62 protein-coding genes and 1 pseudogene (1 of these 63 running past the window's edge) are annotated in these 57,671 nt (G+C 38.8%); 44 read left to right on the forward strand and 19 right to left on the reverse strand.

Annotated elements, in window-relative coordinates:
* Positions 1–123 precede the first annotated feature (123 nt).
* The 3 genes from P5G49_RS11695 (at position 124) to P5G49_RS11705 (ending at position 2,280) form a co-directional block, all read left to right on the forward strand.
* Positions 124–699, forward strand: coding sequence for a hypothetical protein (locus tag P5G49_RS11695; protein WP_301244010.1), 576 nt, complete (start codon positions 124–126; stop codon positions 697–699).
* A 404-nt stretch (positions 700–1,103) separates the two neighbouring features.
* A complete protein-coding gene (locus tag P5G49_RS11700; RefSeq protein WP_301244012.1) occupies positions 1,104–1,580 on the forward strand; it encodes a DUF4871 domain-containing protein in 477 nt (158 codons plus the stop codon).
* Positions 1,581–1,623: 43 nt separating this feature from the next.
* Positions 1,624–2,280: a Type 1 glutamine amidotransferase-like domain-containing protein gene (locus P5G49_RS11705; protein ID WP_301244014.1), complete on the forward strand. Its 657-nt coding sequence runs from the start codon at positions 1,624–1,626 to the stop codon at positions 2,278–2,280.
* Between the two features lie 125 nt (positions 2,281–2,405).
* Here P5G49_RS11705 and P5G49_RS11710 read toward each other — a convergent pair whose 3' ends face one another.
* A complete protein-coding gene (locus P5G49_RS11710) occupies positions 2,406–4,160 on the reverse strand; it encodes a PhoX family protein (protein WP_301244016.1) in 1,755 nt (584 codons plus the stop codon).
* A 289-nt stretch (positions 4,161–4,449) separates the two neighbouring features.
* On the opposite strand from P5G49_RS11710, the gene P5G49_RS11715 reads away from it, so the two are divergent.
* The 3 genes from P5G49_RS11715 to arsC are packed head-to-tail and all read left to right on the forward strand — an operon-like array spanning position 4,450 to position 6,554.
* Positions 4,450–4,797: an ArsR/SmtB family transcription factor gene (locus P5G49_RS11715; RefSeq protein ID WP_301244018.1), complete on the forward strand. Its 348-nt coding sequence runs from the start codon at positions 4,450–4,452 to the stop codon at positions 4,795–4,797.
* Positions 4,798–4,812: 15 nt separating this feature from the next.
* Positions 4,813–6,111: an arsenic transporter gene (locus P5G49_RS11720; protein WP_301244020.1), complete on the forward strand. Its 1,299-nt coding sequence runs from the start codon at positions 4,813–4,815 to the stop codon at positions 6,109–6,111.
* A gap of 23 nt (positions 6,112–6,134) precedes the next feature.
* Positions 6,135–6,554 (forward strand): arsenate reductase (thioredoxin), encoded by a 420-nt coding sequence (arsC, locus tag P5G49_RS11725; RefSeq protein WP_301244022.1) that lies wholly within the window; start codon positions 6,135–6,137, stop codon positions 6,552–6,554.
* Positions 6,555–6,728: 174 nt separating this feature from the next.
* Here the strand turns inward: arsC and P5G49_RS11730 are convergent, their stop codons facing one another.
* From P5G49_RS11730 to P5G49_RS11740, 3 genes are read right to left on the reverse strand one after another with little or no spacing between them, the layout of a single operon-like run.
* Positions 6,729–7,337 (reverse strand): ABC-2 transporter permease, encoded by a 609-nt coding sequence (locus P5G49_RS11730; RefSeq protein ID WP_301244024.1) that lies wholly within the window; start codon positions 7,335–7,337, stop codon positions 6,729–6,731.
* A complete protein-coding gene (locus P5G49_RS11735) occupies positions 7,318–8,199 on the reverse strand; it encodes an ABC transporter ATP-binding protein (protein ID WP_301244026.1) in 882 nt (293 codons plus the stop codon). Before P5G49_RS11735 ends, P5G49_RS11730 begins: the two co-directional genes overlap by 20 nt.
* Positions 8,199–8,576: a GntR family transcriptional regulator gene (locus P5G49_RS11740; protein WP_301244028.1), complete on the reverse strand. Its 378-nt coding sequence runs from the start codon at positions 8,574–8,576 to the stop codon at positions 8,199–8,201. The genes P5G49_RS11735 and P5G49_RS11740 overlap by 1 nt, the downstream gene beginning before the upstream one ends.
* A 314-nt stretch (positions 8,577–8,890) precedes the next feature.
* On the opposite strand from P5G49_RS11740, the gene P5G49_RS11745 reads away from it, so the two are divergent.
* The 5 genes from P5G49_RS11745 to P5G49_RS11765 all read left to right on the forward strand — a co-directional run bounded on the left by P5G49_RS11745 (position 8,891) and on the right by P5G49_RS11765 (position 14,031).
* The gene (locus P5G49_RS11745) at positions 8,891–9,919 is read left to right on the forward strand and encodes a serine hydrolase domain-containing protein (RefSeq protein ID WP_301244030.1); all 1,029 of its coding nucleotides are present in this window, start codon (positions 8,891–8,893) and stop codon (positions 9,917–9,919) included.
* Between the two features lie 167 nt (positions 9,920–10,086).
* Complete coding sequence (locus P5G49_RS11750) at positions 10,087–11,040, forward strand: NAD(P)-dependent alcohol dehydrogenase (protein ID WP_301244032.1); 954 nt, start codon at positions 10,087–10,089, stop codon at positions 11,038–11,040.
* 88 nt (positions 11,041–11,128) lie between these two features.
* On the forward strand, positions 11,129–11,569 hold the full coding sequence (locus tag P5G49_RS11755; RefSeq protein WP_301244034.1) for a cell wall hydrolase: 441 nt from the start codon (positions 11,129–11,131) through the stop codon (positions 11,567–11,569).
* A gap of 143 nt (positions 11,570–11,712) precedes the next feature.
* On the forward strand, positions 11,713–12,576 hold the full coding sequence (locus P5G49_RS11760; RefSeq protein ID WP_301244036.1) for an aminoglycoside phosphotransferase family protein: 864 nt from the start codon (positions 11,713–11,715) through the stop codon (positions 12,574–12,576).
* A gap of 207 nt (positions 12,577–12,783) precedes the next feature.
* Positions 12,784–14,031, forward strand: a complete 1,248-nt coding sequence (locus tag P5G49_RS11765; protein WP_301244038.1) for a DUF4153 domain-containing protein — start codon at positions 12,784–12,786, stop codon at positions 14,029–14,031.
* Between the two features lie 65 nt (positions 14,032–14,096).
* Here P5G49_RS11765 and P5G49_RS11770 read toward each other — a convergent pair whose 3' ends face one another.
* The 3 genes from P5G49_RS11770 to P5G49_RS11780 are packed head-to-tail and all read right to left on the reverse strand — an operon-like array spanning position 14,097 to position 17,049.
* Positions 14,097–14,741: a response regulator gene (locus tag P5G49_RS11770; protein WP_301244040.1), complete on the reverse strand. Its 645-nt coding sequence runs from the start codon at positions 14,739–14,741 to the stop codon at positions 14,097–14,099.
* Positions 14,742–14,744: 3 nt separating this feature from the next.
* Positions 14,745–16,166 carry a sensor histidine kinase gene (locus P5G49_RS11775; RefSeq protein ID WP_301244042.1) on the reverse strand — a complete coding sequence of 474 codons (1,422 nt, stop codon included), beginning with the start codon at positions 16,164–16,166 and terminating at the stop codon, positions 14,745–14,747.
* Positions 16,150–17,049 (reverse strand): substrate-binding domain-containing protein, encoded by a 900-nt coding sequence (locus P5G49_RS11780; protein ID WP_301244044.1) that lies wholly within the window; start codon positions 17,047–17,049, stop codon positions 16,150–16,152. The genes P5G49_RS11775 and P5G49_RS11780 overlap by 17 nt, the downstream gene beginning before the upstream one ends.
* 275 nt (positions 17,050–17,324) lie before the next feature.
* Here P5G49_RS11780 and P5G49_RS11785 point away from each other — a divergent pair, with 275 nt between their 5' ends.
* From P5G49_RS11785 to P5G49_RS11815, 7 genes are all read left to right on the forward strand, one after another.
* Positions 17,325–18,356, forward strand: coding sequence for an ABC transporter substrate-binding protein (locus P5G49_RS11785; protein WP_301244046.1), 1,032 nt, complete (start codon positions 17,325–17,327; stop codon positions 18,354–18,356).
* A 350-nt stretch (positions 18,357–18,706) separates the two neighbouring features.
* Positions 18,707–19,369 (forward strand): helix-turn-helix domain-containing protein, encoded by a 663-nt coding sequence (locus tag P5G49_RS11790; RefSeq protein ID WP_301244048.1) that lies wholly within the window; start codon positions 18,707–18,709, stop codon positions 19,367–19,369.
* Positions 19,353–19,937 carry a PIN domain-containing protein gene (locus P5G49_RS11795; protein WP_301244050.1) on the forward strand — a complete coding sequence of 195 codons (585 nt, stop codon included), beginning with the start codon at positions 19,353–19,355 and terminating at the stop codon, positions 19,935–19,937. The genes P5G49_RS11790 and P5G49_RS11795 overlap by 17 nt, the downstream gene beginning before the upstream one ends.
* Positions 19,938–20,206: 269 nt before the next feature.
* Positions 20,207–21,418, forward strand: coding sequence for a hypothetical protein (locus P5G49_RS11800; RefSeq protein ID WP_301244052.1), 1,212 nt, complete (start codon positions 20,207–20,209; stop codon positions 21,416–21,418).
* Positions 21,403–22,791: a hypothetical protein gene (locus P5G49_RS11805; RefSeq protein WP_363322181.1), complete on the forward strand. Its 1,389-nt coding sequence runs from the start codon at positions 21,403–21,405 to the stop codon at positions 22,789–22,791. Before P5G49_RS11800 ends, P5G49_RS11805 begins: the two co-directional genes overlap by 16 nt.
* Positions 22,748–23,437, forward strand: coding sequence for a hypothetical protein (locus P5G49_RS11810; protein ID WP_301244055.1), 690 nt, complete (start codon positions 22,748–22,750; stop codon positions 23,435–23,437). Before P5G49_RS11805 ends, P5G49_RS11810 begins: the two co-directional genes overlap by 44 nt.
* On the forward strand, positions 23,434–26,628 hold the full coding sequence (locus P5G49_RS11815; protein ID WP_301244056.1) for a coiled-coil domain-containing protein: 3,195 nt from the start codon (positions 23,434–23,436) through the stop codon (positions 26,626–26,628). The genes P5G49_RS11810 and P5G49_RS11815 overlap by 4 nt, the downstream gene beginning before the upstream one ends.
* A 144-nt stretch (positions 26,629–26,772) precedes the next feature.
* Here the strand turns inward: P5G49_RS11815 and P5G49_RS11820 are convergent, their stop codons facing one another.
* Positions 26,773–27,207 carry a YfmQ family protein gene (locus tag P5G49_RS11820; RefSeq protein ID WP_301244058.1) on the reverse strand — a complete coding sequence of 145 codons (435 nt, stop codon included), beginning with the start codon at positions 27,205–27,207 and terminating at the stop codon, positions 26,773–26,775.
* Positions 27,208–27,940: 733 nt separating this feature from the next.
* Between P5G49_RS11820 and P5G49_RS11825 the strand changes: the two genes are divergently transcribed.
* From P5G49_RS11825 to P5G49_RS11880, 12 genes are all read left to right on the forward strand, one after another.
* A complete protein-coding gene (locus P5G49_RS11825; protein WP_301244059.1) occupies positions 27,941–29,134 on the forward strand; it encodes an ABC transporter substrate-binding protein in 1,194 nt (397 codons plus the stop codon).
* Between the two features lie 110 nt (positions 29,135–29,244).
* Positions 29,245–29,988, forward strand: a complete 744-nt coding sequence (gene fabG / locus P5G49_RS11830; RefSeq protein WP_301244061.1) for a 3-oxoacyl-ACP reductase FabG — start codon at positions 29,245–29,247, stop codon at positions 29,986–29,988.
* Positions 29,989–30,020: 32 nt separating this feature from the next.
* Positions 30,021–30,908 (forward strand): branched-chain amino acid ABC transporter permease, encoded by an 888-nt coding sequence (locus P5G49_RS11835; protein WP_301244063.1) that lies wholly within the window; start codon positions 30,021–30,023, stop codon positions 30,906–30,908.
* A gap of 34 nt (positions 30,909–30,942) precedes the next feature.
* Positions 30,943–32,694 carry a branched-chain amino acid ABC transporter ATP-binding protein/permease gene (locus P5G49_RS11840; protein WP_301244065.1) on the forward strand — a complete coding sequence of 584 codons (1,752 nt, stop codon included), beginning with the start codon at positions 30,943–30,945 and terminating at the stop codon, positions 32,692–32,694.
* Positions 32,681–33,397, forward strand: coding sequence for an ABC transporter ATP-binding protein (locus P5G49_RS11845; RefSeq protein ID WP_301244067.1), 717 nt, complete (start codon positions 32,681–32,683; stop codon positions 33,395–33,397). The genes P5G49_RS11840 and P5G49_RS11845 overlap by 14 nt, the downstream gene beginning before the upstream one ends.
* Before the next feature lie 61 nt (positions 33,398–33,458).
* Positions 33,459–34,331 (forward strand): helix-turn-helix transcriptional regulator, encoded by an 873-nt coding sequence (locus P5G49_RS11850; protein WP_301244069.1) that lies wholly within the window; start codon positions 33,459–33,461, stop codon positions 34,329–34,331.
* Positions 34,324–35,511 carry a thiolase family protein gene (locus P5G49_RS11855; RefSeq protein ID WP_301244071.1) on the forward strand — a complete coding sequence of 396 codons (1,188 nt, stop codon included), beginning with the start codon at positions 34,324–34,326 and terminating at the stop codon, positions 35,509–35,511. The genes P5G49_RS11850 and P5G49_RS11855 overlap by 8 nt, the downstream gene beginning before the upstream one ends.
* A gap of 52 nt (positions 35,512–35,563) precedes the next feature.
* Positions 35,564–36,787: a CaiB/BaiF CoA transferase family protein gene (locus tag P5G49_RS11860; protein ID WP_301244072.1), complete on the forward strand. Its 1,224-nt coding sequence runs from the start codon at positions 35,564–35,566 to the stop codon at positions 36,785–36,787.
* A gap of 519 nt (positions 36,788–37,306) precedes the next feature.
* Entirely contained in the window at positions 37,307–37,507 is a 201-nt protein-coding gene (locus P5G49_RS11865) for a hypothetical protein (RefSeq protein ID WP_301244073.1), read from the forward strand.
* A gap of 46 nt (positions 37,508–37,553) precedes the next feature.
* The gene (locus P5G49_RS11870) at positions 37,554–37,766 is read left to right on the forward strand and encodes a hypothetical protein (RefSeq protein WP_301244075.1); all 213 of its coding nucleotides are present in this window, start codon (positions 37,554–37,556) and stop codon (positions 37,764–37,766) included.
* Positions 37,767–37,916: 150 nt separating this feature from the next.
* Positions 37,917–38,339, forward strand: coding sequence for a VOC family protein (locus P5G49_RS11875; RefSeq protein WP_301244077.1), 423 nt, complete (start codon positions 37,917–37,919; stop codon positions 38,337–38,339).
* 126 nt (positions 38,340–38,465) lie between these two features.
* The gene (locus P5G49_RS11880) at positions 38,466–38,813 is read left to right on the forward strand and encodes a cell division protein FtsK (protein ID WP_301244078.1); all 348 of its coding nucleotides are present in this window, start codon (positions 38,466–38,468) and stop codon (positions 38,811–38,813) included.
* 337 nt (positions 38,814–39,150) lie between these two features.
* Here the strand turns inward: P5G49_RS11880 and P5G49_RS11885 are convergent, their stop codons facing one another.
* Positions 39,151–39,768 (reverse strand): Pr6Pr family membrane protein, encoded by a 618-nt coding sequence (locus P5G49_RS11885; RefSeq protein ID WP_301244210.1) that lies wholly within the window; start codon positions 39,766–39,768, stop codon positions 39,151–39,153.
* Positions 39,769–39,997: 229 nt separating this feature from the next.
* Between P5G49_RS11885 and P5G49_RS11890 the strand changes: the two genes are divergently transcribed.
* Entirely contained in the window at positions 39,998–40,489 is a 492-nt protein-coding gene (locus P5G49_RS11890) for a hypothetical protein (RefSeq protein ID WP_301244080.1), read from the forward strand.
* Positions 40,490–40,679: 190 nt separating this feature from the next.
* Here P5G49_RS11890 and P5G49_RS11895 read toward each other — a convergent pair whose 3' ends face one another.
* Positions 40,680–40,895: a hypothetical protein gene (locus P5G49_RS11895; RefSeq protein ID WP_301244081.1), complete on the reverse strand. Its 216-nt coding sequence runs from the start codon at positions 40,893–40,895 to the stop codon at positions 40,680–40,682.
* A 67-nt stretch (positions 40,896–40,962) separates the two neighbouring features.
* Positions 40,963–42,156, reverse strand: coding sequence for an acyltransferase family protein (locus P5G49_RS11900; protein ID WP_301244082.1), 1,194 nt, complete (start codon positions 42,154–42,156; stop codon positions 40,963–40,965).
* Positions 42,157–42,295: 139 nt separating this feature from the next.
* Between P5G49_RS11900 and P5G49_RS11905 the strand changes: the two genes are divergently transcribed.
* On the forward strand, positions 42,296–42,658 hold the full coding sequence (locus tag P5G49_RS11905) for a YhfM domain-containing protein (RefSeq protein ID WP_487247671.1): 363 nt from the start codon (positions 42,296–42,298) through the stop codon (positions 42,656–42,658).
* Positions 42,659–43,174: 516 nt separating this feature from the next.
* Positions 43,175–43,624 (forward strand): hypothetical protein, encoded by a 450-nt coding sequence (locus P5G49_RS11910; RefSeq protein WP_301244085.1) that lies wholly within the window; start codon positions 43,175–43,177, stop codon positions 43,622–43,624.
* A 293-nt stretch (positions 43,625–43,917) separates the two neighbouring features.
* Here the strand turns inward: P5G49_RS11910 and P5G49_RS11915 are convergent, their stop codons facing one another.
* Together P5G49_RS11915 and P5G49_RS11920 are read right to left on the reverse strand one after the other, a co-directional pair.
* Positions 43,918–44,298 (reverse strand): hypothetical protein, encoded by a 381-nt coding sequence (locus P5G49_RS11915; RefSeq protein ID WP_301244087.1) that lies wholly within the window; start codon positions 44,296–44,298, stop codon positions 43,918–43,920.
* The gene (locus tag P5G49_RS11920) at positions 44,295–44,564 is read right to left on the reverse strand and encodes a hypothetical protein (protein WP_301244089.1); all 270 of its coding nucleotides are present in this window, start codon (positions 44,562–44,564) and stop codon (positions 44,295–44,297) included. The genes P5G49_RS11915 and P5G49_RS11920 overlap by 4 nt, the downstream gene beginning before the upstream one ends.
* A 304-nt stretch (positions 44,565–44,868) precedes the next feature.
* On the opposite strand from P5G49_RS11920, the gene P5G49_RS11925 reads away from it, so the two are divergent.
* Together P5G49_RS11925 and P5G49_RS11930 are read left to right on the forward strand one after the other, a co-directional pair.
* Complete coding sequence (locus tag P5G49_RS11925; RefSeq protein WP_301244090.1) at positions 44,869–45,099, forward strand: hypothetical protein; 231 nt, start codon at positions 44,869–44,871, stop codon at positions 45,097–45,099.
* Between the two features lie 266 nt (positions 45,100–45,365).
* Positions 45,366–46,265 (forward strand): GNAT family N-acetyltransferase, encoded by a 900-nt coding sequence (locus tag P5G49_RS11930; protein ID WP_301244091.1) that lies wholly within the window; start codon positions 45,366–45,368, stop codon positions 46,263–46,265.
* A 322-nt stretch (positions 46,266–46,587) separates the two neighbouring features.
* Here the strand turns inward: P5G49_RS11930 and P5G49_RS11935 are convergent, their stop codons facing one another.
* Both P5G49_RS11935 and P5G49_RS11940 read right to left on the reverse strand, forming a co-directional pair.
* Positions 46,588–47,277 (reverse strand): YfjL-like protein, encoded by a 690-nt coding sequence (locus P5G49_RS11935; RefSeq protein WP_301244093.1) that lies wholly within the window; start codon positions 47,275–47,277, stop codon positions 46,588–46,590.
* An 84-nt stretch (positions 47,278–47,361) separates the two neighbouring features.
* On the reverse strand, positions 47,362–47,898 hold the full coding sequence (locus tag P5G49_RS11940) for an HAD-IIIA family hydrolase (RefSeq protein WP_301244212.1): 537 nt from the start codon (positions 47,896–47,898) through the stop codon (positions 47,362–47,364).
* A gap of 227 nt (positions 47,899–48,125) precedes the next feature.
* On the opposite strand from P5G49_RS11940, the gene P5G49_RS11945 reads away from it, so the two are divergent.
* From P5G49_RS11945 to P5G49_RS11975, 7 genes are all read left to right on the forward strand, one after another.
* Positions 48,126–48,557, forward strand: a complete 432-nt coding sequence (locus tag P5G49_RS11945) for a hypothetical protein (RefSeq protein WP_301244095.1) — start codon at positions 48,126–48,128, stop codon at positions 48,555–48,557.
* A 355-nt stretch (positions 48,558–48,912) separates the two neighbouring features.
* Positions 48,913–50,079, forward strand: a complete 1,167-nt coding sequence (locus tag P5G49_RS11950) for a serine hydrolase domain-containing protein (protein ID WP_301244097.1) — start codon at positions 48,913–48,915, stop codon at positions 50,077–50,079.
* 187 nt (positions 50,080–50,266) lie between these two features.
* A complete protein-coding gene (locus P5G49_RS11955; RefSeq protein ID WP_301244099.1) occupies positions 50,267–50,770 on the forward strand; it encodes a hypothetical protein in 504 nt (167 codons plus the stop codon).
* A complete protein-coding gene (locus P5G49_RS11960; protein WP_301244100.1) occupies positions 50,767–52,026 on the forward strand; it encodes a replicative DNA helicase in 1,260 nt (419 codons plus the stop codon). Before P5G49_RS11955 ends, P5G49_RS11960 begins: the two co-directional genes overlap by 4 nt.
* Positions 51,995–52,432, forward strand: a complete 438-nt coding sequence (locus P5G49_RS11965; protein ID WP_301244101.1) for a hypothetical protein — start codon at positions 51,995–51,997, stop codon at positions 52,430–52,432. The genes P5G49_RS11960 and P5G49_RS11965 overlap by 32 nt, the downstream gene beginning before the upstream one ends.
* 180 nt (positions 52,433–52,612) lie before the next feature.
* Positions 52,613–53,236: a hypothetical protein gene (locus P5G49_RS11970; RefSeq protein WP_301244102.1), complete on the forward strand. Its 624-nt coding sequence runs from the start codon at positions 52,613–52,615 to the stop codon at positions 53,234–53,236.
* Between the two features lie 64 nt (positions 53,237–53,300).
* Complete coding sequence (locus tag P5G49_RS11975) at positions 53,301–53,555, forward strand: hypothetical protein (RefSeq protein ID WP_301244104.1); 255 nt, start codon at positions 53,301–53,303, stop codon at positions 53,553–53,555.
* Between the two features lie 440 nt (positions 53,556–53,995).
* Here P5G49_RS11975 and P5G49_RS11980 read toward each other — a convergent pair whose 3' ends face one another.
* Complete coding sequence (locus P5G49_RS11980) at positions 53,996–54,160, reverse strand: YjzC family protein (protein ID WP_301244106.1); 165 nt, start codon at positions 54,158–54,160, stop codon at positions 53,996–53,998.
* A gap of 193 nt (positions 54,161–54,353) precedes the next feature.
* On the opposite strand from P5G49_RS11980, the gene P5G49_RS11985 reads away from it, so the two are divergent.
* Positions 54,354–54,893, forward strand: coding sequence for a restriction endonuclease (locus P5G49_RS11985; protein WP_301244107.1), 540 nt, complete (start codon positions 54,354–54,356; stop codon positions 54,891–54,893).
* A 428-nt stretch (positions 54,894–55,321) separates the two neighbouring features.
* On the opposite strand, the gene P5G49_RS11990 is transcribed toward P5G49_RS11985, so the two are convergent.
* The 3 genes and pseudogenes from P5G49_RS11990 to P5G49_RS12000 form a co-directional block, all read right to left on the reverse strand.
* Positions 55,322–55,603: a DUF2277 domain-containing protein gene (locus P5G49_RS11990; protein WP_301244108.1), complete on the reverse strand. Its 282-nt coding sequence runs from the start codon at positions 55,601–55,603 to the stop codon at positions 55,322–55,324.
* Between the two features lie 133 nt (positions 55,604–55,736).
* The gene (locus P5G49_RS11995) at positions 55,737–56,171 is read right to left on the reverse strand and encodes a DMT family transporter (protein ID WP_301244109.1); all 435 of its coding nucleotides are present in this window, start codon (positions 56,169–56,171) and stop codon (positions 55,737–55,739) included.
* A 396-nt stretch (positions 56,172–56,567) separates the two neighbouring features.
* Positions 56,568–57,140, reverse strand: a pseudogene (locus P5G49_RS12000) (Rpn family recombination-promoting nuclease/putative transposase); the annotation flags it as partial.
* A gap of 397 nt (positions 57,141–57,537) precedes the next feature.
* Here P5G49_RS12000 and P5G49_RS12005 point away from each other — a divergent pair.
* Positions 57,538–57,671: the 5' portion of a TIR domain-containing protein gene (locus P5G49_RS12005; RefSeq protein WP_301244111.1), read on the forward strand. The gene runs 895 nt beyond the window's last position; the window shows 134 of its 1,029 coding nt (coding positions 1–134); the start codon lies at positions 57,538–57,540; the stop codon falls past the right edge of the window.

Raw genomic sequence — 57,671 nt, forward strand, 5'->3', positions numbered from 1 at the left:
ATCCAATACCCGTTCTGCACACATTTTCATCCTCTGTGGTGTAGTGCTGTTTTTGCGCTACATGGATGGCTAACGGGGCAGTTTAGTTTAACAAAAGAAGACAGTATCTTTAGGAGGGTATATGTGAAAAAATGGATGGGGTTAATACCATTGTTAATTGTAATCACATTAATATTTATTATAGTTGGATATAGGTTTACGGCGTTAAGTGCTGCCAAAAGTCATACTTTCCTTTCAAAAGATGCAGAGTTGATGGAACAATATGATATGGGGTCAACCGTACTTTTTTTATTTAAGAGCGATGAAGAAAAGAGATATCGAACTGTACTGTCTGAAAAGTCAGGTTTGTTTTATCGTAGTAGTTCATCAACCTATATTCCGTATAGTTCGGATAAAATTCAAACAGTTGGAGGTATGAGCGTTAATACTAAAAATGATGAAGCCACCTTATTAAGTGTAATCTCATACGATGAAGAAGTCGCATATATAGAGGCTGGTGTCGAGCCTAATGTGGAAAGAAAGGATATAAAGAAGGGAGAACGTATTTCCTTCTTGTTTCCTTTTAGCGAGCAGATAGACTTTCTTTACCCAGCAGCATTTAATAAGAGTGGTAAAAAGCTTTACTATTACGGCTACCCAAAAGATACAAATGTATGGAAGAGCGAAGATTTTAAGTGGCACAAAATCGATGAACAATGATAAATATTTTTTCACTAACGGGTGCTTTACTTGTGGCTGCCGGGACGGCTCCTTTTTCTTGTCCAACTAATTAGCGAGTTAGTGTAGTTATAACACTTGGAGAAAACAATGAGAATTGCCAGCGGGACATAGGGAAGAAAACGAAACACCAAAGGATTGTGCAATCTGAGAACTTTACGAGGAAACTGGCCAAATCGTTTCAGATGTAGAATTTAAGGGTTTATTAAAAAGTTACAAACCTATCGAATGATGAAGTGAAATATAATCCTATCTATTTTACTACTCTTGAAGAACTACAACCATTTCGGACATCTGAAATAAAGTTATGGGATTTAAAGGGACGGGTTAGGAATGATATTAGTTGAATGGCAGGAATAAACATAAAACGAAGGAGGGATATGTTTATGTTCAGCAAAAAAATGTTTTTCATCTGTGTTGTATTTTTAGCGTTGATAGTTGCGGGCTGCAATGACGAAGAGCCAATAAAAGAAGAAGTTATTCGAGACAATTGGAATGAAAGTTCTCTTTTTACATCAGGAAGTTACACAATGATCGGGGAAGAAGGACGTCTGGGTTTTATTTACGATGATAGCGAAGTAGTTAGATTTTATCCAAATAAAACACAAAAGTATATGTGGCATTTTTGGGGAAATGAAGATGAGTTAATTGGTGATTTTAAAGTTTTAGGGACTCATGAAGACAGTGATGAGGAAATAATAATTGTGCCAAAAATAGGAAATACATATCTTAGCCCTAACAATGGTGCAAATCAGCACTTTCCAACAAATATGACGTTCCCGAAAAGTGGAATGTGGAAGTTAGATGCATATATAGGAGATCAAATATTTGGAAGTGTTTATGTAAAAGTTCATGATGAATAAATCGTGTATTAAACTAACGTGTACTTTACTTACGGGGGTACCTATGAAAATTCACTATTATTTAGGATGGTTTAATAATTTATTTCCAGAGAATCTGGGCAGGGTTTTACAGGAGGATATAACTGATAGAAAATCCCTTGCTATGATTAGTTCGAATCCATCTATTTATGAAGATGATGGTGCTACGGAACGCTTGTGGCTTGACCATGCTAACATTATGTTTGACGAATATCATTTAATTAATTATCGCGTACAAAAGGAAGATGCCCAAACGATAATTCAAAATGCTTCCGTCATTTTCTTGTTGGGTGGAAATGCACTTGAACAAAATGGTTTTTTAGTGGAATACGAATTATCAGATTCTGTTAAAAAAAGCAACGCCATTGTGATGGGAGCCAGCGCTGGTGCAATCAACATGTCCGCTAAGTGGTTATGCTCCAAAAAATTTGGATTTAATGTTGAAGAGAGCTCTGTTTACAACGGAATTGGTCTTGACAATTTTTCCGTCCTCTCTCATTTTGATCTTGAAAATAACATTGAAATGGTTCAAAGCGAACTATCTCCACTATCGGAAGAAATAGATATTTATGTGTCGAACAAAGATTGCGCTGTACGTGTAAAGGAAGACAAAATCGACGTTTTGGGCGATGTTTTTTTAATTTCTAACTCAAAGATTCAGAAATTGGATGAGACGCTCTAATTGTAGCGATTATTGAACAAACGCTGCAGATTAGTTGAAATTTAAAGAATTAATGAAAATAGATTCAATTTAAACTAAGAGACAGGCATCTACGAATGGGATGCCTGTCATTTCACTTATATAGCTTATTTTTTATTAACAGAAGGTAATTGGATATAACCGATATTCCCTGGATTTTGAGAACCAACCATTAAGTAAGAGTACCCATTTAAATTATCTATCGCTTGTATTCCAGTAACTTCACCGCCATCTGGTGCAGAAACAATGCGAGAAAGTTCTTTTGTATCAACATTATAAGCCCAGCCAACATTATTTACGTGATTGTTAGTGTCCTCGGCAATAAATAACGTTCTTAGGTTTTCAGAGTACACAATGTTGTCTGGATTGGCGATTTTATCGAGATGAGCTCTGTTGCCTTCTTCATCTTGTGGTATGTCTTCACCGACTAAAATAGCTTCTATTTTAGTTGGTACATAATCGCTATCAATAGGGTTGCCTTCACGATCTGTTTGTCTTTCAGTTAGACTCATTTCATAAATGCCGCCTGCATTGATTTTTGGCAATCGAATATCATCTACAGGATCATTTGGATTTTCTTCCATGCCTTTTGCAATCGTGGACATAGCCATATAGACTTTGTTATCGGCTTTGTTGAATGTGACTGTTTCCATCTTGTTAAACTCTGAAGTTGCTCCAAGCATAGCTCCATATCGACGGGATTCTAAGAAAGCAGCCGCTTTTTCCATGCCTGATTTCACTTTCAAAAATTCTTCTCCAGCTGCTGTTTTAATATGGCTGAAGCCATGTGCTGATGCATACTCAGCATCATTTGTCGTTTCGAAAATATCACTGAATGTCAGGGTTTCAGCTAATTCTTTAATTTCTTGATCGTTTGCATGTCCTAACTTAATCCATCTTAAATTTCCGGCACCACCGTTTTCGGCACTCGTTTGCTCAAATTTTGCGGCATAAAGTGTCCCAGCGGATAAATCTTTTTCTTTGTCAGCAATGTACATGAATGACATCACATAGCCGCCGTCATCTCCGTAGTAAACAGTACGGTTATCAGGTGCTACTGTAACGTTTTCAAAAGATAACCGGCCCATGCTATGGTGCTTGACCGCTTTTGCTTCACCATTCGGATGGACGGATACTTCTGTTGTATATCCATATAAGTAAGGATTTCCAATTGCTGTTGAATCTTGATAATAATTTCTCGCAAATTGTGTAACAGAAGATTTTTCAGGGTTTGCTTCATGGGCACGTGCATTAGGTTCATACTCTTCACTACCTAAATGAGTGTTCCAAGGTGATAAGATGCCGGCACATGGAGTCCAAACACCGCCATACTCCGAAAAATCAATTGGTTCAATATCAGTAATTTTGAGTTCGCCTGTTTTCTTATCTTGTTGGACAGTATTTAAATATAGCGCTCTTGGCACTGTACCAAGTTCATTACTTGGCATACTTTCAAAATGATTGATCATATACAATTTGCCGCTTTTGCCATTTACACTAAGCAGTGAGTTTGCATCTGGTGCTGTTGAAACAATGGGTTCGCCATTTGCTTTTGTTATGACATTGCCGTTGATGTCGACTGCAGCTCCAACAATTTTGCCGTTAATGACATCACCAGGCTTTGCTAACGAAGTATAATCCAACTCTACTGTCTTTTGAGTACCGTCTTTTAATGTCACCTTTACTTTGGCATCACTGTACATGGTTGACTTTTCCTCGTTAGTAACAGGTACAGGCATACCAATAAATTCAACAGATTTTACGCCTTCAATTGGTTTATGCGGTTGAGCAAATACATTAACCGCAGTTGGAAATAGAAGTGCTGCACTTAGTAGGGGGATAATTACCTTTTTTTTGTTCATACGATTAGACCTCCAATGGTTTACTAAAATATGATTCATAATCATCATAATCGTAGAATGTTAAGGTAGTGTTATATAAATATTATGAAATTGTAAATTCTATAATTAATACAAAAATAATGCTATTTAACTATCAATGAAATATGACTAAATGATTAAGTATATGTTTAATAGAGGATGATACTTATGAAGAAAGCTATAACACTCAGGTGCTATTTGTATACATGGTAAATTGAATTTGCTTATATAAGCATATGATTATATGATATTGAAGAAGGAGGGATGGTCTATGGGTAAAAGTAGTGATACAGAAATACAAAGGGCTTCACAATTATTAAAATTGCTTGGTGATCCGACACGTTTAACGATGATGAAGCTTCTCAAGTCACATGAATGTTGTGTGTGTGAGTTTGTTGAAATTTTTAAGATGAGTCAGCCGGCGATTAGCCAACACTTGCGGAAACTTAGAGATATCGGGTTAGTTAAAGAGGAAAGAAGAGGGCAATGGGTTTTCTTCTCGATTAATGAAAGTCATGAAGAATTTCCATTTATTAATAGCATACTTATTAATCTTCCAGAGCAGGATGAATCGATTGCTGAGTTAGAGGAACAAGGACTTCGTGTTTCTTGTCAATAGGAAGGGGAAGGAACGTTGGTTTCAGTTATTATCGCACCATTGATTTTTATAATCACACTTATTTTTGTTATTTGGCAGCCTAAGAATCTATCGATTGGTTGGTCTGCTTGTATTGGGGCAACAGTTGCCTTGTTAGTGGGCGTTGTGGATTTTCAGGACGTTATCGATGTTACAGGGATTGTCTGGAACGCTACACTTGCTTTTATAGCCATCATTATCATCTCATTAATCTTGGATGAAATAGGCTTCTTCGAGTGGTCTGCTTTACATATGGCGAGATTGGCCAAAGGTAGCGGTATTCGCATGTTTGTTTATGTCAGTATATTGGGTGCGATTGTTGCTGCCTTGTTCGCAAACGATGGGGCTGCATTAATCTTAACTCCAATCGTGCTTGCGATGGTTCGAAACTTGAATTTCAGTGAAAAGATGATTTTTCCGTTCATCATTGCCAGTGGATTTATTGCAGATACGACTTCATTGCCTTTAGTTGTGAGTAACTTGGTCAATATAGTTTCAGCAGACTTTTTCGGCATCGGATTTGTCGAGTATGCATCAAGGATGATTGTTCCCAATATATTTTCACTCGTTGCAAGTATTTTAGTGTTGTTTTTATTCTTCCGTAAAAGTATTCCGAAAGACTATAAAGTATCAGAGTTAAAAGAACCGAAGGATGCCGTGAAAGATGAAAAGATGTTTCGGCTTTCTTGGCTAATATTAGGCATTTTGCTTGTCGGCTACTTCACAAGTGGAATGATGGGCGTACCAGTTTCGATAGTTGTTGGAATTGTGGCCGTCTTCTTTATGATAATGGCACAAAGAAGTCCAGCTGTTCACACGAAGCAAGTGATAAAAGGAGCACCTTGGTCCATTGTATTCTTTTCGATAGGAATGTACGTAGTCGTTTATGGATTACGAAACGTTGGTCTGACGAGTGTTTTAGCTGATATTATTCAATTGGCGGCGGATCAAGGCTTGTTTATAGGAACAATTTCAATGGGCTTCATCGCTGCGATTTTATCGTCTGTCATGAATAATTTGCCGACTGTAATGATTAATGCCTTAGCCATTGCTGATACGAATACGACAGGGCCGATTCGTGAAGCTTTGATCTATGCTAATGTCATCGGTTCGGATTTAGGTCCGAAAATTACACCAATCGGTTCATTGGCCACATTATTGTGGCTGCATGTATTATCACAAAAAGGTGTGAAAATATCTTGGGGTACATATTTCAAAACCGGTATTATCTTAACGGTTCCTACACTCTTGATAACACTTATCGGATTGTATTTATGGCTTGTACTTATACATTAAAACACTAAGAGGAGATTTTCGTCATGCAGAAAAAAACACTTTATTTCTTATGTACGGGCAACTCATGCCGAAGCCAAATGGCTGAGGGGTGGGGAAAGAAATATCTTGGTGAGGAATGGCAAGTTCTGAGTGCAGGAATTGAAGCACACGGAGTCAATCCGAATGCCATTAAAGCGATGAATGAGGCTGGTGTCGACATTTCAAATCAAACTTCGGATGTTATCGATCCGCAAATCCTGAGCAATGCAGATTTCGTTGTTACGCTTTGTGGAGATGCTGCGGATAAATGTCCGATGACACCAACTCATGTCAAACGTGCTCATTGGGGATTTGACGACCCTGCCAAAGCAGAAGGAACTGATGAAGAAAAATGGGCATTTTTCCAGCGTGTACGCGACGAGATCGGTGCAAGGATTGAACAGTTTGTTAGGACTGGTGAATAAGAAGTGAAATAGGTACCTGAAATAGGTACCTGTGCAACGAACTATTCAATTTATTCACTACAATTGAATAAATACTCATCGAGAAATGCGTAGTAATGCATACTCACTGGATATTTATACAAAATGGTTGAATTAACATGAATGTTTCTTGCACAGGTACCGACAAAATTATGATTAAAAAACCTTCCTGCTATAAATCCTAACAGAGAGCATATAGGAGCAAAAATAGAGTAGGATGACTGAGAATATTGCTCCTCCATACAACAGAGTGTCATCGAGAGAGAGAAGTGTTTGAACCGCTCCTCGTATCCAATCATTCAAATCAGGAATAAATTTAGCAACAATAATAAAATAAAGGACAAACAAAACTATAGAAGCAATCATCAAATACTGGCTTTTGAACAGATAGGAAAATGGAAAAGCAAGGGATATAAACACGGCTACAATGCTTGCTATAAACAATAATTGCTCCCAAGGAACAAACTCTTTATGAATAACCAAATTCCCGATGAAAATGGTTAGCAAGACCAGGGAAATGAACACGCATGCACCTACGTATTTGGAGCTGACAATTTCTTTTCGCGTGTACGGCAAAGAATTCAATAAGAAATGGACGGACGATTTTTCATCCGTAGCGAAGCTTTGCATGATGATGGCGATAGAAAATAAAATCCCTACGTAAATCCTCGACCCATCTAAAAATAAATCGATAAATAAGACAGGCAACAGAATCAGTAATGTATATTTCTGCAAAACAATATCTTTACGAATGAGATGTAGCATAGTGATCAGTTCCTTTCTTTGTATACAGCATAATGTCTTCGAGTGTAGGTTTCTCCAAAATGACCGTATCGCCAAAAATGTTTTGTGTCCGTTGTTTATTCGTCGTCAATGCCTCAAATCCATGATTGGATCTTCGGATACCTATGAACTCTCTTTCTGTATCACGATCCAACAGGTTCGTCTCGCCTTTCACAATTGCATAGTCTTCCTCAATTTTATAATGTTCCTTCGTGAAAATATGCTGGCCGTTATGGATGAAGGTTATATAATCCGCAATCCGATCCAAGTCCGTCGTAATATGCGTCGAAAAGAAAATCGTTTTTTCACTATCCTGCATGATGTCATGGAGGATGTCTAACAGCTCTCTGCGAAAAATTGGGTCTAATCCAGATGTCGGTTCGTCCATAATGATTAACTCAGCATGATGGGATAGAGCAAAGGTCAAAGATGCTTTCATCATCATTCCTTTTGAAAAAGTCTTTATTTGTTTCTTCATCGGCAGTTCAAATAGGTTAATATATTGATGAAATAGTGTATCGTCCCAATTTTTATAGGCCGGTTTTATGATTTTTTTCATTTCTGCCAACGTAATATTCTCATAAAGAACATTGTTATCAAATACAAATCCAATTCGTTGTTTTATCTCTTTTTCATGATTTTTATAATTCAAACCAAAAAGTGAAATCTCTCCACTGTCCGGTTGCAATAAATTCATGATCAGCTTGATTATAGTGGATTTTCCCACTCCATTCCCACCGATGAATCCTGTAACAAAGCCTTTCTTGACTGATAGCGAAAAGTCTTTCAGCGCAAACCCTTTGAAAGTCTTATTTACATTTCGCATTTCAACTACGTTTTCCATCATGTCTCCTCCTTATATAACAAGGTAAGTAATTCTTGTAATTCAGCTAACTCGACCCCGATTTCTTTGCTATTTTCGATGGCAGACAGTAACTGCTCTTCAATCACTTTCATTTTCCGTTCACGAATCATTTCATTACTTTGTTCCGACACGAAAGACCCTTTACCAACGATTGAGTAAATAAAACCGTTTTTCTCAAGCTCTTCATACGCCCGTTTTGTCGTGATGACGCTTATATCCAAGTCTTTCGCAAGCTGGCGCATAGATGGCAGCGCTTCTCCGGCCTGTAATTCATTCGTCAAAATATGCTTCTTAATTTGCACATAAATCTGCTCGTAGATCGGATCTTTTGAAGTATTGGAAATTATGATTTGCATAGATTTACCTCTTCCTTGCAATATTGTATATATACGTTATATACAATATATACAGAGTGAAATTAAATTGCAAGTAAAATCTGAAATAACTTCCGGTATTGTATAGGTGCCTGTGCAACGAACTATTCAGGTTATTCAATTCAATTGAATAAATATTCACAAGAAAGTGTATAGTGATGCAGATGCAATGGATTTTTATACAAATTGGTTGAATTATCGTGAATGTTTCTTGCACAGGTACCACAAATTTTTTCCTGCATGCAAAAAGACATAAACTAATATAATCAAATAGTCTAGAAGAAGGGAGGTAGAAGGTGACTAAAAAATACGATGAGATATTTAGCCGATTAGTGAAATCAAAGCAAATACATGAGTCTGTTCTATTAATCCAAAACACAAATGGGGATTTTTCATACAAAAATGAGTATGGGGGCAAGAGCATAGATGCGCCATTACTCCTGGCAAGTATCACAAAGTTGTTTACAACAACATGCATTCTAATATTGCGTGAGCAAGGTAAGCTGTCATTAGATGATAAAGTGATGCGTTTTTTCGATGAGGGGAAACTTAGTGGGCTCCATCTTTATAAAAGACAGGAGTATACCTCGAAATTGACAATAGCTAATTTGTTGTTTCAGACAAGTGGGTTACCGGATGTATCTGAAGAAGGTAAAAAAAATCTTAGAAAACTTGTGCTTAAGGAAGATATGAACATCACCATTGATGAATTGATAACACTGACTAAAGAGTTGAAACCACACTTTGCACCTAACACATTAAATAGATCTCACTATGCGGACATCAACTTTGATATCCTTGGGCAAATTATTGAATGTATTACGGGATCCTCATTGGAAGATGTCTTTAAATCTTTCATTTTTGAACCTTTAGGTCTTGAGAAAACATATTTACCTATAGGTGAGGATGATTTTATTCCAAAGATTTATTATAAAAATAACGCACTATCCCGTCCGAGTTACATTAAAAGCTGTCGTGCCAGTGGAGGCGCAATTAGCACTCCACGCGAAATGATGGTCTTTATTAAAGCGTTTTTTGGAGGGGGCTTATTTAATAAAGGTATTTTCCACCAGTTGGATAAATATAAGAAGTTACAAATCACCTTTTATCCCATTCAATATGGCGGTGGCTATATGCGAATTCCATTAGGGGGACTATCAATGCTTTTTATGGGGAAAGGGGAGTTGATTGGACATTCGGGTTCGACAGGTGCCTTCGCTTTTTATTATCCTGAGAAGGATCTTTTTTTTGTAGGCGATGTAAACCAATCGGCGAATCCGGCAACAGCAATACGACTGGCGATACGGCTTGCTGTTTCAAGTTGATTAGGTACCTGTGCAGCATACTATTCAATATATTCACTACAAATGTATAAATATTCAATTGAAAGTGCTTAGTGTCGCGGACTAAATGGATATTTATACAAATTGGTTGAATTATCATGAATGTTTCGTGCACAGGTACCTCATAAAAATGTTGGGAGGTTAATTAGGTGAAAGCAGCAGTTTATAAATCCTATGGTTCTCCGGAAGTAATGGAGATTCGGGATGTTGATAAGCCGTTCATCAAAGATGAGGATAGGGTATTAATTAAAGTGGTCTCCGCCTCGGTAAATCAATATGACAATCTATTTCGAAAAGGATATTTTCCTACAAGAATCGAGAATGGTCTTATAAAGCCGAAAGTACAAATTTTGGGGATTGACGTTTCGGGTACAGTTGAAGCCATAGGAAAAAATGTACAAAAGTTTAAGGTTGGCGATCATGTTTTTGGAAGTTGTAGCGGCTCCCATGCTGAATATGTCTGCCCAAAACAAAGTGTGATAACAATTATGCCGAATAACTCAACCTTTGAAGAGGCGGCTGCAATCCCATGTGCTGCTCAGACCGCTCTACAAGCATTGCGAGATGTTGGGAAGGTAAAAGCTGGCGATAAGGTTTTAATCTATGGTGCATCGGGTGGAGTAGGGCACTTTGCTGTTCAACTTGCGGTGTATTTAGGGGCTGAAGTAACCGCAGTTTGTAGTACCTTGAATATGGAATGGGTTAAAAATTTAGGTGCTCATCATGTAATTGATTATACCGAAGAAGATTTCGCTCGCAATGGAAAAAAGTATGATGTAATACTGGATGCCGTTGGAAAGAGGACCTTTTTCAGTTGCCTGCGTTCTCTAACCGAAAACGGTATTTATATAACAGAGCATGCACTCTACCCCAAGTATCATCCAATTCAATTGATGATCGGTTCTGTCATAGGTAGCAAGAAAGCTAAGATTCATCTTGCAAAACCAAACGACGCCGATCTGGTCCTATTGCGGGTGCTTATGGAAAAAGAAAAATTAAGACCTGTAATTGAGAAGTACTTCCCTTTACATGAAATTGTGGAAGCTCATAGGCACATTGAAAGTGGACGGACAAAGGGGAAGGTTGTTCTTACAATCGGGTAAAAGAGAGGCAAATAGATACAATGGCGTTTGATCTGAAAATTGTCATGAACCTAGATGTTATTTCATACAATATATTTGGGGTGGAAAAATGCCGAGAGTCAAATACCGGGAAAATGATGTTGATTTGATGGCAAGGATGATGAGGGCGGAAGCCGAGGGTGAAGGAAACCAAGGGATGTTGTATGTTGGAAATGTAATTGTGAACCGTGCCGTGGCGGATTGCTTGGACTTTAGAGATGTACGAACGATTAATGATGTTATTTTTCAAGTGCAAGGAAATAATTATTCCTTTGAAGCCGTTCAGAAGGGAAATCTATTTTATGAACGAGCGAGAGCCAATGAGAAAAGATTGGCGAGGCGGAATCTGGAGAATTGGCGACAACATCCAGCGAAATTCGCCCTGTGGTACTTCAATCCTTATGCTGCTTGCCCTCCATCCTGGTACGGGCAACCTTTCACGGGTCAATTTAAAGCCCACTGTTTCTATGAACCGCAAGCGGGGACATGTGCGAGTGTTTATAATGGGTAGGTTGTATGGGTAAACTGAATAGGCCCTTTTCGAGTTAATTGACTTGAAAAGGGTTTTTTTATGGCGTGCCCCATACGGCATGGGCCACGAGTTCCGAGTAGTCAGAACTCTTGTGTTAAGATTAAAGAAAAAGGAGGGATTGGATGTTAAATCAAGCCATTCAACAATTTAAATTGAATGTGTTATCAATTCATGAAGTTGAAGATTCTCATAGTTCAACAGTTTATAAATGCAATTTGCTTAATGGAGAAAATATCTTTTTGAAAATACCTTACACAAAATTGAAGTGTCAGCGAGAGTTGGAAGCCTATGAAATTTTAAAAGATCGAGTTTCCATTCCTTGCATGTTGGATTATTGGTCGGGTGATGAGGAGTGCCCAGGTGCGTTCTTATTATCTGAATTAAAAGGACAACCGCTAACAAATAAGAATTTACCCGCAGTAGCGTTTCAAATTGGGGTCCTTCATGCCTCTATGCATCAAATTCAGCCGCCTACTACGATCCGGTTGACTGGCATACAAAATGAATTTCAGGACTGGTCTAATTTTGTGGAACGTCAATTTTATAGTTTTGCTGAGGATGTAAAAGAAGTTTTAGATGAAAGTTTATACAGACAGTCCATTGAAAAGTTCGAGAATATGAAAATGCATCTCCCTCCTTCAGATGGGCCAAGCTTTGTACATATGGATTTTCGTCCAGCAAATATTATTGTGGATGAAGATAAGGTGTCAGGCGTGATCGATTTTGAAAGTGTACGATTTGGCTCGACAGAAATCGATTTCACTAAACTGTATCGTGATTATCTAAGCTTCGATTTTAGCTTGTATGAGTCCTATCAAGAAGGCTATAACACCATTAGACCCTTAATTGATTTAGAAGTTGTGTTGCCTTTTTATCAATTCACAGATGCTTTTAATAGTATTGGATGGTGCAAACGCCGTGGAATTGAAAAGAACGCTTCATTTTTGATGGAAAATCTTTCAATCCTGAAAAAAGTGTTACGATAAGCCAAACTCTAACGCGATTGTGAAAGTAAATAATTAAATAACGCCTTAAATATGAGCATTCTTTGGTTGAGAATGCTTTTTATTTTTGCTTAAAATAAAAACCTGCAATAAATTTGTTGTTCAAATCAATAAAAATTTATTGCAAAACGATAAAAGATGGATTAAAATCAAAATAACTTAAAAACAATTATTGGGGAAGATATGACTATGGACACCGAAAATTTGATTACTGAAAATATTTCCTACCCTCATGAGCTTGAGAGGATCTATAGAAAAGACCCGAAAGCTTTTAAAAAGTCGTTTACACACGTATGGGAGCAAAATCCTGATTCTCAGGTTCTTGGTGTTTGGTATGAAAGATTGCATTTCATAGAGACGGCAAATAAAGAAAAATCTTCCTTGCTTCAAAAAGGATTCTTATTCATGGGCTTGTTAGCCATTTTAGCCGGGATTAGCACCAGAATCATTTTCCATTTTGTTGAACAGGAAGCAATTGCTCCAATCAACTTAATTTTTGGAGTGATTCCCTTTATTGCTGCCTATTTTATTTACAATAATACTCCAAGAAAAAGTGTTATTTATTTCCTTGTAGCGTTGTTCCTAATTTCCGGGTTTTATCTTAACATGCTGCCATTGAATTATAAAGACAGTATTATCCTTACCTATTTACACCTTCCCATATTCCTATGGGTATTGGTAGGGCTTGCATTCACAGGAAATGAGTACTTAAAAGGTAGTGCAAGATTAGCCTATATTAAATTTAATTTGGAATATTGTATTCTCTACGCAAGCATGGCAGTTAGCGGAATGGTACTAGCAGCATTAACCATGCAGTTATTTAGCTTTGTCGGCTTGGATATAGCAGACTTCTATTTTAGTAATGTCGTTTTATTTGGTGCTGCCGCTCTCGCTATTGTGGCTGCATACCTAGTATCAATGAATCTTAAACTTGCTAAGAATATTACACCATATATAGCTAAAATTTTTAGCCCTCTTGTCCTTGTCACATTGTTGGTCTATCTTATAACGGTTATATGGGTCGGAAAAAATCCATTCTTGGATCGCGATTTCCTGATCGTTTTCAACGGAATACTCCTTGGTGTATTGGCCGTTACCATATTTTCCATTATCGAAAGCGACCAAGATAAGAAAAAGAACATTTCAGATTATGTGAATTTCGCCTTAATTGCTCTTGCGCTTATCATTGACAGTGTGGCTTTGTCAGCCATCGTGTTCAGGCTATCTTCTTATGGAATTACGCCTAATAGACTTGCTGTTTTAGGAGTAAACATACTTATCTGGGCAAATTTAATTTGGATTATGCTCTCCTATATGCGTTTTCTACAAAACAAATCCGGACCTTCAACGATCCAAGATTCCGTTACTAAGTATTTGCCTGTCTACGGACTTTGGGCAGCTTTCGTTATATTTACTTTTCCTATTATTTTTAAATAGAAAGGCACTGTTAATGTAACGAAAAGCTTCTTCGATTGTGACGGTGCCTGTGCACCGCACAATCATTAACCCATTAAATTATATTTCATCGCATACTCAACGAGTTCATGTTTTTTAGAGATGCTTAATTTATTCATGATTCTTGTCTTGTGGGTATCGACCGTTTTTATACTAATCATTAATTCTTCAGCGGTTTCAGTTAATGAAAACCCTTTAACGAGGAATTGCAGTATTTCCCGTTCCCGTGGACTTAATAGGATGAATGGGTTTTGGGCATCGGTTCCGCTCCGCATACTATTTATGACAGAATGTATTTCTTCCGGTCGAAGGTAGATGTGGCCTGCCATTACCGTATCGATGGCTGTGTACAGTTCTTCATCGAATGCAGCCTTAGGGATATAGCCTGACGCGCCCGCTTGCATCACTAACGAAATATAATCTTCGTCTTCGTGCATCGTGAGGACAATGATCTTTGCTTGTTTGTGCTGAGATTTTATTTCTGTCAAAACTTGAATGCCGTTCAAGCCTGGCATAGATATGTCCAAGATTAAAATATCCGGTTGTAATGTATGATAAAGTTCAATTGCCTCATGTCCATTTGTAGCTTCACCTATTACATGGAATGTTGGTCTTTTCTTTAACAGCAGCTTTAACCCGGCTAACACCAAAGCGTGATCGTCCGCTAACATGATGCTAATTTTCTTTTCCAATGGCTAACCCTCCTTCTGTTTTATTGGAATGGCTACAACAACTTCGGTTCCACCCGTACGAGCCTCTTGGATTAAGAATTCACCGCCCAATAATGCCGCTCTTTCTTTCATTCCATAGATTCCAATTCGATTTTGCTGGCGAGCCATTTCAAAATCAGCTTTTTGTATACCTTGCCCGTTGTCTAAAATCGCAATTTTGATGAAGTTGTCTTCAACCTGAATTTTAATCGTTACCTTCGTTGCGACCGTATGCTTTGCGATATTGGTGAGACATTCTTGAGTGATTCGATAGAAGGCCAAGCTTGTCTGATCGTCTAATGGAATCGAATCGTCGGGAACTTCAAGCATGACGTCGATTGAATACTTTTCCTTGAAGCTTTCGATATATCTTTTCACAGCCGGGATTAACCCCATATCATCTAAAATAGGCGGTCTCAATTCCACGGCCAAATCCCTGATTTCCCGCAAGATGCCCGCTGCGATATCTCGGCTTGTATAGAGTAATTCCTGTTGCTCTTTATCCTCTGCTTCATCCGCCAATACCCGCATCGTCACCATTAATGAAGCAAGGGCTTGGCTTGTTTCATCATGGAGTTCGCGTGATATCCTTTTTCGCTCATCCTCTTGAGCTGAAAGCAGTTTTGAAATTAATGCATCCCGAAGTCGTTCTTTTTCTTGTAGTTCCTCCAACAGCTTTTCTACTTTTGACCTGGAGCTGATCAGATTATCAGCCATCTCGTTAAATACTTTCACTAATTTTCCAAGGTCTTCATCATCCACGACCGATGCCCTCAACGATAGATTCCCTGCGGATATTCCCGAAGCGGTATCGACGAGGTCATTAATAGGTTTCGTTATGATACGCGTCGTAAAATAAGCGATGCCAACAGCAACGAGGCAAACTAAAATAGTAGCTAAGATCAGATCACCTATTTTGGATAACGTGTATTCTTTTGGTAGCTTCTCTGACATGCCAACCCGAACAAATCCGACTTCACCTTCCTCAATTGGGACAAGTACATCATGGATTCGCCCTTCATCCGAGGTGAGTATCGACAGCTCTTTTTCGGTCCCTTGAGGAGTATGTGCGTCCAAGATACCTTTTGGAATAAAATCGGGAAAGGTATGTCCAACAAGCATCTGCTTACTATTAAACACAAGGATATAACGGATATCCTCATTTGCCTGCCGGGCTCTTGCGATAAGTTGATGGATTGCATAATAGTCCTCAATAAGGATGTAGTCGGAGCTCATCGCTGCAATATTTTCTGCAACAGACTCCCCATGCTTTTTAAGATCCTTGGCCATCGTATCCGTAAGGGAGTTCCAAATGATGATGCCTAAAATTAGTGATAGAAAAAGTAATGAAGCGATGATAGAGCCCAATATCTTTTGATTAATCTTTATTCTATTTATCCAATTCATCGAAAACCTCATAGAGTGCGGGTTCAAAAGGAACAAATCGGTCGATAAATAAACCCTGCAGTGATGGCAATAAATGTTCGATTTCATGCATGGACATGAAACTATCCGTAATGATCTTCTTCTCTTCGTCCGGTAAATTCTTTCGAACGACGATCGGACCAGTCCCGATCGGTTCGGAGCGCGTAATGATTTTCAAGCGATTAACAAGTTCGGGCTTTTGAAGCTTGGCACGTTCAAAGGCAAATGAGTTAACAGCCGCGCCATCGACGATTCTTTCGACAACCGCATTGAGTGTGTTTTCATGGTTATATGTAAAATTGTAACGACCCAGGAAATTTTCCGGCGTTTCTCCAATATTCTCTAAATGCTTTTCAAAAAATAGATATCCTGAATAGCTTGTAGGGTCGGTAAACGCAACATTTTTCCCCTTCAAATCAATCAAAGAATCAATAGCACTCTCACTATGTACGACGATATACCCGTAATAATAAGGAAGCCCCATACGTTCTTGCATGGCAATTGCCTCGATTCCTTCAAAATCACGATTGGTAATATAGGCACCGGTCGGGAAGAAGGCAATATCCGCGGCCCCTTTAATCATCAAGTTGTTAATTTCACTATAGCTTTTGCGCTGGATTAAAATCGTTGGCCGGTCAAGCTGCTCACCAATGTAGTTTGCGAGCTCCCTGTAGTACATAACCGTCTCAGTCGGTGAAAGTACGCTCGAAATTGCGACGCGTAGGGGGGCATCGACAACTTGAAATTCACTCGGGGATTCGTCAGGTTCAGCGAAAACGATTTTGCTTGTCGAACGATCCTGTTCACATCCTGTAATAAATAAAGAACAAGCAAGTAGAACGAATATCCTTATCCAATCAATCATGATTTCCTCCACACTTACGGATTGCACCATACTAAAATTTATCTTCATTATAACACAAAATAAATAATTATTAGATAGTTCAGTAGTTATCAATCTTTCATGTAGGAAAGTATCTGACAACTTCGCAGGGTTTATCTGACGTTAAATCAGATATTTGCTGATGTTGTTGGATTCGCATATGCGATAATCTGAAGAAGGGGAGAATTCTAAATTTACTACGGGTTGAAAGCGTTTTCTTTTTGAGTTTGCCGATTAATCCAAAGAGGGGGAGAGACATGATGAAAGTGAAAAAACGGATTTTATTACTGCTTATTGCATGTATCATGCTGGTGTTGAGTGCATGTGCCGGCACTGGTGCAGGGGGTAAGGGAGGTAAGGGAGAGTTAACGATCTACTCACCACATACTCCGGGGTTCTCCGAAGAGTTAGCTAAGAAATTTGAGGAGCTGCATGGAACAAAGGTGAATGTCCATTATGCAGGAACGAACGTCTTAGTAAACCAAATGATCGCGGAAAAGAATAATCCAAAAGCCGATGTTTGGAATGGTGGAGGGGGGATCCTTGCATTCGAATCCGCAATCGATAAGGATATCCTTGCCCAATTCATACCTCAAAGCGCCGAAGATTGGGCAGTCGTTGAGGACGGTATTAAGATGAAGCATGAGGACGGCTATTACGTTGGCGTACAGGTTCAAGTCCTTGGTTTTGCGTACAATACTGATTTAGTTACAGAAGAAGAAGCACCGAAAACATGGGAAGATCTATTAGATCCGAAGTGGAAAGGGCAGATTCAATTCCCTAACCCGGCCGCATCAGGCACGTCCACATTAATGGTAATGAGCTATATGATGAAGCATGGCGAGGAAGCTGGTTGGGAGTACTTCCAAAAGTTAGCCGACCAAGCAAACTCCATACCAGACTCCGGATCCGCACCAACAAGCGCAGTTGCGATGGGAGAGGCGCTAATCGGAATAGGGTTCGACTTCATGGCGTATGACCAAAAAGAAAGAGGGGAAACAGTAGATTTCATACTTCCAGACGTGACACCGATCTTAGTAAACCCAGCAGCCCTTGTAAAAGGTGGACCAAACCCTGAGGGAGGAAAAGAATTCTTGGAATTCATGCTTAGTAAAGAAGCCCAAGAAATCATCGCAGACTGGAATCTAATTCCTGTCCATCCTGAGGTGAAATCAAAAACTCCATTGAACTTGGCGGATATTAAATCCCATGCGGCTATACTCGACATGGATTGGGTGAATGAGAACTATGACCGAATTCGAAATGAGTGGAAGGATAAGATAAAGTAATAACTGAAGTTTTGAAGCAAAAGAAGCATGAATCCTCAAGACGGGATTCATGCTTCTTTTTTATGCCGTTTCAGAAATGCTGAAGTTTTGGAGGGGCTTTAGGGGTACCTGTGCACCGAACTATTCAATAAATTCACTACAATTGTATATATATTCAACATAAAACGCATAGGAATACAGAAGTACTGTGTATTTATACGAATTGTTTGAATTGTCGTGAATGTTTACTGCACAGGTACCTTCACCTTTCCTGGTATAGTAGATTCTAACATGTTTAGATTTGTTAGTTTTGTTGATAATTTGTTGACTTTTGGGTATAATAGATAAAAACTTATGAAGAGGTGATTCAATTGAAACAGGGGCATATAGATGAGCAATTGTGGGAAATGGCTGAAGAACTTGTCAAGGGGCAGAAGACTGAACAGGCGGTAACTGTAATTTCATCGATTGCCTCACATGCAGTCGGAAGATATAGTGGGACACCTGTGGAAATCATCTTAAAACCAATGGGGAACAAGAAATTAGATGTATGGAAAATTCATTCACTGAAAAAGCTTGCCAGAGAAGTATCACATTTAGAAGAGACAAAGGAATACGGTGAAGCAAGAGAGAAGGCATTTCATTATTTAGATGAAATTGTGCACCTCCTTGCATCAAGTGAAGAAGAAGAGCGCGAACTGCGAAGGAAATACTTCCAACACCTTATTCACCTGCGTAAAAAACGAAGGTACAGAAAGCTACATGCTCCAAAAACCATTCAACTATCTACTACGATTGAAACCTATACAACGAGCGAAGCAGCGGAAATATTACATGTATCCGATCAGACAATTAGAAGAATGTGCGATGCCGGAAAATTTCCGGGCGCAACGCGTACAGAAGGCGGGCATTGGAGGATACCGCAGGAATATTTTAAAGTAAGCTTAGATCAATCCAGGGAAATGAAAACGGACTTGGCGAATGTCCGGAAAAAATCACAAGAAGGAGGAGAGGTGGATGAGTTTGACTTATAAGCCAATCTCATCATTGCCTCCTCCTAAAGTGTTTATCGATACGACAGTATTGTGTGGAGCGATAAGAAAACCTGGTGGTATCAATGAGAAAATATTAGGACTGGCAAGAGCCAATATACTTTTTACCCCAGTCTTTTCGAAGGTATGCTTGTTGGAATTTCAGCGAAATGCTTTAAACGGATTAGGAAATATACTGTATACACCAGACGAAGTGGAGAGCTACATAACTGGGATGATACGACCCATATTAGACGAAAATCCACCTGTCAATTCGGTAGTTGGTCGTTATAGTATTGAAACCATACTCCGCGAAAATCGGCCGTTGAAAGAAGTGCTCCAACTATTGTCCGGATATACTCTACAAGAAGTGGATGACATAGCGGCTGCCCAAGAATTATCAGAACCACTACATAGATTTGACCAAGATGACTTCCATGTCTGGGTAACGGCCATCCAGATGGAATGTGACTACATAGTGACTGCCAACACCAAGCGATTTCCAAACCGCATAGGTTATATCAAACGGATGCATCCACGGGATTTTTATGCGATGTTAACAGGGGAATGAGATGGATAATTATTTTATACATATTCAGATTCCCTTGAAGGGAACCTACTATTATTGACCACCTAATGTATGCAGTATTAGGCGGTCTTTTTAATTATTCGTTTAGATAAAACAACCTAAATCAAAAGTTGCACTAATAATCTAAAGTATCGTTTGTTAGTTATATTAAAAATGATATCCTTTATATAATGTGCTTGAAACACTATCAAAAACTATAATTGGTTACCTTTGATTATTAATAATCAAGGTACTAGAAGAAGGAGACTACGATGCAATCTGTGCAGGCATTTTTAGAAACAATTATATGCAAAGCAGGCGAGTCAGTTCGTAAAATCAATGAAGATGAATGGGAGATTCAAAGGTGGACGGCGAGAACTTATAGAACAATTGGAATAGTGATAGTTCCTGATGAATTCGATGTTTCACCAAGTAATGAGATTCTAAAGTTAGGATTGAAACCTAATTCAAAAAAGAAGGCATTGCCACTTTCTGATAATGATATTCAGGAGGCACTTATAAAAGGTTGGATTGTGAAAGAGATTCGATTTTCCAAAGACGGCAGGACTCCTATTTCGAACATTTATCGGATGGGCCCAGGGCTATTTGCATATGAAGAGTTACAAAAGGAAGAACAAATAAAAGTTTTTAAAGGTCTTAATGAGAAATTGCTTTTTGCACTTGAAACGAGCAAAGACCGGTTGCCAGAAAAATTCATCCGCAATGTTGATTTGTTTGTCAATGAAGAAAAAGATGCCGAGAACTGGGGGAGGGAGCGTGTTCTCAAGTTTACTCATTTTCTCATTGCGTTTCTTCAATTGAAAAGGCGACAATCCCGTATTGAATATAAAGAAATAGGAGCAACTTACTATGAAGAAATCGGTGGCTCCAAGGTATTTGATGGGAATCGGGAAGTATTTATAAGCCGCATGGAAAAGTGGATCGAAGCTCCGATTGCTGAATTAGGGATTGTGAGCACAGGTTTTATAGTTCCAATTTTTTTCACAGGGAATATGCGAGGAAATTTGTCATCGTATTCAATCGGTACGGTCCACGCCACTACTGAAATTTCAGTGTCAGAGGAAACTTTCAGAACGGACGCGAAAAACCTATGGCTTGTTGAGAACCGCGGAGTTCTAACAAAGATGGCGGCAGAAAAAGACTTTTTAATCGAAACTTCTTCACTTGTAATTGGTGTGGATGGGCAAATCAGAGGTGCACATCGAAAGTTGATCCAGCAACTATGCGAAAGTTCATCCATCCAACAAGTTGTCATCTGGGTCGACTATGACAATGCAGGAACCATTATCGCAAGAGAACTAAGTAATCTCGTTGAAGGGCTCTCATCCTTATTCATCGGAAATGAAGGGAACGTCTTTACGGATGCTGAAGCCTATTCACAATGGGTGGAAACCGTTCAACATGCTGAGCAAGAGATGACGTTAGGAGGACCGATACAGTGGAAGGAATGGATCGGAAACTGATTTCTATTTTTAAGACTGATCACGTAAAGCCGGAGGTAGCAAGAACGATGCGAGACCTCATTACTTTGGCGGGTGTAATGAAGGATTTATCTTCACAAGCGGTGTTTGATTCACCACTGGAAATGCTGCGATTTTTGCGCATCATTGAATTGATAAACGAAGCAGGGTTCGGTCAAACTGAACCGATTGATAGCGAGGAAACACTGTATTACCGCTATTTGGATCGATTTACAGATGATGATCCACCAAGTAAAGGGCGAGTACGTCAGATAATCAATATCCTTGCCAGCAACAACTGGATAAGCAAGCAATCGTATCAGATTAAGATGATGAGTGTCGGAAAACGGATGATGGATGCACTGACACGCCTGGCGAATGACTCTCTTGCGTATTACTTGGAAGATGATATTGGCCGTTCGCTATTTCAAGCAAGGCGAGATGCGGAAATCAGCGAAGCTTATGACGATAAAGGGATTTCAGGAGGAAATGTTCTCGCAAGTATGATCCATAATGTGAAAGAAGCGAATGACTTATTAAGAGAGCGGGAGTTGGAACTTCTTGCTGACCGTAACGCATTGCCTCAACTGCAAGTTATACATATGCTGATGGAAGATTTGGAGCGGAAATTACAAGAGAGGCTCAACGAATTTCAAACAATCGAAGACAGTCTGGTGCTCAGCACATTGATGCAAAAAGGAACGGCGGAATTAGCGAAAGGGACAAGCCTGTCAGTCGGCATGATCAACAAATATCTTCAGTTTATGAATGTGCAACAAACACCTCTAAAAACATCAATTTCTCCGGAAAAAGTTCGGACGTTCATATCGAAAATGTTCAATCCCCCACTTGAATCTGAAATCCCCAACGCGCACCAACTGCTCAGTTTTATGGAGCAGGATCAATACGTGGGAGAGGCGTTGGATGGTATTTGGATGCCTGTAAAATATGCAAGTCAGCTGTCGTACATGGATATCGAAAAAGGGATCGAGTTTCTTGAGAATTATGAACCTGTTGTGACGGAGATGGAAGAAGTCGAAGCTGTTGAGTTCCATGGTGAAACGATTGAAGTGCAATCGATAGTGGATTTAGTGGATGAGGAAAGCTGGCTATTGACGAAGGCTAGCATTGATACGGAAAAAATTGAGCGTTATTTGGATGAAAGAGAAGAAGCTGAAATAGAAGAAACGATGATTGAAACAAGTTCAGCATCTTGGGGAGATGCGATCCGTCAGCTCCTTGGCATATCGGCGTTAGAAGCGAATAAAATCATTCAAACAATGCCGAAAGATGAAGTGAAAGAATATGAAAAGGAATGGGAGTGGATTAAGGATGACGAACGAAAAACAAGCATTCGAAAACGAAAATCCGAGTGACTTGTCGCTAAACAGCCTTCAATCATTACGTAGCATTTTGACGAACCGTGAGGAGCAGGCCTTCATGTCCATTCTATTCTCCTCCAGCGCGACAATTCGGATGAACAATTTTGGGCTTTCTCGCAAAGAAGTGGAACGCATTGCAGGTGTTCAAGGGGATGATGCCTACATCCATTCTTTCATCTCCCGTGTCAATCAAGCGGTTGGCAGGTATTACCGTCTGATTTATGATGAAGACCGTGACCAAGTCGTTGTCTTGTTGCGTGTGCCGGCGCATTCTGCACGCCATACGATGTCAGAAGAAGCGCTTGCGATTTTATTGTTTATCTTTTATCAGCAAGAAGTTCTTAAACACGACTATACACTTCTCTCACAGCTATTGGAGGCATTCGGTCATGAAATAAAAAAAGGGAGTCGGCGGATCCAGTTAGCAATCGATACACTAAGAAAAATTGGAGCTGTTGAAAACCATAACCTGTCAACTCATGAAGATGCTTACAAATTGACGGCAATCGGAGTTCATATGTTTTCAGATTCTTTCTTGCGGCGGATGGCTGAGTTCAGCCAATCCAGCCAACTCTCTAAAGAAGACGTCATGAAGTTTTTCAACCGGTACAATTTGCATGAAAGGGAGGGACTTTTATGATTCCTTGGCGTTTGCGGTTTTCAGGTATCCGAGATTATGGTGCGGAAGAAATGATGTTAGGCGGGACCGGTGAGCATATCCTAATCACGGGGCCAAATGGGGCTGGGAAATCGACTATATCGTTTTGCATGGGCGCAGTATTGCGCTCTGGAAAAGTAGTGATTGATGGATTGAAGTCGCAAAACCTCCGTGAGGAAGACACTTGGCGGGCGGCAATCCACTTGTTATTTAAAAATGTAGGATCAGCGAAAATTGATGCCCCGCTCTTCATTGAATTTCGTTTACTTGTCGAGCAACAGCCGCAACAGCCTGTTAAATTGCGCTATGAAATCCATGACGGCGATGAATTGGAGGATTTGGAACTTCGACAAACATACCGTTCAGGGGATGTAAATAAAAATAACTTCACAGCTTACCGGAGGGAACTTGAATATAAATATAAAATTCATCCCGATTTGTATTATTTAATTTGGTATCAGCAAGAAGTCAATCAATTTTCCGTCATGACACCGGAAGAACGGTTCCGAATCTTTAGTGAAATGCATGGTATTGATACAATCCAAAAAGATTGGGAAACAAGTTTGGAGGTCGCAAAAGAAGCACGAGAAGCATTCAATCAAGCAACGAATCAGCAGAAACAGCAGGAGTTCAATTTGTCCATAGTTCGCGGGCAAAAGGAGCGGTTTGAAAATAATCGCAAACGACTTGAAGAGAACGGATATCTATATGCCTTAACAACACAGGGACTGCAGAAGTTAGCTGAACAAGATGGCAGAGACGCAGAATTATATATCGACGAACGGCAAGCTGAGCTGGATGAACTATCTGACAAAGAGCAGCAGATAGTAGGAGAAATCGAGCAGGAAAAAGAAAGTATATCACAGATAATCGGCAAGCAAGAAGATATGAAAGGGCAACTGGTAATTGCCGGTGCCGACCTCAAGTCCAATGAGCAACAGCATCAGACAGTTGGGCAGGTAGTGGACAAGCTGAATAATGAATTAAGTGATTTGCAAGAAGCCTATAATGCCTTGCCGTATCCGGAAGCTGAGACAAAAGAGCGTTTGAAGAAGACGGAGGAACATGTACAAGTTTTAGAGGCGAACGATGAAGAAGTAAACGAAAATTTGGTTAGCACGGATAATCTGTTTAAGTCAACTATCGAAAAGCAGTCCGAATTGAAGGCGGCAATCGCCCAATGGGAGGAAATCCGGATAAAGTCTCAAGTGCTAATTGATCGCTACAAATCCAGCCATCAGTTAGAAGAAAAATTGCAAGCCTTGGAGGAAACTTTGACACAAAATAAGGATTTGCGTGATTCAAAATTGGTACAGCAAAAAGCGTTTAAAGAAGAATTGTCGATGCTGAACAACAACCAGATCGAATCGACGAGGCAACAGCAAGCTATCCGGCATTTAAAACAACAAAACATCCGTGCCTATCCATTTCGTCACTTCATCAAGATGAAAGAGCAAGTCCCGATTGACAAAGAGAAATTTCTCGACACCATCAAATACACGATTTTTTACGAGGCCGCAAGCTGTGAACCGGTCAATGACCTCTACCATGTTTCGCTGAAAAAGATATTGCCTGACCGTTCCCTGACCGAGCTGACAGCGTTAGGGCTTGAAATGCGTGAAGGTCTATCGGTAATGGAACAGAACCATGCTGCTCGAGTGCTTTGGTGGGTCGAACAGTTTCTAATAAACGATCAGCCGAAGCTGCAAAATGGCTTCCTTGTGGACAAACAAGGAGTTCGAGGTCCGCAAGAAGAGAATACATTTATTCTTAGCACGAAGGCATTACAAGAAAGGCAGAATTTCCTGCAACGGCAGTTGGCAGCGTTAGGTGTGGAACTAAAAGAGTTGACAAGCGTGCTGTCTAGCGACAATATGAAGTTCCAAGTATGGAATGCCGATGTCCAAAAAGTGAAGGAGGCAGAAGCATTCCTATCCACTATAGTTGAACAGGAATATCGGATTGCTCAACTAAAAGAGCTGGATATCGAGAAGCACCGGTTAGAAGAGGAGAAAAAGCGATTAGAGGAAGAAAATAAAGAAATCTTTCAACAAAAACATATAAAAGAACAAACGGTTAATTATCTGAGACAACAGTTGGAGATTTATAAACAGTTCGGCCAACAGTCCAAGAAGATAGAGAGTCTCCAACGACTAAAGCATGAGATGCTCCAATTGAAGACAATGATTTCAACCATCCGCCGAACCATCGATAAACTCCAAGACGAGTTGGACAGTTTGCAGCAACTTCTACGGACGCAAAAAAGAAATCTGATTGACTTGGAAGAACGTTTGACTGCTGTTCAACGGGAGAGAATGCAAGTTACAAACCAAAAAGTAGCGAAAGAAGAAGAACGAATTGCGTTCTTCCAAGACCAAGCTAACTATAAAGAAGAATTAGCGGAATTGCGTCTGGTCATTCCTGAGATTGTCGAGCAAGCTTGTGCCGAAGAACTGATGAAGGAATCGAAGTTCAACTTGCAAAACAAGCAAAGTCACTCGAAAATTGGCTTTCAACATGCTCTGAATGAACCGGGCATTGACCCGAACGCGGTAGAGAACTTTCGGACATTGGAGCAGGAAGTTATTCGAAAAAAAGAGGAACTGCAATCGGCCAAAAATTTATTGGAAGAAAACGAAGAGCGGGCCATCCAAAATGAACAACGCTTGGAAACGGCCATTCACATGCAAGTTTCAAAGATTGATTTGCTATTCCAGCAGTATATGGGAGAATTTAAATTTGAAGGGCAAATTAAATACGAAAAATCCCTTGATAAGGAACGTCCCGTTTTTAAGTTATTCATTCACGTTCGTAAGGAAGGACATCGCGGAAAGTTTGAGGACGTCAACAAGAAGGCAAGGGGCAACAGGGTAGGGAAAGGCGTTTCAGGCGGTGAAGAGTCTATGAGTTCTTTGCTTTTTGCTTTATCCTTACTTCAGAACTTGGAAAACCGAGCAGGCTTCATTGTGCTGGATGAATTTGATAGTGCATTGGATGACAAAAGGAAAGTCACTGTCTTTGAACTGTATGCAAGTAAACTCCAGCGGAAACTAATTATTCTATCTCCAAAAGCACATGAAAATGAATATTATGATCAGTTTTCTAAAGCGTTTATCGTTTCTCATGACCCAAAAGAGATGAGAAGTAAAATAAGAGGAATTCAAATAGGTTAAGTGAAAAGTGATAGGTTTCTCATAAAATAAAGTTCCAGAACCCATCACTACAAATTGGTTGAATTATCATGAATGTTTTTCACACAGGTACCGTCACAATTAAGAAGCATGAAACCTTGGGTGACGGGGATTCATGCTTCTTTTTTAAGCCTTTACAGAAATGCTGAAGTTTTGGAGGGGCTCGGAACTAATGGTGAAAGAAGAAACTTTTTTCTTCCATTGCTTGACTACGTCAACATGGTCATCGTAATGGTAAAGAAAGAAATTCATCTCTTTTTTCCCGCTTTTAACGTTGATGACGAACGGAGTAACGGCAGTCTCCGGCTGTAGAAACGATTTTTCAGTACCCGGGAATATGTGATTTCTCTTTACATAATGCGCTTCATTGAAATAGTAGCTGAAACGATTTTTTTCTTCCTCTTTCAAGCGTTTCCCGTTAAACGTTACAGTTATCTCGTTTGGGTCAAGCTTAGGATGAACCGCAAATCTATTCAAAAACCAATCCACAAGTTTACTTGTGGGACTTGTGATAAATATTATAATTGTACCGATCACAATAGTAATAATCGTCCATATCATTTCCTATCAACTCCATTATCTGTACTGCTTGTTATTTTGATTAAGCTTATCGTAACAAATTGAGTTGATGATGTGTTTGACAAATTACTTACTTTTATTATTGGTTCAATTTGATACAGATTAGGATTCAGTATTTTTTGGGTACCTGTGCAGCGAACTAAGGAAGGAAACCTCCAATGTTTTATGACCTCATCTGCAGTTACTCGATTTTTTTATACTATAAGTAGTAGAATGCCTATCGACTTTGATGTCCATAGGCATTCTATTTGTTTTATCACTATAGAAATTTATCTGTGCTGTAGCTCTCTCATTTATTCAAAATTCCTCTTGCTGCTATTAATAATTACTATTCTTTTATGTGGAGTATCTACATGTGTTTCATTCTACAAGAAAAACAAAAGTTGACATATTATACACCTGAATGAGAAGGTGATTTATGACAACTATTAAATTCTAACTCTCCTAATTATATGAAAACTATAGTATATTGTATTGACCTTCAGCAATACGTATGCTAAATTGAGCTTACTGATTCAAATTATTGAAATGTTCCCCAAATAATATAGGTAAATTCAAATTAACGAGTTGACATATATTAATTGGTGTATGCAAAAAGGATGGTGATTAATGAAAGGGCTTACATTGGACGGTGGAATGGGAGATTTGTGAGATTTGGTTTCAACGTAATGTTTCAAGTAGCTACATCAAGTTTGTAAAAATGAGGGGGATTTTTATGAAAAGGAATACTGTTTTGTCGTTGCTTTTAAGTGTTTTAGTACTTCTTGCCGCGTGCAGTAAGGAAGCGGAAAGCAGCAGTTCACCTAAAGAAATCATCATTGGAAATATCGGAGCGATGAGTGGAACGAGTGCTGTAAATGGAAAAGCACAGACACAAGGGATAGAAATTGCAGTAAAAGAGATAAATGCAAATGGAGGAATCTTGGGTGCACAGGTGAAAATCGTCACACGTGACGATGAGGCTGATCCTACGAAGTCCAAGACATTCATGGAAGAAATCGTCGACAAGGAAAAAGCGAAATTTGTAATTGGACCTACAAATTCAACTCCTGCGGCTGCTTCGATGGCATATCTTCAGGAGAATAAAGTTATTTCTATGATTCCGGTAGCAACAGGTACGGACCTTATCAGTAAAAACAATCCATACGCATTTAGAATTATGCCGTCCAATGAAATACAGGCAAAAGCACTTGTCAAAATAGCGGTAGAAGAAAAGTATAAGAGAATCGCTTTGGTCGCTGATACCTCAGCTCTTGGCGTAGATGGAATCGCAGTTATGGAAAAGACTTTGAAAGAATATGGCGTTGAGCCTGCAGCAAAAGTTACTTATAAGTCTGATGATCCGGACATGACACCAATCGCACAAAAAATCAAAGAAGCTAATGCTGATGTTGCACTGTTTTGGACCTTAGGCGCCGATGGGGCGAAGATTGTAAGATCCCTGGAACGAATCGACTATATTGATAAGTTGCAAATTATCGGCTATACAGGATTGGCGATGCCGAACTTTAGGGAACTGGCTGGCCCTGGAGCTAATAACGTGTCAGTTGTTTCTATGAACAATTGGGCAGTAGAGCCAAATCAAACAGAGTTAGAGCCGAAATATTGGGAGATGTATCAAAAGATTATCGATCAGTACGGTGAATATGGAAAACGCGATACAAACCCTACTACGGTAACATCAGGTTATGAAGCAGTGTATTTATTGAAGTGGGCAATTGAAAAAGCAGGCACCACTGATACTGATGAAGTGAAAAAGGTATTGGAAAATCATGCGTCAGAATTCGAATCGGTTTTTGTAAATGAATATGCCTTTTCGGAAGATTCACACGAAGGATTCCCTTTAGAGGAATTGATCATGGTAAAGATCTCTGAAATGTATAATGGCGATCTTTATATAAAGAACTAATGTAAAAATACAGCTGTCGATCTCCTTACATATGGGGAGATCGACAGCTCTAATAAACAAGCTGACACTAATTGAAATGTCTAAACTGTAATTATTTTGGGGGTAATGGTATGGGGAAATTAAAAGGTAAATACGCAATTATTACCGGAGGTGGCAGAGGAATCGGTGAATCGATTGTACATCGTTTCTTAGATGACGGTATTGCTGGTATCGCAGTGCTTGAATATGATCAGAACTTGACGGAAGAAATGGTTTCAAGACTTGGTGAAAGAGGATCTAAGGTTGTATCCATTCAGTGTGATGTTTCCAATGATAAGGATGTAGAAAATGCTGTTGCACATGCAATGGAACAGTTTGGTACGGTTGACATCCTTGTCAACAATGCTGGTATTACGCGAGACAGCATGTTCCACAAGATGACAGATGACGCTTGGGATGCAGTGATAAATGTAAATCTGAAAGGTGCCTATTACCTATGTAAACATGTCGTGCCCATTATGCGGAAAAATGAATCTGGAAAGATTGTAAACATCTCGTCCATCTCGGCATTTGGTAACGTCGGTCAGGCCAATTATGCAGCATCAAAAGCGGGGTTGATTGGCTTTTCCAAAACGCTTGCCAAAGAGGGGGGACCAAAGAATATTAACGTTAACTGTGTTGCTCCCGGGTATATTGAAACAGACATGTATAGAGCTGTCCCAGAGCATATTATTGAAGAACATATAAAGGGCACCCCATTAAGAAGACTTGGAAAACCTCATGAAATTGCAAGTGTGGTATCTTTCCTTTCTAGTGATGACGCAAGTTTCTTGTCGGGGCAGTGCATAAGTGTAAGCGGAGCTGCTACAACCTGAAACGACTAGGAAGATAAGAGAGGAGAGTCAAAATGCAAGAACTAATATTTGCCCTCGCGAACGGAAGTATGTATGCGTTAATGGCGCTTGCCATAGGGATCATTTATTCTACAACTCGTATCATTAACTTTGCACATGGCTCGGTCATTATGATCGGAGCTATGACAAGTTACTGGTTCATCAGTACAGTTCAAATGAATTATATACTTGCGATACTGTCAGCCATTGTTATCAATATTTTGCTAAGTATATTGATTTATAAGACTGCGGTAGAGAAGTTAGGAGATTTAACGAATAACTCAAGTTGGATTGTAACACTCTTCGGTGCGAGTATCATCATCGATAATATCGCTCGAATGATATTCGGTACGGAACCAAAGGCTTTCCCATTCCTCTTTAATGGTATGGATATCCGTATGTTTGGTGCGAATATCATGGTGCACGAAATTCTGATGATTGTCATTGCAATTTCGATTGGAATCGCTTATCAATTTGTCATTCAAAAAACAAGTTTTGGTAGAGCGGTTAGGGCTGTATCATACAAACCGGATACAGCAAGGATCATGGGTATTCGAAGTAATGTAGTTGTGTTGACTTGTTTCGCGATATCTGGTGGAGTTGCAGCAATAGCCGGCGCACTGATCGCACCGTTGACCTTTGCTAGCTATACAATGACATATGCAGTTGGTATCAAAGCTTTCGCAGCGGCGTTAATCGGAGGTTTAGGGAATACCAAAGGGGCATTTATCGGTGGTATTGCCCTCGGACTATTAGAGGGATTTGTTGGCCTGATGATCCCTGGCGGATTAAAAGATGCTGTTATCTTTTTAATTATGATTTTTGTCATTATCGTTTTACCGGGAGGGATATTAGGTGCCAAGATTTTCAATAAAGGCAACATCGCTGCAGAAAAAATATAGTACTTATTTTATTATCCTTTGGGTTGCCCTTTTGTTGATCAGTTTAGCGATCCCTCTTGTAGCAGGTAGTTATTACTTGCGCTTAGTCAGTTTAATATTCATCTATATTATCCTGGCAATTGCCTATAACATATCAGCGGGCTTCACTGGGATAACCTCCTTTGCTTTTGCCGCCCATTTTGGAGTTGGGGCGTATGTGTCAGCTGTGGCCATTACCGCTTACAACATGCCATTCTTCGTAGGTTTTGTATTAGGAGCAATCGCTTCTGCTGTGGTGGGTTTACTTGTTTCCCTTCCGGCGTCTAAAGTAAAACACCATTACCTGGCCCTTATTAGTATAGGTTTACTTGAAATGGCGCATCGCGTGTTTAATGAATGGACCTGGTTTACTGGTGGGTCGCAGGGGATGTTCGTTTCTTCTTGGAATGTTTTTGGTTTTAGCTTAGGTACCCTTCAAAAATACTATTTCATATTACTGATCGTAGTGGTTTGTATTATCATACAAAGAAACATTGTGAAAAGTAGATGGGGTAGAGATTTAACTGCAATGACAGACAACGAGATCGCGGCAGCAGGGGTAGGCATCAACTATAGTAAATATAGAATTAGAGGCTACTTTTTCAGCTCGTTACTTGCTGGATTAGCCGGTGCTGTTTATGCAAGTTATAGTGGCTATCTAAGCCCTGATACTTTCAGTTTTCAATTTACAGTTTTCATTCTTTTGATGGTAGTTTTGGGTGGACAAGGGACTCTGAGTGGTCCGATTATCGGTGCAATCATTGCTACACTTGTACCGGAGTTATTCAATGCTGCGCCTGACTTGAAACAGATCGTCTATGGTGCACTACTTGTCATAATCCCGCAAGTACTTCCAGCCGGTATTGGAGGAACCATTAAAAAGAACTTCAGAGAAATAGATGATAATCAATACATTACCGAAAAAAGGGACATAAAAGAGCTGGATATTAAGAGGAATGTTGGTAATGTTAGTACGAACTCTGACAATGACGACATATTAATTATTAAGGATCTTACTAAGAAATTCGGGGGACATACTGCTGTAGAAAATTTCAGCATGACGGTTAAAAGAGGGACGGTTCACTCCCTTATTGGTCCGAATGGTGCCGGCAAAACCACGACATTAAATATGATTACCGGTATTGAAAAGCCCTCAGCAGGAATGGTGATTTTTAAAGACACGGACGTTACGGGTAAAGGCATAGTTGAACTAGTAAGGCAGGGCATCTCGAGGACATTCCAACATGTACGACTCTTTAACAATCTCTCGGTTGTTGAAAATGTTGCAATGGGCGGACGACTATTTTATAGCTATTCACTGACAGATACGATGTTCCGTACTCGGAAAATGAAGAATGAAGAAAGAAAATCATTTTATGAAGCGATGGATTACCTAAATTTAATAGACTTAGGTCACCAAGCAAACAATGAACCGGAGAGTCTTTCAGCCGGTCAACAGAAATTATTAGAACTGGCGCGAGCTCTTAGCATGAAACCAGAGCTTCTCGTTTTAGATGAACCATGTGCTGGCCTATCAGATACAGAGACTATGGAGTTTTCGAAGTTGCTGAATAAAGTTCGAGAAGCTGGAGTAACCGTATTGATGATTGAACATCACATGGATTTAGTAATGGAGATCTCAGATTATATTACCGTAATTGATTATGGTAAAAAAATTGCTGAGGGAGATCCGGCAAGCGTGAATTCCAATCCAGTCGTAAGGAACGCTTATCTGGGTGAAGGGGCGGAAGACTATGTTACAAGTTAAGAATTTAACTGTGGGCTACGGAAAAACTGAAGTCGTTCATAATATCTCATTTCACGTAGAAAGAGGTGAGATTGTTACAGTTTTAGGAGCGAATGGTGCTGGCAAAAGCACTATTCTCAATACGGTTGTCGCGCTTCATAAGGCGAAAAGTGGAAGCATCTCATTTGATGGAAAAGATATTACCAATGATCGTCCTGACCAACTGGTACGCAAAGGAATTCGTATCGTACCAGAAGGCAGACAGATATTTCCTCAACATTCTGTTATGGAAAACATTCTGTTAGGAGCCCATATTGTAAAGGATCAGAAGAAAATAAATGCGCAGATGCAATCGATTTTCGCACGTTTCCCGCGGCTTGAGGAAAGAAAAGACCAATTAGGAGGGACCCTTTCTGGGGGAGAGCAGCAGATGCTTGCCATTGCAAGAGCTCTCATGACGGAACCATCATTTTTAATACTTGATGAACCTTCACTAGGGCTTGCTCCAATTATTGTTACTGAGGTTTTTGATCTCTTAAAACAGATTAATGATTCGGGTGTTACCGTTCTATTAGTAGAACAGATGGCAAATAGTGCATTGAAAATTTCTGATCGGGCCTACGTCATCGAAACTGGAAATATTGTGTTAGAGGGTACAGGGGAAGAGATTCGTACAAATCCAGACGTCGCAAAAGCATACCTTGGAAATGTACAAAAAATGTAACTGTTGTTCCTTCTATATAAATGAGAGGATAGAAGAAACGAACTGAATAAGGTGATGAAAAATGGACAACAACATGTTAAATATATTGTGGCTTGCGCAAAGTGAATACCCATCGGGAAGTTCTCTTGAACCACATTCACATAATGATTACTACCAAATTTATTATGTAATTAGTGGAGAAGGGGACTTCATAGCGGGTGAGGAAACTGTCAAGTTGAATAAGGGAATGTTCCTGTTTGCTAGACCTAATGATCGGCATGGAATTGCTGATACGCGAGATGTAGATGGAAAACCTTTACGCATGTTGGAAGTCAAATATGCTGTTTTTAGTAATGAGCTGAAAGAAAATCTGAATCATATTCCAAATGTCTGTGTAGGTTCCGACGATATAGAGGAAATGTTGAACCTTGTTTTTCAGGAAGGACTCGAAATGTCTCCGTGGTATCGTGAGATTGGTACACATACACTACTGACCGCACTCTATTTTATCCTCCGAAGTCAAAAGATGAATTTGTCTACTAGTGAAGAAAAGTTAAGAGTATCGGATCAAATTAAAGACTATATAAAAGAAAACTATGTCAATCAGGTTCCTTTGGACAAAGTTGCACAACATGTTGGCCATAGCAAAAATTATATATGTAAAACCTTTAAGGAAAACACTGGTATGACCATCAACCTATATTTAAATAAAGTTCGGATTGACCAAGCTGCTCAGTTGCTGATCAATACGAATTTAGAGGTAGCAGAGATTAGTAGCAATGTGGGATATAACAACGTCTACCATTTTATCAAGACATTCAAGAAGATTGTCGGTACCTCACCCGGAAACTTCCGGAAAAATGAACTTTACGGTTTATCGCTGGCGAGTTCTGAAGTGAGTTGTATCGCAACGATTCCACTACCTGATAGCGGGGAGAAATATAATAATGAGTAAACTAAAATCGATAGGTATGAAGGATGCTGTAATAGTAGGGGTTTCCCGAACACCGATCGGCAAAATGCGAGGCACTCTATCAAGCTTTTCAGCTGTAAAGCTTGGAGCGATGGTAATGAGGAATGTAATAGAGGATAAGGTGAATCCAGAAGATATTGACGAGATCATCATGGGAAATCTATTCGATAGTCAATCTTTTAACTTTGCGCGAGTTGCCGCTCTTGAAGCGGGTTTTCCGATTGAAGTTCCTGCTATTACAATCGATCGCCAATGTGCCAGTTCACTTAATGCGGTTGCATGGGCAGCAATGTTAGTATCTTCTGGTCAATGCGAGGTTGTACTAGCAGGTGGTGTTGAGAGCCATTCCAACAAGCCATTTTATGTAAAAAGTCCAGAAAAGTCGTATCCTGATAAACTTGAGTTCCTGTCGGGTCAAACAACCAATGAAGAATATGGGAACCCTTCTATGATTGCCACTGCAGAAAACCTTGCCAAGATGTACAACATTACTAGGCAAGAATGTGATGAATTTGCGCTTATGAGTCATAGAAAAGCGGAGGCTGCATGGCAACGTGGTTTTTACGATGATGAAACATTTCCGATTCATATACCACAGAGAAAAGGAGAACCATTGGAATTTAGAAAAGATGAAGGCATAAGGGCGGATACGAATCTTGACGCGCTCTCCAGGTTAAAACCCGTCATGGATGAGGATGGAGTCGTAACAGCTGGAAACGCTTCACCACTAAATGACGGTGCTTCCGCAATTCTTATTATGAGTAGAGAGAAAGCAGAAGAATATGGACTAAAACCGTTAGCGAAAATTGGAGCATTCGCCTCCTCGGGTGTTGACCCTTCCATCATGGGGATAGGACCCGTTTACTCCACACGGAAATTGTTGAAAAACACTGGGTTGTCAATTGATGACTTTGATGTCATTGAAATAAATGAAGCATTCGCAGCACAATCACTCGCGTGTATACGGGAACTTGGCATAGATATGAAAAAAGTGAATCCAAATGGGGGAGCTATCGCTATTGGTCATCCAAATGCCGCTTCCGGTGGCATTCTTGTAGCAAGAACAGCGAGAGAAATGGTTGAAAAGGATTTAACAAGAGGGTTAATTACATTTTGTGTTGGTGGAGGACAAGGATTCTCTCTAATCTTAGAACGAGGATAAAACTTGGTCATCATTGTATTAACTTCAAATAATTTGGGTTGGGGTGAAATTTATGTCTATTTTATCTGGAATTAGAGTTTTGGATTTATCACATTATATTGCAGGACCATATTGTAGTCAGGTACTTGCAGATCATGGGGCTGACGTTATCAAGATTGAGCGACTTGAAGGGGAAGTCGGAAGAACTTCTGCTCCAATAGATGAAGATATTAGTTTGTATTTCGCTTCAGAGAACCGTAACAAAAGAGGAATCTCAATTGACTTGAAAAGTTCAGAAGGCAAGGAAATTTTCCTTCGCCTTGTCAAAACTGCTGATGTATTAGTAACGAATTATGGAGCGAATGTACCTGAGAAATTAGGGTTTGATTATGATACAATTTCGGCGGTGAATCCAAGAATTAGCATGGTTCATATTACTGGATTTGGACAAACGGGTCCTTATAAAAACTATGGTGCATATGACGGAATCATTCAGTCTATGAGTGGGTTAGCGGAAATGACAGGACATACTGATGGTCCCCCGACGTATGTCGGATTCTTTATAGCGGATCATATAGCTGGCTTGCAAGCTGCATTAGGTACGATGATGGCTCTATTTCATAGGGAACGAACAGGAAACGGTCGCTATGTAGATATCAGCATGCTTGATGGAGTAGTATCGTTGTTAGGATTCAGTGTCGCTGAAGCACAGTTACATGGAATTACAAGTCAAAGATGGGGAACGAGAGACAGATTTGAATTATCGAAAGCATTCCCAACAAAAGATGGATATGTATTTGTATCAAGCTATTTATTAGCACCTGAAAAACAGTGGAAAGCGTTTAGTGAATTGATAGGGAAGAGCGAGTGGGGGCAAAGTGATTCTCCTTTGTTAACGAAAGAGGAAAGACTTAATAATAGGGGGATAATAGATGAAGCTCTTTCTAAATGGACGGTCCAATATACAAAACTTGAAGCATTTGAACTTCTACAACAAAGGGGTATTGCAAGTAGCCCCGTGAATAAGTTGGATGAAGTAATAAATAATCCACAGATCAAGCACAGAGAAATGATTCAAACGTTAAAAATGGGAGATAAAGGCGGGGTTCCAGTTCCGGGTGTTGCCATTAAGATACCAGAAAACCCTGTAGCTGAGTTTACTCCTCCTCCATCTCTCGGAGAACATTCAGTAGAAATCTTAACTGAGTTAGGCTTTACAGAACAAGAAATCGGAGACTTTCAAACTAACAACATTGTTAGGATTGAGGAGAATACTCTTACGTTTAACGGAAAGTAGATGTGAATTGAAAAATTCGAGTCGAACAGAGAACAACTTCGTGAAAAAATATAAATAAAGCAGGCTGTTATAAATAATCGTGCTTTGTTAGAGATAACATATGTGAAAGAGCCAACTGTTAAAGCGTAACGGGTTCGGTTTATGGGGAGAAAACAATAAAAAACACAGCATTTGGGGACACAATTCGCATATGAATTGGTGTCCCCATTTTTGTTGTTATATCAACGTTTAAATAATTTTTATAGACAAACTGGAACCGCAATTAGCACAGGGACTAACAAGAGCATATAAATTTATGTACCTTTGCTAATTCACTTGTTAAAACACTTGCTGATTGGATTTCGGAAAAAATATGGAAGGAAGATGAGAAATCTATGTTAAAATATATTGAAGATTGTAAAATGGCGTTCTTCAACTAATGGGCAGTTTAGTTGAACAAGATAGAGGTAATTTTTTAGGGAGAAATGATTTGAAGTATATGTAGCAAAGTTTTTATATGTATTAGGGAGGATTCTTTCATTGGCTAATAAAAATGTTCGAAAATTTACATGGTTGCTTCTTGCTATATTAGGTTTGGGTAATGGTGTTATGACATTAACTTTTTATAAACAAAGTACTTTGTCAATTTTAACAGGTGCTATGCAAATAGTAGGTGGAATTATTCTTTTGATAGTTTTACATATGGTTTTCAAGAAAAAAGAGAATGGGAAATCCATTTGACCTTTAGAAGATTGGTACAGAAGATTATATGAAAGAGTGATATAAAATGAATGAAAATAATAATTCTCAGGTAAATCCATTCGTGATAGTAATGATGAGTATCAGTGCAATCTTAATAGGGTTAGGTGGTGTGGTACGATTATTCAATAATGAATTTTTATTTGGAGTACCTCAAGCACTATTTGGGTTTGTAGGTGGAATTTTAGGATTTATACAGTATCGGTTAATTAAAAAACAAGGAAAAAAGAGTACTAATTAAAGTAACGGGGTTCTTTACTTGAAGATTAGAGAGCTGTTTCAGGCGGCTCTTTTTTCTTCTTCAACTAACGCGGCAGGTTAATTCAATAAACACTCGATTTGGTAGCTCCAATATATTAAAATACAGAGTAAATTTATTAGGAGGTATTAGATGAAACCACGAATTTCAGTTATAACATTGGGTGTAGATGACTTGGAAAGGTCTTTAAAATTTTACAAGGATGGACTTGGACTACCAACGAAAGGAATAGTAGGGCAAGAATTTGAGCATGGTGCTGTTGCATTTTTCGATTTACAATCAGGAGTAAAACTCGCAATTTGGAAACGTAAGGATATAGCTCATGACACAAGCTTAAACCAGACACCAATAAGTCCAACTGAATTTACGATTGGTCATAATGTTGGGAGTAAAGAAGAGGTCGATATGGTAATGGAACAGGCAAGGAAGGCTGGTGCAATTATTACAGTTCCAGCACATGATACCTTTTGGGGAGGATACTCTGGATACTTCCAAGACCCAGAAGGACATTTGTGGGAAGTTGTATGGAATCCAGCTTGGGAATTTACAGAATAAGTTTAAGTATATCTTCATCTTCGACTAAAGGGTGCTTTACTTCAAGAAGGAGTAAAGCTTTTATCTTATTGAACTAACGGAGCAGGTTAGTTGAAGATTGAAATCGGGCTAGTTAGGGGGCAATGTATGAAAACATTTAAAAAAACAATCGAATTCCTAAATAGAATGAAAGTCATCGATATATTAGGGGACAGAAACGAGGGCTTATCCGATGATGACAAAGAATACATAGGCAGAAAACCAACTCAAAATCCTTATGGGCTTATAGGAATGATAATGGGTGGAATTGCGTTCACATTTGGAGACCGATATGGCTTTATTCCTGTTATTGCTCTTATCTTTTGCATAGTTACCTTTTTTACTTTTGACAAAGAAAAAGAAGATAATCCTTGGCCATTTTATGTAGGTATAATACTTTCACTGATCGGATTATATCTGTTTATTACGGGACAAGTTCATTCTCTGATAATCTAATACTTTTCCTTGAAAGGCTTCTCCGACATGTAACACCTGTAAGACTTGCCTTCCTCATTGCCGGCTACTTGTGCGTTAATAATTTATTGCACTAACGGGGTGCTTTAGTTCAATAAGGATAGTAGAATATTACGCTAAAAAGCGCTCAAATCTGAGCGCTTTTACTTGTTTTTATATGGTTATTTCACTGTTGAAATATATGCTGATTAACCTGTTATTTACGTTGTTAATTGCAATTTTCTCCCCATCAACCGAACCCGTTATGTTAAAGTGGTTGGCTCATATTTAGCTATCGAATGTTTCGATTGTCGATGTTAACCAACCATTTTTAATGCGTTCAAGATGATGAAGTTGCTGTATTTATGATTTTGAAGTGAAGAAATATCCGATTTAAGAGGATCAAAAAAAAGCCTAAAATAATATAGACGCACAAATACGCGATTATGAACAACCCGACATTTGCATAACTTCCAACCCCTACTGGAATTACTCCAGTAGGGTTCAGAAAGAAATATGGATAAAAACCATCAACCAATCCACGTAACAATGAAACAACACAATACAGCAGAGGGAAGAGCATCCAATAGAAGATGTGCGTATAGCTATATTTTTTCTTAACCTCAAAAGCAATCCAATTCGTAAATACGAATAACGGCAGTAAGTAATGAAGGGTAAAGTTCGTGATAATCCGAGTTCCAACATATTCTCCTCCGCTAACAAGGAGGAAATGATAAGTGGTAATGACGATGAACATATAGATGACAGAGCAATTTTTCAAGAAATCCAATAAGGGAGTATGGTGCTTTCTTGATCTCATTGCGAAAACACTCAATAAGAAAGTTACTGATACAAGAAGGTTCGATTGTATTGTAAATTTTGTTATGGAAATCCAAGGAGCTGGAGAATAGAAGATATGTAAGATAACACTGAGGAAACCTATAAAAGAAATGATCATATGTAAAACTAACTTTGCGTTGAAATTAATCACGATGACATTACTCCTTACCGCCCGTTACATGAACAAGACATGATTTTACACTTCGTTTAAACTATACTATTATTCTGACAATAAAACAAAGGAGATTGTTATTGGTACCAAATAAGAGTTGAGGGATATTGAAGCCATCACTAAGCAAAGTGCATGCATACTATGTATAGAACATTTCAATGATGGAGGTATGCAATTGACGAACTTTCTATCTTTTACTGGTAGAGTGATGGGGATCGAAGACTTTCCAATCATGACAAACGATCCAAATGCAGGCTGTTATAAATTATTTTCATTGACAGACAGGGACGGTTCGATAGTGAATTTTGTTGTCGAGCCTACCACTTATTTTGTTAGGCATGAGAAAGTGAGGGTCGGTGATATTGTAACAGGCTATTACGATGCGAATGCGCCAGTACCGTTAATATACCCTCCGCAATATCGGGCGATCGTGATGGCGAAAGTCCACAGTGATTACTCCGTAGAAGTGAGTTTCTTCAACAGCCAATTACTAAGCAGCGACGGCATGTTACGATTAAATCCATCGAGGCAAACAGAAATCATTCTCGAGAACGGCCAGGATTTTAACGGAAATCCGGCCAGCCGAGATCTGGTTGTTATCTATAGTGTTTCGACGAGAAGCATTCCAGCTCAAACAACACCCTCTACAATAATCGTACTTTGTTAACGAAGACAGAAATGAGAGAGCCAACTGTTAAAGCGGTTGGTTCTTATTCGTTTTAGTACAAGGTTCTCATTAAATTTTGAGTTGTTTTAGAACGTGGTACCCTATACTGTTGTCTCTCACTTTCTCTGAATCTCACCATCCGCCCCCTATGATTTTTAGGCAAAGAAAAAGCACCCAAAGATTGGAATGCTTAATAGATATTGGTCTTTGTCTCTTTATAATAGTTTAGAATAACCGCGTACTTGTTTTCACCGCACCACAGAACCTGATGGATTTCGACTTCTTGAGTTCCTTTTTCTCTTTTGCAGTTCCCTACAATTCGATCTACACCAGATTTTACACTCAGAATGACGGACCCTAAAGTGAATTCTCCGATATACTGCCCCTTTGTTAATGTAGATATCATCCATCTCACCCCCACTGACACCATTCGCCAACAAAGGTGAAAATCCTTCAAACAAAAAACTTTCCCTTCACATCATTTGTTTGAGGTATGGAATCTTTCGCCATACAAAAATAGCTAACAAAAAACTTAGAATGATCCCTAAAAATACCGTCGCAAGAAATTTGGCCCAGACAGAAATGGGTAGGTTATTCAGTGCATATTGAAGGAAGACAACTACTAAGACATGGATGAAATAAACGACAAATACATTGTTTGCTAACATCTTAGTCCAACGATTCGTGCCGTTAACTTTTTCTCGAAATAAAACTAAAAGGCCTATTACAAGCGTAATGCACAGTAACGTCTCAATTAAGGATCGAGTGAACGAACCAAAGTATAGTCCACCCTTTAAAAGAAAAGGACCTAATGAATTCCCTCCAAAATACAAAATAGCTACAAGTAAGCCTCCAATACTAAGATAGATGTATCCTACCCTCGCACTCATAGTTAAAAACCATTTGCGTTGAAAGGCCATAATGCCCAAAAAGAAGAAACTCACATACTGTGGTACATGTGCAAATTCTGTTTGAATAACTCCTAAGAAAGCTGACCAATGATCAATAGGAAACCATATCCTTGTAATGAAAGTCACTAAACTAACAATCAACAACAGAGAAAGAATCTGATAAACCTTAATGTTTCCGTCCAACTTTTTCGTAGGTTTCTTGGATGTAAAGTAGGTCCAGACTGAAAACACGACCGCATACACAAGTAAATGCTCCAAAAACCATAAATGGCCAAATTGCATATCAGGCCATGAAGGTCCTGACCAATTCGTGGGTTCACTACCAAGTCCGAAAAATATATTAACATAGTAAGAGGGAAATGAGATAGGTTCATAATCCCGGAAATTAATATAATATAAATACATTAGAATAGGAATCATCACGAGAAATCCAAAGAGTAATGGAATACCGATTCGAATAAGCCGTTCTTTTAAAAACCGTTTCGGCCCTTTTTTCGCGATGGATTGAGGGAGAAAATAGGCTGATAAAAAGAAAAACATACTCATGAAAAATGATGCATTTACAAAGAAAAATATCCCCAACCAGTTGATAGATTTATCATCTAAAAAGTACCACCAACCACCTGGCCCATAGGCTTGTCCAGCATGGTGAGCTACTACAAGCATAATTAAAGCTATTTTTATATTATCGATGAAATATAAATGATCACTCTCTTTTTTCACTATGTAAACTCCTTTCCCCTTTTGAATCTGCAAGATGAATTACCTCCTTTCATGTATCATTACATCATTCTCTAAATGGGAAGGGAAATCCTTGTTTTTTGATAAATGTGAAACTTTATTAGTTTAATTTTGTCTAATTTTTTTGAGGGAGGGAGGTGCTTCATTGAAAAGAATGTCACTGTTATTGATAGCTGTGGTTTTCACTATGTTTTTCGTTAGTGGATGTACCTCTAAAAACAATCAAAAAGTAGTGGTTTACGAAATGGAAAGTTTTTCGGATATCAAAAAAGATTCATTGACCTCCTTTACAGACACCGAAGTTGTTAATGACTTTGTGAAAGCGTTCAATAATGCTGTAAAAATGCCTGGTATAGTTAATATGGCTGACCCTGAGTATAAAGTTGAAATTGGCGAAGAATCCTATTTTCTTTGGATAAATGAAGAAAGTGGCACGATAATGAATTTAAACGATACTCATACCATCTATATCCTGTCAAAAAGTTCAGCAAAAACAATTCATGAGTTATTGAACTAAAGGGGCAGTTTAGTTTAACAAGAATGCTAAAATGAATTAAGTGTAAAGCGTCTAAATTGGGGAGTAGAATATGAAAATAATCCTTTGGCTTGTAAATGCTGTTATGTTATTTGGGGTTTTGTTGTTTGTCTCTCTCTATCTGTCGACAGGGGATGAATGGTGGGCATTATATACATTTAATATGGAGGTTATGTCGCCTTTCAATCTAGAAATATCTTGGCTAAATGTCTTTATATTTGGATTCATTTCCTTAGCAATTTCTTTCTTCCTTGTAAAGAAAACTTCAGTAAAAAAGTAATAACTCAGTTCTTCTTCAACTAACGGGGCAGGTTAGTTCAATAAGAAGGTTATTTAGCGATTGTGTCAAATAAATTAATATATGTAAAATGTTTAACACTATATAGATCAACTGGCACTAATACAAATCCATGTTCATTCAGGTACTTATGATAAAATTAGTACTATGAGGGTTCGGTAATACCTATAGAATCATAAAATATGAAAGTTGGTCAGAGCATGAAAAGAAAACCAACACTAATCACTTGGGAACCTACTGATGAATTTACTAAAAGATTAAGTGAAGTAGTTAAATTTGATATGAGTTTCAGTGACAAGGGGCTAACTATAACTTTAGTAGATAAAATGAGGACTACAGTAGATATCATATATGATAAAAGGACAAACTATTTGGGAGATTATGTTGTATCTTTTCGTTATACCAGTGAAATCCCCATGTCCATGCTTGCCTCACATGCAGAGGCAGCCAGGGATAAGAGTCGTCTAAACAATTTCGATGCTTGTTTTTATAAAGCTTTGGACTCTGAATATTTAGATCGGTTCAAGCCATATTTTCCCGGCAATTTAGCAGATGGTTTGGAACACCATATATTTCCGGTGAACACAGGAATCGTCGAGGTTATTAGTGACTATGATCCGAGCATTACTTTAACTAATACCACTTTCTAATCAACAGGATTTGATTTCTATATTGAAAAAGGTAAAACATGAAGAGAAAACTTCGGTCAATACAGTTTGGCTTAAATTATCGTTTGCATTGAAGATATAGAAGCATGGCAATGATAGCATCTGCAGGCTTTTATTAAGCTAACGGGCTCTTTAGTTCAATAAGGATAATAAAATTTATCTTGAAAATTGTTTCAGGTATCAGGTTCTCATTGAATTTCGAATTGTTATAGAACCTAATACCCATCAATGAAAAAGCCCTCATTTGAAAGGGCTTTTTGGCTTGAAGAGAAGGTTCAAAAAGTGGTGATGTACTTTTTTACATCTTCCTTTGTTTGGATTGTGCTGAGATCAATGTCTTCGATTAATATTGAAAACGTATTTATTCTACCGTCTTCCATTACTTTATCTTGTAGAAAAAATCGCATTGAGATATTCTTTATGCCTTTCGAATGCGCTCTCTCAATAAAAGAAGCGACTTCTGCTATTAGTTTTTCTTCATTTTCTTCTGTCCACGCGTCTTTGAAACGGATGCTTAACTCGACTCCTGTTTTGACCTCCTTATAGCTGGGGACTTCTTTTCCGACCTTCAAATCATGTCCTATTCCGTAAACAGGATGTACGCTGTAATCCTGAATAGAGAGGGTTGCAAACGAATCTTCAATCACAGGCTTCAAATCATCACTCGCTTCGCTTCATTTACCCAAAGCGCCTCAGCATAAAAATCTGAATTACGGTCCTTATATTTTTCTGCATTAAAGGTAATGTTCTTGTTACTATCTACCACAAACATCGTTCCATAGGTTCCAAATTTTGTATTAAAGTAATTCTCTTTTATGCTGACACTGATTTCGTACTTATCTTCTACGTATTCTTTTAATTCGTTTCCTGTGGATGTCTTTTTCCAAGGATTTAGTGAGGATGTTTTCGCAAAAAGTAACATACCTGCAACCGTTTCATCCGGCTCTTTTTTTCAATTATTTACATATGTAATTATTTGATAAAGGTTACCGGATTTTTGTTTTGCAGCTCCCCCTTCAAATCGATTTGGTATGCTTGGTAAAAACTTCACCTTTGCTCCGAGTATATTACGATATTTTCGGATCAAATATCGGAAAAACGGCTTGTTTCCATGTTTGATTAGGAAACGGATAATTTATATTGAAGTGAACCATTATAAGATGATTTGAAAAGTAGGGCACCATCAACAAATATAGGAAAATAAATGAAGTAAGGAGGAGTTTGGCTTGTTCCGCTTGGTTCTATTGTTCGGAATGACTTTATTAGTCGGGTTGACTCCATTGAATGCTTATGAAACTTTTGCTCAAGAGGATTACGATAAAAGGGAGGTTGATTCTTTCCTGACACAGTTGTTTGTTGATCGTAATGCCTTTCTTGTCAATCAGCTTCCGGAATCCATTGACAAGTATTATATCCATACGGAGAAGGTAAGCCGCTACGCTTATCAAATGGAATAGTTTGATTAGGTACCTGTGCAGCACACTATTCAATAAATTCACTACAATTGTATATATATTCATCGGAAAACGTGTATGTATGCACCAGTGAAGGATATTTATACAAATTGGTTGAATTGTCATGAATGTTTCTTGCACAGGTACCCCATAAAATCACGATTAATAAAACATGTTTATTGGAATGAAAACATATATGTTGTGGTGACTGAATATTTTGTATCGTGAGTATGGAAACAGTATTAGATAAAGTGTAGGAGGGGCGATTTATGAATATTGAATATTTATCTGAAGCTAGATATACAGATTTTATAGATTTCTGCAGAAAATGCAGGAATGAGGTAGATGATTCTTATCTTTATGAGGAAGACCTAAAAATCTTTCAGCCTGATCAGGACAATCCAACGTATATAGTTTTAGATGACCAATCAAAAATTATTGCCGGGGTTTCTCTCATCCAGGATTCATATTTTAAGAAAGGAAAAAAAGGACGCTGGCGGATCTTTCACTCCATAGAACCTAACCTAAATATTTACAAGCTGATGATCGAGAGGATAAAGCCCCACATAACAGAAATAAACGATGTCTATCTTTTTATTCAAGAAGACAATATTATCGTCCGGGATATTTTTCATTCCATGCAGTTTACTATTGAACGTTACGCCTATTTTCTATCAAGAGAAGCCATGGATGTCGCACAACCAAACTTACCAAAGGACTACTCATTTAAAACCTTTGAATTTAATAAAGATGAGGAAGACTATCTTTATGTGCGAAACACTGGTTTTGCAACACTTAAAGGTTCGGAGACGCCGCTGACAGTCGAAGACGTTAAAAACATGGAGAATAAAGAAGATTATTTAGAAGGTGGAATCTCTCTTCTTTATCACCAAGAAAAGCCGGTTGGGGTCGTACGCTCATCTAGAGAGTTTTACAATAATGAATTTGTGCTGAACATCGGTACTATAGCTCTCGTCCCTGAATATCAAGGGAAAGGATTAGGACGTCAGTTATTGAGAAAAGCACTTGAATTTGGAAATAGTATCGGGCTTCCAAAGACGGTTTTAAGCGTCAATGCTGAAAACGAACGAGCAGTTAATCTTTATACTAAAGAAGGATTTAAAAAGGAAGAATCGGTGGTTTGCTATAATTATAAAGTTCAACCTTAGGTACCAACGTTTTTTCACAATAAAATTGGCGTATCCTATCCAATCGGGTTTACGATTGAGACCCAGTAATTTGACCCGTATTGCAATTACGGAAAGGTAGGCACGATGTTCGAACAAATGATTCAGGAGTAACATCTTTCCACAGACCAAAAAACTCGCCATTAATATATATGTTATACGCTTCCTTCCCACTCCCTGTTTTCACCAATATCTTCTAACACCCAACTTCACCCGTAGCCACCAAATCTTTTCAGTACCAGGTTCTCACTAAATTTTGAATTGTTTTAGAACCTGGTACCCTTTACTGGCTTGAAGAGAAGGTTCAAAAAGTGGTGATGTACTTTTTTACATCTTCCTTTGTTTTGATTGTGCTGAGATCAATGTCTTCGATTAATATTGAAAACGTATTTATTCTACCGTCTTCCATTACTTTATCTTGTAGAAAAAATCGCATTGAGATATTCTTTATGCCTTTCGAATGCGCTCTCTCAATAAAAGAAGCGACTTCTGCTATTAGTTTTTCTTCATTTTCTTCTGTCCACGCGTCTTTGAAACGGATGCTTAACTCGACTCCTGTTTTGACCTCCTTATAGCTTGGGACTTCTTTTCCGACCTTCAAATCATGTCCTATCCCGTAAACAGGATGTACGCTGTAATCCTGAATAGAGAGGGTTGCAAACGATTCTTCAATCACAGGCTTCAAATCTTCATTCGCTTCATTTACCCAAAGCGCCTCAGCATAAAAATCTGAATTACGGTCCTTATATTTTTCTGCATTAAAGATAATGTTCTTGTCACCATCTACCACAAACGTCGTTCCATAGGTTCCAAATTTTGTATTAAAGTAATTCTCTTTTATGCTGACACTGATCTCGTACTTATCTTCTACGTATTTTTTCAATTCATTTCCTGTAGATGTCTTTTTCCAAGGCAGTCCATGATAACTTGCTAAAATGAAACATGAAAATAATATCACTACAACAAAAATAACAATTGCGATTGTCTTTTTCATCGTATCCTCCTTATCATCACTATTTAAGTATATGCCTTGTGTTTTCTGTAGGGAGTGGGACATGGACTAATTTGCATTGAGCTATCAACCCAACAACCAATCTACCGCCTCATTAACATCCTTGGCGATCAAATCAGGTGTAACAGCATTCCACCGTCCAAAAAACTTTCCATTTATGTATTTGTTGTATGCATCCATCCCACTCCCCGTTTTCACTAATATCTTCTTACTCCCAACCTCATCCGCAGCTATCAAATCAGTCCATCTGTCTCCAATGATTACACAATGCTCTAAATTCAAGTTATTCTCTTCAGCGGCTGTAAGCAGCATCCCAGGCGAAGGCTTTCTACATGTACATCCATCTGTATGCCCATGCGGACAAAGGTAAATCTTATCGAAGCCAAAATTAGTAAGCTCTTCTTCAAAGCATTTAAAGGACACTTCGCCCTTTGAAATGCCTGGTTGATTTGTGAATGAATATATTAAAATCCCCGCTTTTTTCAGTTGCTGTATTGAATCTGCAACGCCGGGGAACAGCGTAAACTCCTTAGGATAAATAACACGATCACTGCCACCTATAGTTCCATCTCTATCTAAAAATACTGCTTGAATGTGCAAGATTAATTACCTCCATTACTGTCTACTTAGAACATTCTCTGAATGGGAAGGAAAGTCCTTGTATTTTGATAAATGTGAAACTTTATTAGTTTAATTTTGTCTAATTTTTTGGTACCTGTGCACCACACAATTGTGAATTACCATAATTGTGTTTTGCACAGGTACCTTTACAAACCTGTATGAACGATTAGCAACTTTCAACCGTGACGCTAGCCGCTAAACACGGAAGTGTGATTATTGGAAGATCAAGTCCAGTAATACATACCCTTTGGTTAATCGAATCAAGTTCTAATGTAACGGTTACATCAGTAGATATCCCGCCTACAACTAAAGTGCCATCGACTTCGACAGTTAGCACGCCGTTGTCACAGTCTGGAAACCCAATGCCTGGCCCATCTGCAGTAAAACGGACAGTCACATTAGGAATTAGTGGTGCTGAAATTACAAAAGAAGCATTTACAAAGCTACCACCTGGACTACAATTAGGGCAGATTTCAATGTCGAGTGTATACCCCACATTAATAGGACCAATCGAGATAGCACCGTTCATAATTTCTGCTGTTGCTCTACAGTCACAGCTTAATCCCATAATTTTCTCTCCTTTCCTTCAAGATAAAGTATTATATGAACAGGAAATGAAGCAGCTTGTACATTTTCGTTAGACAATCGTACATTGTTTTGGGTACCTGTTTTGGGTACCTGTGCAGCAAACTATTCAATAAATTCACTACAATTGTATATATATTCAATTTGAAACGTGTAGCGATGAACCTGTGGTGGATATTTATACAAATTGGTTGAATTATCATGAATGTTTCTTGCACAGGTACCTAAAAAATAATTGAAAATTTTGAAAGAGTAGTATAAATAACTAATACTATCTATTTTGCTCGATAAAGGGAGAATTCCATTGTCCCTATAAGGTAATAGTAGTACCAAGTTGCTTGAGGGATCGGTAGCTCTGTACCAACCAAGTGAACCTCACAGCACATTTCATAGTCCAAAGGAGCGGAAATCATGAAAAAATCTAGAGTAATTATTGTAGCAGTTATTCTTCTTATTTTATCTATTACCGGTTATTTGGAAAGATATGGAATCGGGTGGATGGAAAAGGGAGAAAAAGAAAAAACATCAGAGGTTATCCTTTCTGAACTTCCTACTGTTTGGCCAACAGAAGAATGGCCGACTTCAACACCGGAGGAACAAGGAATGGATAGTGAAAAGTTAGTAGAGATGTTTGAATACATTGACCAAAATGACCCGAAAAAATTACATGGTTTACTGATCATACGAAATGGCCATATCATTGCAGAGAAATATACTTTCCCATACAATGAGAAGCTTCCGCATAATACATATTCTGTAACGAAAAGTCTAACTTCCGCAGTAGCTGGAATAGCACTTGATGAAGGAATTATTAATCATAATGACCGTGTACTTGATTATTTTCCTGACATGACGTTTGAAAATATGAGTGAAGAAAAAGAAAATATGACTATCGAACAATTACTTTTGATGAAAACTGGTATTCAGTGGCCGGAATTGGACTCAGATAATCAAATTTTTCAGGTATGGGATAATAGTGAAAGTCTACTTCAATATTATTTAGATCAACCAATCAGTAAGGAACAAGTGGGTGAGTGGAACTATGATACTGGTGCAGCCTACGTTTTAGGTGCCATTATTGAACGTGCATCTGGAAAGACATTAAACGAATATGGCAAAGAAAAGATATTCAGTAGAATCGGGATGGATAGTTTGGAATTTTTTGTAACAATTGACGGAATAGCACATGGTGGAACCTATTCCCGGATGACTCCACGGGACATGGCAAGATTTGGTTACCTTTATCTTCATGATGGAAAATGGGATGGGGAACAAATTGTTCCAAAAGAGTGGGTGAAGGAATCCCTTCATCCACATACTGAATTAGGAACGACTGATTATGGTTACTATTTTTATTTGAATGATGGTGAAAATGGGCGAGTATTCTCAGCACGTGGTGCATTTGGTCAGTGGATTATAGTTGTTCCCGAACTAGAGCTAATTGTTATTGAAACCGGTAATGATTTTGAAAGACTATCGATAAACGAATATATTGTGCCAGCAATCAAATCAGAAAGCCCATTAGTAGCGAATGAACAAGCATATGCTAGATTAAAAGAATTGATGGAAAAAAAATGAAACTATCGTTTAAGATCTGATCATAGTTCACTTGAAGCATGAATCCCTTGAAATGAGGAATCATGCTTCTTTTTTTATTCCTGTCACATTTTTCTAAAAAAAATTTCCAATCGAGTATCCTTTCCCCCTTTTCATCTCTATATAGTAAGTGAACGGAGCTATCCGATCACGAATGGGAGGAATGGATATGAATAAGGGATGGTTGAAATTGCATCGGGAACTGAAGGACAAGGCGATTTGGAAGACGTCGACACCTGAACAGCAAGCAATTCTTGTGACCTTGCTCATGATGGTGAACTATGAAGCAAGTGAATGGGAGTGGAGAGGGCAGAAATATGAGTTGCAACCGGGACAAGTCTTGACATCCCTACCTAAGCTTGCAGAAGAAAGCGGCAAATACATAACAGTGCAGAACGTTAGAACAGCATTGAAGCGATTTGAAAAATACGGATTTCTAACAGATGAATCAACAAACAAAAACCGGCTCATCACCCTTACAAACTGGGACGTTTACCAGCAAAACGTGGACGTGCCAACAAACGGGCTAACAGTCAGCCAACAAGCTACTAACAGAGAGCTAACACCTATTAAAGAAAGTAAGAAAGAAAGAAAGATAAGAATAAATGATTTCCTGCGGAAACCGAAAGTGACGGAATTCGTACTGGACTTGACGAAGGGGGAAGCGTGGTGATTGCAGAAAAAGCGGTATTAGGCTCGATGTTGAAAGAAAATTATTTGATAACTGACTCCGGTTTAGCCGTCTCACAATTTACAAATGCGGTCCATAAAATGATCTTCCAATCGATGAAGGAGCTGTACGCGAAAGGGATGACTGTCGACTTCATCACGTTGCTGACGATGAATAACCCGCAGGATTTAGGTGGAGCGAACTACATACACGACTTGACGAGCTATGCGCAAATCGAAAAGTTCGATATCCATGTCGGAGCCATGCTTGACGTGTGGCGGGAACGAGAAAAGCATAATGTGCTGCATGTCGCTGCACAGGAGAACTGGCAAATCGACCGCATCATGAGCGAGCTTGAGGCGCTCATCGACAACTGTGCAAGCGACCACTCGTCCATATCCGATCTGTTGGTCGACGTCTATGAAGCTCCATTTATCGAACAGGAAATCGCGGAAGGCTCAACGACGGGAATTAGACAGTTGGATGACATGACAAACGGGTTCCAGGATGGGGAATTGACGATTATCGCCGCACGACCAAGCATGGGGAAATCGGACATCATGCTCCACTTAGCGAAGCATGCTGGCTGGAAAAATCGCCTACCGATTATCTTCTCGCTGGAAATGTCCGCTTCAAGCTTGCGGGACCGGCTGTTAGCCTCAACAGGCAGTTTTTCAAGAACCCGCATGCGAAATCCATATTTGCTTTTGAATGAAACCCAGAAATCCGCTTGGCCGAAAACAGTCGGCATGTTATCGAAAACGAGTATCCAATTTTTCGACCGCAGCAAACAGACCGTCGCGGAAATGCGGATGAAAGTACGGAAGATGATTCATGAAAACCCTGACAGGAAACCGGTCATCTTCATCGACTACTTGACGCTCATTCATTCCGAGGACACAAGCAGCAATATGCATCTGCGAATCTCGCAAATTACAAAGGACTTAAAAGCAATGGCGCGCGAGTTCAATTGTCCAGTCATCACTCTTGCGCAACTGAGCCGAGCCGTCGAACAGCGGATGGACAAGCGCCCGCTCATGTCCGACCTGAGGGAGTCCGGCTCAATCGAGGAAGACGCCGACATCATCATCTTCCTTTACCGCAACGCGTACTACACCAAAGACGATACCGACAGAACACTCGAACTAATCGTCTCGAAAAACAGGAACGGTCCTGTAGGAACAGTCGTCGCTGCGTACAACAAACATACAGGGGAGGTAGTTGGATTTGGAACAAACCGTGAAAGAACTGCTCTATGACGCCATTTACTACGATGAATCCCTAGTAGCACACGCAGTCTATTACGCCGTACAAAAAGGAATCGTACATCTTGATGAACCTGCAAGCCGGATTCCGAAAGAATTGGATTACACCGAGATTTTCAAAATGCGCGACGAAAACTATCTGCAAATGTGCACGATCAAGCTCTTCACGATTCCGTTAGAACCGAAAAGACACGCGCTTTACCTTGCCGAAACGGAAGATGCCGCAAGGGCCAAGCACCACAAGATCTACGGCCAGCTTGCACAGCGCATCATCGACATCAGCCATAGGATGGACTATCCGCTTTTCTACGAAGAGACTGGCCTTTCTAAAACATTCCGCGAGCTGAAGCGGGAGGCGGTGAAGTTTCCGTATTATGCGGGGGAGGTGTTGGGGAGGTAGGGGGAGAATGAAAAAGCAACGACCCTTTGCTAACTTGTTGACAGGGTCGTTGCTTCAAATCAGGAAGGGGATTTCGGCTTCTCGAAAGTTATGGTTGAGTATTCTGTAAACTATGGATTGGCAATAGGTAGACTGTACTCTAATGTGAGGATTAGGGGATCGGGAAAGGGGTGTGTTTTTTTGGCTAAAAGATTTACTGTCATATTTAAAGATGGTGCAACCATGCTCATTTATGATGTAATTGACTTTGAATCAAAACAAATCGAGGAAATTAAAGCTATCGCAGCTGAATATGATAAAGATGCTATACGAAAAGCTGAAAAATATGGCATTCCTATTTCCTACCTCACTAAAAATCAAAAAAATAATATTCTCGAGGAAAAAGAAAATATTCTTGGATCCAGTAGTCCCGAAGACCTTAAGTATAAAAAAATAGTTCAAATTGGTAGTCATTCCTTAGATCGAATTCTAAAACGTATCGGCTCTATTAGGGACAATGTAATTATCGACCTAATTGGAAGGGTAAAGGCGACAAATGCTGTGACCCAGGCACAATTCAAGGGATTTCCAACATTGTCTTATAGTTTGATTGAAAATGGAGATCCGCAAGAATATACATTTGCAATCAGTTTCGTAATTGCCAAAAGTGGTGTTCGTTTTATTAAAATGATTACAGTTCATCTTAAAAACAATGAACCAGAAACGGTCCAATTCAGGGCAAGTGAATTAAACCCTGACTATTACCGCAAGTTGGCGAACATGAAGGAATGGATAATCGAACACAATAAGAAACACCCAGATTGATTCGGTAAAGAATTAGGATTAAAATGTATGTATATAGGGAATTGATAGAAGAGGGGGATGCACAATGCATAAAACGATAGTTAGGGAGGTTGCCGCCATGAAACCGGGAACCAAATCATTAACAAAAGACGTAAAATGGACTATTGATGAAAAAGCATATGTAGTAAAAAACGTACCTTATTCTATATTACCTGCTGAAGAGAATGAGTATTTCGATATGGATGTTTCTATTCGTTTAACTATGATACGTGATTTAATGTATATGAATGAAATACCAGCTGTTATTGATTATAGTGTCGTAAGCGATTTTGAAGTTTAAAGTTTAACACATATAAAATAAAATTCCTGACTACTGCTGCTCAAATTGATTAGGGAGCAGCTTTTTTACGTTGGAAAAACTAATCAAGTGAGCGCTAATAACCTTAATAGTTGGAATAAGGTATTTTTTGATGCCGGTTTATCATTTATTTTTGAAATGCTGTAGACGCTGGCATTATCCATAATAGCTTTGCCGTCTCACAATTTACAAAAATGGTCCATAAAATGATCCTCCATTCGATGAAGGTGTCGTGGAAATATCTACATCAGGCTTGCGGCGAGACAGTCTTCTCTCTACAACTTGGGATATCCGCTTTGCCGAATACAATTGGGGACTATTTTTAGGATTCCTGAAAGCGAACCGGACTCTAGTGAAGGTTTATAAAAAGATCACCTAAAACGTTGATTTGTCAGCGTTTTAGGTGATATAAACTTTTATTATCATTGTTTTTCCCACTTACGTCCTTTTTCTTGTGTTGGAGGAAGTCTATCCCCTCTATCAATTTCAACAATACGAGGTTTGGGTACATCGCCACCTCTAGGACCTACTTCTTTATAAGTGCCAGGCGGTTGATTATCCATTCCTGGTTTTTTTAAATCCTTCAATATATATCACCTCCTATATTTATTATCATACCACTTTGATTTTTCAGAGTGGCATGATAATAGTAGTGAATAATAAAATGTGTATTTGTAGTTTTACATTTAAGGAATAAACAGAGCATGACACTCATTTAATAGACGTCGTTTTTTTTATTTGTTAATTAGATTATATAAAGAGGTTGGGGGGATTTGAAAATTGAATATATTAGAAAATATAGTTACAGAATTATCTCCAGAAGAATTTGAAGTGTATTGTCTAAATTTAATTAAGTCTACAAGTAGTGCCTTTGAACACGCCAAGATTACTCACAATCAAGTTATTAAAACTTATGATGGTAATTATCAACTTGACGGCCTAATAGAATTTACTCATTTAGGGATAAATTATAAAGCTGTAGTTGAATGTAAAAAATATAAAAATAAAATTAAACGCTCTCAAATTCAAATTCTATACGATACAGTACAAAGAGTAGGTGCTAACAAAGGCATTTTTATATCAACTTCCAGTTTTCAAGAAGGTGCAATGGAATATGCTAAAACTCATGGAATTACGTTATTACAAATAGTAGATGGATTTGTAATGACGGTACAAAACTCATTACCATCTAAGATGATAATTAATTTTTGTCCACCTAAATATTCTTTTGCTATGTATAATTTGGATTTAAAATGTCCATCAGGATTTGTTTATGAAGGTCGTACAGAGCAGTTAAGAGACATATTGCTAAATATATAAAAGGAGTGAACTAATATTATTCCGAACTAATGAAATGATTTCGGTTCCAGGTTATCGTTGAATTTTGAATCATTTAGAAACCAAGTCTCACTTACTAATACTGCGAAGGGTCAGGTCACTCCCAAAAGTTCAGCTAACCGAATCGGCAGGCGGTCAAATTTCCTTATAATGCGATGGAGGTTGTGGGGACATAGGTGAATTAAAACAACGTTCGAATTAATTTGAGGTTCTCATTGAATTTCGAATTGTTCCAGTACCTGGTACCTTTCATTATTAGGTGTCAGTGCTACACGCTATTCAGGCAATACACTAAAATTGCGTAAAGTAAAGAAAAAAGCCAACTAAATAAACAATTAGTGGCTTACTTCACGCATATATATAACTTTTTATAGAATTGTCATAAATCTGTATTGCACAGGCCCTACAGATTAATCCCTATTTTCCAATCCAAATCTTTTTGCATTACGGGCTTTAGCCCGTTCAGCTTCTACTTCTCGATTACGGGGTTCGGCATTCGTTACTAATGTGTTAAGTAAATTCTGTGTAGCAATAACCACTTCCTCAACAGCACGATTAATAGCGTCTTCATTCGCCTTGGATGGCTTACTGAAACCAGAAACCTTCCGAACATATTGGAGCGATGCTGCATATATTTCGTCCGTCGTAGCTGGAGGGTGAAAATTAAACAGTGTTTTAATGTTACGACACATATCGTTCGCCTCATTTGTTAGTTTTTTTCGATTGTATTACAAAGTGGTATTAGGCAACCAAACAATTTCGAATTGAACGGGTGCAGGGTACCTAACAAGGTGATAATAAAAAATTAGTCCCTATTCCCGGAAGTTATTTATGATTAAATAAATACAGGGAGATAAACAGTAAAATAATAGCTAAGGATTTTTTAAAATCGATCGGTTTAACTTCTCCGCCAAATAGTCCTAAATGATCGATAATCGCTCCCAATAAGATCTGCCCAGCAATGACGGCAATGAGCGTAGGTGCAACGCCAAGCTTTGGCACGATTAATATTGTTACGATCACATAAAACGCACCTAACAGACCACCGAGTAATTGCCATTTGGGGACTGTGGAAACCGCCATAAAATTTCCTTTACCAAAAAATAAAACAATAAAAAATAATGCAAGTGTACCTATAACAAATGAGATTAGGGAAGCTTCTAATACCCCCGTCCTTTTCCCTAATCCACCATTAATTTGTACTTGAAAGGCGACTGCAGCACCGCCTAACATCGCTAACAATGGAAATAATAGCTTCACAAACCCACCCCTTATAATGATAGTGAATGGTGACTCCCATAAGTTGCTGATGAGAGCCGATATCTAATTTCATGCTAACATAATACGAATACCTTTTGTCATACTTTTTAGTGAATGGTAATCAAACGAGCCCAGGTATTGTGCATTATTTGCGCTACAGTTGCAACGACTGTAGCGATGATTCTCTATACACCAAAAGAAAAAAGTAACCACCCTCCGCTAACATCCACGTAAGCAGGGTAGTTACTCCTTTGCAAAAATCATCATTACTGGCCAACCGCACTTAATGCGGTATGTCCGTTGCACTGACCAGATGTTCCCGTATCTGGTCTTTTCTTATTATATGCTCATATTACCACAACCAAACGGAGTTTCATGTTAACACTCATAATGAAGTCAATTATTGGCCATATTATTGATAATCAAGTGAACCTCTTCTTTCGATAAACCGGTCACCTTACATATTAAATCTAGTGGGGCCGATTCATCATACATCTTCAGAACAAACTCCTTTTTTGCATGTTCCTTTCCTCGATTCTCCGCCTCTTCCAATCTGGTAAGCTGATCCCGTAATGCAAATTCTCGGCTGATGGCTAAATCGACAGTTTCCGGATCCATACTAAGTCTGCGAATCTCATCGAAAGCTTCTTTAAAAGCGGAACTTTCCATAGCGACTTCCTCCTTTGCTTTTTGATCACCTTTGAAAAATAATAACCATTTTTCCAAATCATCCATGTCGGTTACTGGTTTTTCTCCCTGTCTTCCAATTTGTAATGCGTGGATTTCCAAGTGGTCGGAGAAGATTACGCCGGACAATGGTTCTATTAATAGGAATGTACTATGAATCCCGCTTGAAGGCAACAGTTCAAAATCAGTGATGATGATTTGGATGACCTTCTTCAACTGCGTGTAGGGATCACTGCTTTTAAACTGGGTTGTATAAGTTTTCGCCCAATAGTAAAGTACCCGCTCATTGAAAGCGGGATAAAAGCGATAACAGAGAAAACGTTACTCTCTAAGGCAAAAAAGGGAATACTAAGGTTTCTTTATCTGCCTTTTTAGGTGCTTATTAAAGGGTAAATTGTGACAGACCCTAATGCGGTGAGAAAGAAATTCCGCTTTGGAGGAACCAAACCCAACAGTTTCATTTACTTCGGTCGTTCCCTTTTTTCGTAGACAATCATAAGTACATCGCACTATTCTTTGCTAAAAACATTCCCTCACACATTTCCATACTGAATACTATGGAAATTACATAGAAGATTGGTATAATGATAGTAGGTTAGGAGTAATCAGTATTATTAAAATTATTAAATATAAATACCCATCAAATACCGGCTGAATCGGTTCACGCTAGGAGGTAAAAATGAAACAAAATAAACCTAAAGTCTTCATTGGTTCCTCAAGGGAAGCAATTCCTTATGCTACTGCTGTTCATGAGGATCTAAGATATGTTGCAGAAGTTACACCTTGGTTTGCTGGAACATTCAACCCATTAAA

Source organism: Sporosarcina highlanderae (assembly GCF_030433715.1).
GTDB classification, from domain to species: domain Bacteria; phylum Bacillota; class Bacilli; order Bacillales_A; family Planococcaceae; genus Sporosarcina; species Sporosarcina highlanderae.

Coding starts and splice junctions, on each gene's coding strand:
- arsC (WP_301244022.1), top strand. CDS start 6,135: ATGCAGAAAAAAACACTTTATTTCTTATGTACGGGCAACTCATGCCGA.
- P5G49_RS11835 (WP_301244063.1), top strand. CDS start 30,021: ATGCAAGAACTAATATTTGCCCTCGCGAACGGAAGTATGTATGCGTTA.
- P5G49_RS11895 (WP_301244081.1), bottom strand. CDS start 40,895: ATGATATCTACATTAACAAAGGGGCAGTATATCGGAGAATTCACTTTA.
- P5G49_RS11705 (WP_301244014.1), top strand. CDS start 1,624: ATGAAAATTCACTATTATTTAGGATGGTTTAATAATTTATTTCCAGAG.
- P5G49_RS11825 (WP_301244059.1), top strand. CDS start 27,941: ATGAAAAGGAATACTGTTTTGTCGTTGCTTTTAAGTGTTTTAGTACTT.
- P5G49_RS11730 (WP_301244024.1), bottom strand. CDS start 7,337: ATGCTACATCTCATTCGTAAAGATATTGTTTTGCAGAAATATACATTA.
- P5G49_RS11910 (WP_301244085.1), top strand. CDS start 43,175: ATGAAAAGAAAACCAACACTAATCACTTGGGAACCTACTGATGAATTT.
- P5G49_RS11975 (WP_301244104.1), top strand. CDS start 53,301: ATGCATAAAACGATAGTTAGGGAGGTTGCCGCCATGAAACCGGGAACC.
- P5G49_RS11920 (WP_301244089.1), bottom strand. CDS start 44,564: ATGTTACTTTTTGCGAAAACATCCTCACTAAATCCTTGGAAAAAGACA.
- P5G49_RS11755 (WP_301244034.1), top strand. CDS start 11,129: ATGCCGAGAGTCAAATACCGGGAAAATGATGTTGATTTGATGGCAAGG.
- P5G49_RS11800 (WP_301244052.1), top strand. CDS start 20,207: ATGCAATCTGTGCAGGCATTTTTAGAAACAATTATATGCAAAGCAGGC.
- P5G49_RS11735 (WP_301244026.1), bottom strand. CDS start 8,199: ATGGAAAACGTAGTTGAAATGCGAAATGTAAATAAGACTTTCAAAGGG.
- P5G49_RS11820 (WP_301244058.1), bottom strand. CDS start 27,207: ATGATATGGACGATTATTACTATTGTGATCGGTACAATTATAATATTT.
- P5G49_RS11955 (WP_301244099.1), top strand. CDS start 50,267: ATGAATAAGGGATGGTTGAAATTGCATCGGGAACTGAAGGACAAGGCG.
- P5G49_RS11885 (WP_301244210.1), bottom strand. CDS start 39,768: ATGATCATTTCTTTTATAGGTTTCCTCAGTGTTATCTTACATATCTTC.
- P5G49_RS11780 (WP_301244044.1), bottom strand. CDS start 17,049: ATGATTGATTGGATAAGGATATTCGTTCTACTTGCTTGTTCTTTATTT.
- P5G49_RS11860 (WP_301244072.1), top strand. CDS start 35,564: ATGTCTATTTTATCTGGAATTAGAGTTTTGGATTTATCACATTATATT.
- P5G49_RS11855 (WP_301244071.1), top strand. CDS start 34,324: ATGAGTAAACTAAAATCGATAGGTATGAAGGATGCTGTAATAGTAGGG.
- P5G49_RS11810 (WP_301244055.1), top strand. CDS start 22,748: ATGACGAACGAAAAACAAGCATTCGAAAACGAAAATCCGAGTGACTTG.
- P5G49_RS11805 (WP_363322181.1), top strand. CDS start 21,403: ATGGATCGGAAACTGATTTCTATTTTTAAGACTGATCACGTAAAGCCG.
- P5G49_RS11775 (WP_301244042.1), bottom strand. CDS start 16,166: ATGAATTGGATAAATAGAATAAAGATTAATCAAAAGATATTGGGCTCT.
- P5G49_RS11905 (WP_487247671.1), top strand. CDS start 42,296: ATGTCACTGTTATTGATAGCTGTGGTTTTCACTATGTTTTTCGTTAGT.
- P5G49_RS11815 (WP_301244056.1), top strand. CDS start 23,434: ATGATTCCTTGGCGTTTGCGGTTTTCAGGTATCCGAGATTATGGTGCG.
- P5G49_RS11785 (WP_301244046.1), top strand. CDS start 17,325: ATGATGAAAGTGAAAAAACGGATTTTATTACTGCTTATTGCATGTATC.
- P5G49_RS11700 (WP_301244012.1), top strand. CDS start 1,104: ATGTTCAGCAAAAAAATGTTTTTCATCTGTGTTGTATTTTTAGCGTTG.
- P5G49_RS11760 (WP_301244036.1), top strand. CDS start 11,713: ATGTTAAATCAAGCCATTCAACAATTTAAATTGAATGTGTTATCAATT.
- P5G49_RS11870 (WP_301244075.1), top strand. CDS start 37,554: ATGAATGAAAATAATAATTCTCAGGTAAATCCATTCGTGATAGTAATG.
- P5G49_RS11935 (WP_301244093.1), bottom strand. CDS start 47,277: ATGAAAAAGACAATCGCAATTGTTATTTTTGTTGTAGTGATATTATTT.
- P5G49_RS11880 (WP_301244078.1), top strand. CDS start 38,466: ATGAAAACATTTAAAAAAACAATCGAATTCCTAAATAGAATGAAAGTC.
- fabG (WP_301244061.1), top strand. CDS start 29,245: ATGGGGAAATTAAAAGGTAAATACGCAATTATTACCGGAGGTGGCAGA.
- P5G49_RS11930 (WP_301244091.1), top strand. CDS start 45,366: ATGAATATTGAATATTTATCTGAAGCTAGATATACAGATTTTATAGAT.
- P5G49_RS11795 (WP_301244050.1), top strand. CDS start 19,353: ATGAGTTTGACTTATAAGCCAATCTCATCATTGCCTCCTCCTAAAGTG.
- P5G49_RS11950 (WP_301244097.1), top strand. CDS start 48,913: ATGAAAAAATCTAGAGTAATTATTGTAGCAGTTATTCTTCTTATTTTA.
- P5G49_RS11710 (WP_301244016.1), bottom strand. CDS start 4,160: ATGAACAAAAAAAAGGTAATTATCCCCCTACTAAGTGCAGCACTTCTA.
- P5G49_RS11740 (WP_301244028.1), bottom strand. CDS start 8,576: ATGCAAATCATAATTTCCAATACTTCAAAAGATCCGATCTACGAGCAG.
- P5G49_RS11990 (WP_301244108.1), bottom strand. CDS start 55,603: ATGTGTCGTAACATTAAAACACTGTTTAATTTTCACCCTCCAGCTACG.
- P5G49_RS11875 (WP_301244077.1), top strand. CDS start 37,917: ATGAAACCACGAATTTCAGTTATAACATTGGGTGTAGATGACTTGGAA.
- P5G49_RS11715 (WP_301244018.1), top strand. CDS start 4,450: ATGGGTAAAAGTAGTGATACAGAAATACAAAGGGCTTCACAATTATTA.
- P5G49_RS11765 (WP_301244038.1), top strand. CDS start 12,784: ATGGACACCGAAAATTTGATTACTGAAAATATTTCCTACCCTCATGAG.
- P5G49_RS11850 (WP_301244069.1), top strand. CDS start 33,459: ATGGACAACAACATGTTAAATATATTGTGGCTTGCGCAAAGTGAATAC.
- P5G49_RS11845 (WP_301244067.1), top strand. CDS start 32,681: ATGTTACAAGTTAAGAATTTAACTGTGGGCTACGGAAAAACTGAAGTC.